General features: G+C 72.5%; 57 protein-coding genes and 1 riboswitch (1 of these 58 only partly in view). Of the genes, 23 read left to right on the plus strand and 34 right to left on the minus strand.

Going from position 1 to position 54,557, the window contains the following annotated elements:
* Positions 1 to 46: 46 nt before the first annotated feature.
* A complete protein-coding gene (locus tag FHS38_RS24510; protein ID WP_184736858.1) occupies positions 47 to 478 on the minus strand; it encodes a gamma-glutamylcyclotransferase family protein in 432 nt (143 codons plus the stop codon).
* Between the two features lie 81 nt (positions 479 to 559).
* On the opposite strand from FHS38_RS24510, the gene FHS38_RS24515 reads away from it, so the two are divergent.
* Genes FHS38_RS24515 through FHS38_RS24525 form a run of 3 tightly spaced genes read left to right on the plus strand, consistent with a single transcriptional unit; the run spans position 560 to position 4,590 of the window.
* On the plus strand, positions 560 to 2,899 hold the full coding sequence (locus FHS38_RS24515; protein ID WP_184736860.1) for an ABC transporter ATP-binding protein/permease: 2,340 nt from the start codon (positions 560 to 562) through the stop codon (positions 2,897 to 2,899).
* A 15-nt stretch (positions 2,900 to 2,914) separates the two neighbouring features.
* Positions 2,915 to 3,559 (plus strand): SH3 domain-containing protein, encoded by a 645-nt coding sequence (locus FHS38_RS24520; RefSeq protein WP_184736862.1) that lies wholly within the window; start codon positions 2,915 to 2,917, stop codon positions 3,557 to 3,559.
* Entirely contained in the window at positions 3,559 to 4,590 is a 1,032-nt protein-coding gene (locus tag FHS38_RS24525; protein ID WP_184736864.1) for a serine/threonine-protein kinase, read from the plus strand. The genes FHS38_RS24520 and FHS38_RS24525 overlap by 1 nt, the downstream gene beginning before the upstream one ends.
* A gap of 42 nt (positions 4,591 to 4,632) precedes the next feature.
* Here FHS38_RS24525 and FHS38_RS24530 read toward each other — a convergent pair whose 3' ends face one another.
* Positions 4,633 to 5,955, minus strand: a complete 1,323-nt coding sequence (locus FHS38_RS24530; RefSeq protein WP_184736866.1) for a streptophobe family protein — start codon at positions 5,953 to 5,955, stop codon at positions 4,633 to 4,635.
* 278 nt (positions 5,956 to 6,233) lie between these two features.
* Between FHS38_RS24530 and FHS38_RS24535 the strand changes: the two genes are divergently transcribed.
* Positions 6,234 to 7,391 (plus strand): DUF6777 domain-containing protein, encoded by a 1,158-nt coding sequence (locus FHS38_RS24535; RefSeq protein WP_184736868.1) that lies wholly within the window; start codon positions 6,234 to 6,236, stop codon positions 7,389 to 7,391.
* Between the two features lie 70 nt (positions 7,392 to 7,461).
* Here the strand turns inward: FHS38_RS24535 and FHS38_RS24540 are convergent, their stop codons facing one another.
* Positions 7,462 to 8,325 carry an EamA family transporter gene (locus FHS38_RS24540; protein WP_184736870.1) on the minus strand — a complete coding sequence of 288 codons (864 nt, stop codon included), beginning with the start codon at positions 8,323 to 8,325 and terminating at the stop codon, positions 7,462 to 7,464.
* 110 nt (positions 8,326 to 8,435) lie between these two features.
* Between FHS38_RS24540 and FHS38_RS24545 the strand changes: the two genes are divergently transcribed.
* A complete protein-coding gene (locus FHS38_RS24545) occupies positions 8,436 to 9,008 on the plus strand; it encodes a helix-turn-helix domain-containing protein (protein ID WP_184736872.1) in 573 nt (190 codons plus the stop codon).
* Between the two features lie 85 nt (positions 9,009 to 9,093).
* Positions 9,094 to 9,636 (plus strand): YbaK/EbsC family protein, encoded by a 543-nt coding sequence (locus FHS38_RS24550; protein WP_184737169.1) that lies wholly within the window; start codon positions 9,094 to 9,096, stop codon positions 9,634 to 9,636.
* 27 nt (positions 9,637 to 9,663) lie between these two features.
* Here FHS38_RS24550 and FHS38_RS24555 read toward each other — a convergent pair whose 3' ends face one another.
* Entirely contained in the window at positions 9,664 to 10,161 is a 498-nt protein-coding gene (locus FHS38_RS24555; RefSeq protein WP_184736875.1) for a GNAT family N-acetyltransferase, read from the minus strand.
* A gap of 201 nt (positions 10,162 to 10,362) precedes the next feature.
* Entirely contained in the window at positions 10,363 to 10,770 is a 408-nt protein-coding gene (locus tag FHS38_RS24560) for a CoA-binding protein (protein WP_184736876.1), read from the minus strand.
* Positions 10,771 to 10,846: 76 nt separating this feature from the next.
* Between FHS38_RS24560 and FHS38_RS24565 the strand changes: the two genes are divergently transcribed.
* From FHS38_RS24565 to FHS38_RS24580, 4 genes are all read left to right on the plus strand, one after another.
* A complete protein-coding gene (locus FHS38_RS24565) occupies positions 10,847 to 11,473 on the plus strand; it encodes a YigZ family protein (RefSeq protein WP_184736878.1) in 627 nt (208 codons plus the stop codon).
* 120 nt (positions 11,474 to 11,593) lie between these two features.
* A complete protein-coding gene (locus tag FHS38_RS24570; protein WP_184736880.1) occupies positions 11,594 to 11,749 on the plus strand; it encodes a hypothetical protein in 156 nt (51 codons plus the stop codon).
* A 138-nt stretch (positions 11,750 to 11,887) separates the two neighbouring features.
* Positions 11,888 to 13,060: an exonuclease SbcCD subunit D gene (locus FHS38_RS24575; protein ID WP_184736882.1), complete on the plus strand. Its 1,173-nt coding sequence runs from the start codon at positions 11,888 to 11,890 to the stop codon at positions 13,058 to 13,060.
* On the plus strand, positions 13,057 to 16,143 hold the full coding sequence (locus FHS38_RS24580; protein ID WP_184736884.1) for an AAA family ATPase: 3,087 nt from the start codon (positions 13,057 to 13,059) through the stop codon (positions 16,141 to 16,143). The genes FHS38_RS24575 and FHS38_RS24580 overlap by 4 nt, the downstream gene beginning before the upstream one ends.
* Here FHS38_RS24580 and FHS38_RS24585 read toward each other — a convergent pair.
* From FHS38_RS24585 to FHS38_RS24595, 3 genes are all read right to left on the minus strand, one after another.
* Positions 16,133 to 16,579 (minus strand): Lrp/AsnC family transcriptional regulator, encoded by a 447-nt coding sequence (locus FHS38_RS24585; RefSeq protein ID WP_184736885.1) that lies wholly within the window; start codon positions 16,577 to 16,579, stop codon positions 16,133 to 16,135. The genes FHS38_RS24580 and FHS38_RS24585 overlap by 11 nt on opposite strands.
* 299 nt (positions 16,580 to 16,878) lie before the next feature.
* Positions 16,879 to 18,789 (minus strand): NHL repeat-containing protein, encoded by a 1,911-nt coding sequence (locus FHS38_RS24590; RefSeq protein ID WP_184736887.1) that lies wholly within the window; start codon positions 18,787 to 18,789, stop codon positions 16,879 to 16,881.
* Positions 18,790 to 18,887: 98 nt separating this feature from the next.
* Positions 18,888 to 19,358, minus strand: coding sequence for a hypothetical protein (locus tag FHS38_RS24595; protein WP_184736889.1), 471 nt, complete (start codon positions 19,356 to 19,358; stop codon positions 18,888 to 18,890).
* A gap of 625 nt (positions 19,359 to 19,983) precedes the next feature.
* Between FHS38_RS24595 and FHS38_RS24600 the strand changes: the two genes are divergently transcribed.
* From FHS38_RS24600 to FHS38_RS24610, 3 genes are read left to right on the plus strand one after another with little or no spacing between them, the layout of a single operon-like run.
* The gene (locus tag FHS38_RS24600) at positions 19,984 to 20,505 is read left to right on the plus strand and encodes a rhodanese-like domain-containing protein (RefSeq protein ID WP_373301778.1); all 522 of its coding nucleotides are present in this window, start codon (positions 19,984 to 19,986) and stop codon (positions 20,503 to 20,505) included.
* Between the two features lie 53 nt (positions 20,506 to 20,558).
* Positions 20,559 to 20,792, plus strand: coding sequence for a hypothetical protein (locus FHS38_RS24605; RefSeq protein WP_130876588.1), 234 nt, complete (start codon positions 20,559 to 20,561; stop codon positions 20,790 to 20,792).
* Positions 20,792 to 21,163: a toxin Doc gene (locus FHS38_RS24610; protein WP_130876587.1), complete on the plus strand. Its 372-nt coding sequence runs from the start codon at positions 20,792 to 20,794 to the stop codon at positions 21,161 to 21,163. The genes FHS38_RS24605 and FHS38_RS24610 overlap by 1 nt, the downstream gene beginning before the upstream one ends.
* 26 nt (positions 21,164 to 21,189) lie before the next feature.
* Here FHS38_RS24610 and FHS38_RS24615 read toward each other — a convergent pair whose 3' ends face one another.
* The 3 genes from FHS38_RS24615 to FHS38_RS24625 form a co-directional block, all read right to left on the minus strand.
* A complete protein-coding gene (locus FHS38_RS24615) occupies positions 21,190 to 22,566 on the minus strand; it encodes a GNAT family N-acetyltransferase (RefSeq protein ID WP_184736892.1) in 1,377 nt (458 codons plus the stop codon).
* 129 nt (positions 22,567 to 22,695) lie between these two features.
* A complete protein-coding gene (locus FHS38_RS24620) occupies positions 22,696 to 24,087 on the minus strand; it encodes a dihydrolipoyl dehydrogenase family protein (protein ID WP_184736894.1) in 1,392 nt (463 codons plus the stop codon).
* A gap of 77 nt (positions 24,088 to 24,164) precedes the next feature.
* Positions 24,165 to 25,736, minus strand: coding sequence for an alkaline phosphatase D family protein (locus FHS38_RS24625; protein WP_184736896.1), 1,572 nt, complete (start codon positions 25,734 to 25,736; stop codon positions 24,165 to 24,167).
* 188 nt (positions 25,737 to 25,924) lie between these two features.
* Here FHS38_RS24625 and FHS38_RS24630 point away from each other — a divergent pair, with 188 nt between their 5' ends.
* Positions 25,925 to 26,359, plus strand: coding sequence for a VOC family protein (locus FHS38_RS24630; RefSeq protein ID WP_184736898.1), 435 nt, complete (start codon positions 25,925 to 25,927; stop codon positions 26,357 to 26,359).
* A 19-nt stretch (positions 26,360 to 26,378) separates the two neighbouring features.
* Here the strand turns inward: FHS38_RS24630 and FHS38_RS24635 are convergent, their stop codons facing one another.
* Positions 26,379 to 27,209, minus strand: a complete 831-nt coding sequence (locus FHS38_RS24635) for an alpha/beta fold hydrolase (protein ID WP_184736900.1) — start codon at positions 27,207 to 27,209, stop codon at positions 26,379 to 26,381.
* A gap of 163 nt (positions 27,210 to 27,372) precedes the next feature.
* Between FHS38_RS24635 and sigJ the strand changes: the two genes are divergently transcribed.
* Positions 27,373 to 28,263: an RNA polymerase sigma factor SigJ gene (gene sigJ / locus FHS38_RS24640; protein ID WP_229822053.1), complete on the plus strand. Its 891-nt coding sequence runs from the start codon at positions 27,373 to 27,375 to the stop codon at positions 28,261 to 28,263.
* A gap of 31 nt (positions 28,264 to 28,294) precedes the next feature.
* On the opposite strand, the gene FHS38_RS24645 is transcribed toward sigJ, so the two are convergent.
* The gene (locus FHS38_RS24645; RefSeq protein ID WP_184736902.1) at positions 28,295 to 29,041 is read right to left on the minus strand and encodes an SDR family oxidoreductase; all 747 of its coding nucleotides are present in this window, start codon (positions 29,039 to 29,041) and stop codon (positions 28,295 to 28,297) included.
* A gap of 150 nt (positions 29,042 to 29,191) precedes the next feature.
* Here FHS38_RS24645 and FHS38_RS24650 point away from each other — a divergent pair, with 150 nt between their 5' ends.
* Positions 29,192 to 29,932, plus strand: coding sequence for a GntR family transcriptional regulator (locus FHS38_RS24650; RefSeq protein ID WP_184736904.1), 741 nt, complete (start codon positions 29,192 to 29,194; stop codon positions 29,930 to 29,932).
* A 24-nt stretch (positions 29,933 to 29,956) separates the two neighbouring features.
* Here FHS38_RS24650 and FHS38_RS24655 read toward each other — a convergent pair whose 3' ends face one another.
* The 16 genes from FHS38_RS24655 to bioB form a co-directional block, all read right to left on the minus strand.
* Positions 29,957 to 31,123 (minus strand): ROK family protein, encoded by a 1,167-nt coding sequence (locus FHS38_RS24655; RefSeq protein WP_184736906.1) that lies wholly within the window; start codon positions 31,121 to 31,123, stop codon positions 29,957 to 29,959.
* Positions 31,124 to 31,231: 108 nt separating this feature from the next.
* On the minus strand, positions 31,232 to 31,882 hold the full coding sequence (locus FHS38_RS24660) for a response regulator (RefSeq protein ID WP_184736908.1): 651 nt from the start codon (positions 31,880 to 31,882) through the stop codon (positions 31,232 to 31,234).
* Positions 31,883 to 31,943: 61 nt separating this feature from the next.
* Complete coding sequence (locus FHS38_RS24665) at positions 31,944 to 32,744, minus strand: VOC family protein (RefSeq protein ID WP_184736909.1); 801 nt, start codon at positions 32,742 to 32,744, stop codon at positions 31,944 to 31,946.
* A gap of 80 nt (positions 32,745 to 32,824) precedes the next feature.
* Complete coding sequence (locus FHS38_RS24670) at positions 32,825 to 34,021, minus strand: sensor histidine kinase (protein WP_184736911.1); 1,197 nt, start codon at positions 34,019 to 34,021, stop codon at positions 32,825 to 32,827.
* A 32-nt stretch (positions 34,022 to 34,053) separates the two neighbouring features.
* The gene (mug, locus tag FHS38_RS24675; protein WP_184736913.1) at positions 34,054 to 34,599 is read right to left on the minus strand and encodes a G/U mismatch-specific DNA glycosylase; all 546 of its coding nucleotides are present in this window, start codon (positions 34,597 to 34,599) and stop codon (positions 34,054 to 34,056) included.
* A 30-nt stretch (positions 34,600 to 34,629) separates the two neighbouring features.
* Positions 34,630 to 35,073 carry an MscL family protein gene (locus FHS38_RS24680; protein ID WP_184736915.1) on the minus strand — a complete coding sequence of 148 codons (444 nt, stop codon included), beginning with the start codon at positions 35,071 to 35,073 and terminating at the stop codon, positions 34,630 to 34,632.
* A gap of 130 nt (positions 35,074 to 35,203) precedes the next feature.
* The gene (gene purB, locus FHS38_RS24685; RefSeq protein WP_184736917.1) at positions 35,204 to 36,646 is read right to left on the minus strand and encodes an adenylosuccinate lyase; all 1,443 of its coding nucleotides are present in this window, start codon (positions 36,644 to 36,646) and stop codon (positions 35,204 to 35,206) included.
* 59 nt (positions 36,647 to 36,705) lie between these two features.
* On the minus strand, positions 36,706 to 37,509 hold the full coding sequence (locus tag FHS38_RS24690; protein ID WP_184736919.1) for an SGNH/GDSL hydrolase family protein: 804 nt from the start codon (positions 37,507 to 37,509) through the stop codon (positions 36,706 to 36,708).
* A 73-nt stretch (positions 37,510 to 37,582) separates the two neighbouring features.
* Complete coding sequence (locus FHS38_RS24695; protein ID WP_184736921.1) at positions 37,583 to 38,596, minus strand: hemolysin family protein; 1,014 nt, start codon at positions 38,594 to 38,596, stop codon at positions 37,583 to 37,585.
* Positions 38,593 to 39,990, minus strand: coding sequence for a hemolysin family protein (locus FHS38_RS24700; RefSeq protein WP_184736944.1), 1,398 nt, complete (start codon positions 39,988 to 39,990; stop codon positions 38,593 to 38,595). Before FHS38_RS24700 ends, FHS38_RS24695 begins: the two co-directional genes overlap by 4 nt.
* 239 nt (positions 39,991 to 40,229) lie before the next feature.
* Positions 40,230 to 40,649 (minus strand): GNAT family N-acetyltransferase, encoded by a 420-nt coding sequence (locus FHS38_RS24705; RefSeq protein WP_184736946.1) that lies wholly within the window; start codon positions 40,647 to 40,649, stop codon positions 40,230 to 40,232.
* A 55-nt stretch (positions 40,650 to 40,704) separates the two neighbouring features.
* Entirely contained in the window at positions 40,705 to 40,839 is a 135-nt protein-coding gene (locus FHS38_RS35580; protein WP_260420895.1) for a hypothetical protein, read from the minus strand.
* Positions 40,836 to 41,516 (minus strand): class I SAM-dependent methyltransferase, encoded by a 681-nt coding sequence (locus FHS38_RS24710; protein WP_184736947.1) that lies wholly within the window; start codon positions 41,514 to 41,516, stop codon positions 40,836 to 40,838. Before FHS38_RS24710 ends, FHS38_RS35580 begins: the two co-directional genes overlap by 4 nt.
* A 162-nt stretch (positions 41,517 to 41,678) precedes the next feature.
* Positions 41,679 to 42,392 carry a dethiobiotin synthase gene (bioD, locus tag FHS38_RS24715; protein ID WP_184736949.1) on the minus strand — a complete coding sequence of 238 codons (714 nt, stop codon included), beginning with the start codon at positions 42,390 to 42,392 and terminating at the stop codon, positions 41,679 to 41,681.
* Between the two features lie 401 nt (positions 42,393 to 42,793).
* A complete protein-coding gene (locus FHS38_RS24720) occupies positions 42,794 to 44,098 on the minus strand; it encodes an adenosylmethionine--8-amino-7-oxononanoate transaminase (RefSeq protein ID WP_184736951.1) in 1,305 nt (434 codons plus the stop codon).
* The gene (gene bioB, locus FHS38_RS24725; RefSeq protein ID WP_184736953.1) at positions 44,091 to 45,311 is read right to left on the minus strand and encodes a biotin synthase BioB; all 1,221 of its coding nucleotides are present in this window, start codon (positions 45,309 to 45,311) and stop codon (positions 44,091 to 44,093) included. Before bioB ends, FHS38_RS24720 begins: the two co-directional genes overlap by 8 nt.
* 148 nt (positions 45,312 to 45,459) lie before the next feature.
* On the opposite strand from bioB, the gene FHS38_RS24730 reads away from it, so the two are divergent.
* Complete coding sequence (locus FHS38_RS24730) at positions 45,460 to 46,629, plus strand: 8-amino-7-oxononanoate synthase (RefSeq protein WP_184736956.1); 1,170 nt, start codon at positions 45,460 to 45,462, stop codon at positions 46,627 to 46,629.
* Positions 46,630 to 46,632: 3 nt separating this feature from the next.
* Here the strand turns inward: FHS38_RS24730 and FHS38_RS24735 are convergent, their stop codons facing one another.
* Entirely contained in the window at positions 46,633 to 46,905 is a 273-nt protein-coding gene (locus FHS38_RS24735) for a DUF397 domain-containing protein (protein WP_184736958.1), read from the minus strand.
* Between the two features lie 9 nt (positions 46,906 to 46,914).
* Positions 46,915 to 47,793 carry a helix-turn-helix domain-containing protein gene (locus FHS38_RS24740; RefSeq protein ID WP_184736959.1) on the minus strand — a complete coding sequence of 293 codons (879 nt, stop codon included), beginning with the start codon at positions 47,791 to 47,793 and terminating at the stop codon, positions 46,915 to 46,917.
* 265 nt (positions 47,794 to 48,058) lie between these two features.
* Here FHS38_RS24740 and FHS38_RS24745 point away from each other — a divergent pair, with 265 nt between their 5' ends.
* The gene (locus FHS38_RS24745) at positions 48,059 to 48,487 is read left to right on the plus strand and encodes an ATP-binding protein (protein ID WP_184736961.1); all 429 of its coding nucleotides are present in this window, start codon (positions 48,059 to 48,061) and stop codon (positions 48,485 to 48,487) included.
* A 360-nt stretch (positions 48,488 to 48,847) separates the two neighbouring features.
* Here FHS38_RS24745 and FHS38_RS24750 read toward each other — a convergent pair whose 3' ends face one another.
* The 3 genes from FHS38_RS24750 to FHS38_RS24760 all read right to left on the minus strand — a co-directional run bounded on the left by FHS38_RS24750 (position 48,848) and on the right by FHS38_RS24760 (position 50,778).
* Positions 48,848 to 49,318 carry a C40 family peptidase gene (locus FHS38_RS24750; RefSeq protein ID WP_184736963.1) on the minus strand — a complete coding sequence of 157 codons (471 nt, stop codon included), beginning with the start codon at positions 49,316 to 49,318 and terminating at the stop codon, positions 48,848 to 48,850.
* Positions 49,319 to 49,322: 4 nt separating this feature from the next.
* Positions 49,323 to 49,508: riboswitch (cyclic di-AMP (ydaO/yuaA leader) on the minus strand.
* 319 nt (positions 49,509 to 49,827) lie between these two features.
* Positions 49,828 to 50,136: a hypothetical protein gene (locus tag FHS38_RS24755; protein ID WP_184736965.1), complete on the minus strand. Its 309-nt coding sequence runs from the start codon at positions 50,134 to 50,136 to the stop codon at positions 49,828 to 49,830.
* Between the two features lie 6 nt (positions 50,137 to 50,142).
* Positions 50,143 to 50,778: an ATP-dependent Clp protease proteolytic subunit gene (locus FHS38_RS24760; RefSeq protein WP_184736967.1), complete on the minus strand. Its 636-nt coding sequence runs from the start codon at positions 50,776 to 50,778 to the stop codon at positions 50,143 to 50,145.
* Positions 50,779 to 51,043: 265 nt separating this feature from the next.
* On the opposite strand from FHS38_RS24760, the gene FHS38_RS24765 reads away from it, so the two are divergent.
* The 5 genes from FHS38_RS24765 to FHS38_RS24785 all read left to right on the plus strand — a co-directional run.
* A complete protein-coding gene (locus tag FHS38_RS24765; protein ID WP_184736969.1) occupies positions 51,044 to 51,343 on the plus strand; it encodes a type II toxin-antitoxin system Phd/YefM family antitoxin in 300 nt (99 codons plus the stop codon).
* A 195-nt stretch (positions 51,344 to 51,538) separates the two neighbouring features.
* A complete protein-coding gene (locus FHS38_RS24770; protein ID WP_184736971.1) occupies positions 51,539 to 51,841 on the plus strand; it encodes an urease subunit gamma in 303 nt (100 codons plus the stop codon).
* A 17-nt stretch (positions 51,842 to 51,858) separates the two neighbouring features.
* A complete protein-coding gene (locus FHS38_RS24775; RefSeq protein ID WP_184736981.1) occupies positions 51,859 to 52,170 on the plus strand; it encodes an urease subunit beta in 312 nt (103 codons plus the stop codon).
* Positions 52,163 to 53,884: an urease subunit alpha gene (locus tag FHS38_RS24780; RefSeq protein ID WP_184736983.1), complete on the plus strand. Its 1,722-nt coding sequence runs from the start codon at positions 52,163 to 52,165 to the stop codon at positions 53,882 to 53,884. The genes FHS38_RS24775 and FHS38_RS24780 overlap by 8 nt, the downstream gene beginning before the upstream one ends.
* Positions 53,885 to 53,886: 2 nt before the next feature.
* A protein-coding gene (locus tag FHS38_RS24785; RefSeq protein ID WP_184736985.1) for an urease accessory protein UreF crosses the window boundary here: on the plus strand, positions 53,887 to 54,557 show its 5' portion. It continues 64 nt past the right edge of the window; 671 of the gene's 735 nt are visible here — the first part of the coding sequence; it begins with the start codon at positions 53,887 to 53,889; its stop codon lies beyond the right edge, outside the window.

The raw sequence follows: 54,557 nt of genomic DNA on the forward strand, positions 1-54,557 counted from the left end.
TCCCGTGGGCACCGTAAGCGACGGAACGGCAGCGCCACCAGGCACCTCAGCGCAGCCAGTCGCCGCCCGGCAGCGGCGTGCCGTCGTCGCGCAGCCGCCGGGCCAGACGGTCCGCGGCGAGATAGACCCAGGCACGGACCGTGCCCCCGCCGTCCGGGAGGACCTCGCGGGCGACCCGCTCGTAAAGATTGCGGGGATCGCCGGGCGCGTAGCCCTCCAGCTCGTCCAGAGCCGCCAACAGCTCCGCGTACCGCACCGGGGCCAGGGTGACCAGGTCGCCGCGGATCACGCTCTCCGCCGGGGCGGTCACCGCGTACGGGTAGCCGGGGCCCGCGTACAGCTGTGCGCCGCGCAGCCGGGCGGGCTCCTCGGCCGTGGTGCGGCCGCGCAGGAGACGAGCGTGGTTGCCCTGTCCGGGGCGCAGCGTCCCGTAGACGAAGACGGGCAGCCGCTCGGCGGCCCCGGGCTGCGACGACACCGGTGGACTCCCTTCGCGGGGCGGGCCGGGTGCCGCCCCCGTGGACAGGCGGGACCGGTTGGTCCGCCGTAGAATCCAAACATGGGAGAGCGGTCGGTCGCGCCCCCCGCCCCCGAACTCGTCGTCGAGGCCGACGGCGGCTCGCAGGTGATGAGTCCGACCCGGACCTACCACGTGGGGCGCGATCCCTTGAGCGACATCGTGCTGCACGACCTGCGGGTCTCGTGGCACCACGCGGTGCTGCGCCCCGTCGGGGACCACTGGACGCTCGAGGACAGCGACAGCACCAACGGGACCTACACCGAAGGCCACCGGGTGCGTGCGGAGGACGTGGGGCCGGGCAGCGTCATCCGGTTCGGCAACCCCGACGACGGCCCGGCCGCGCTGCTCAAAGGCGTGGCCCACTCGGCGGAGCGCCCGTCGTCCGTCTCGCTGCCGTCCGCCACGGGCACCTTCCGCAGCCCCACCTCCGTACGCCCGTTGCCCACCCGGACCGTCCGGATCGGCCGCGGCGCCGACAACGACTTCGTCGTCGACGACCTCGTCGTCTCCCGCCGCCACGCCGAACTGCGCGCCACCGCCGACGGCGGCCACGAGATCGTGGACCTCGGCAGCCACAACGGCACATATCTCAACGGCCGGTCCGTGCAGCGGGCCCCGGTGGCCCACGGCGACATCGTCGGCATCGGCCACTCGGCGTTCTGCCTGGTCGGTGACGAACTCCAGGAGTTCGTCGACACCGGTGAGATCTCGCTCGACGTCCAGGACCTGCTCGTCCAGGTGGACAAGGGCCGCAAGACCCTGCTGGAGGACGTGTCGTTCCCCGTGGGCGAGAAGAGCCTGCTCGCGGTCGTGGGACCGAGCGGCGCGGGCAAATCGACGCTGCTCAACGCGCTCACCGGACAGCGCCCCGCCGACCGGGGCACCGTGCTCTACGACGGCCGTGACCTCTACCGGGACTACGCCGAGCTGCGGGCGCGCATCGGGCTGGTGCCGCAGGACGACATCCTGCACGCCCAGCTGACCGTGCGCCGTGCCCTCGGCTACGCCGCCGAGCTGCGCTTCCCCGGTGACACCGCGCAGGCCGAACGGCAGGCCCGGGTGGACGAGGTGATCGGCGAACTGGGCCTTCAGCAGCGCGCCGACCAGCCCATCCACAGCCTCTCGGGCGGCCAGCGCAAACGCGTCAGCGTCGCCCTGGAACTGCTGACCAAGCCGTCGCTGCTCTTCCTCGACGAGCCGACCTCCGGCCTCGACCCGGGCATGGACCGCTCCGTGATGCACATGCTCCGCACCCTCGCCGACGACGGCCGCACCGTCATCGTCGTCACCCACAGCGTGCTCAGCCTGGACGTGTGCGACCGGCTGCTGGTCCTCGCCCCCGGCGGGCGGATCGCCTTCTACGGGCCGCCCGACGAGACCCTCGACTTCTTCGGCTACGCCCAATGGCCCGAGGCCTTCGAGGCGTTCGAGGCCGAGGCCGGGCGCGACTGGGCGGGGCAGTACCGAGCCTCCTCGCACTACCGCCAGTACATCGCGGCCGCCACCGAACAGCCCCGGCTGGACGGGGCCCACGCACCGGAAGAGGCCCCCAGGCCGCCGAAGGCACAGAGCTGGGGTGCCCAACTGCGCACCCTGGTGCGCCGGTACGCGGCCGCGCTCACCGCCGACCGGACCTTCCTCGCCATCATGATCGCGCTGCCGTTCGTGATGGGCGCGATGGCCCGGGCGCTCGCGGGCAGCAAGCTGACCCAGGAGTCGGCGATGAACGCGCTGCTCATCCTGTGCGTGGGCGGTGTGCTGACCGGGGCCGCCAACGCGGTGCGGGAACTGGTCAAGGAACGGGTGATCTACCAGCGGGAGAGAGCCGTCGGCCTGTCCAGATCCGCGTATCTGATGTCCAAAGTGGTGGTGCTGGGGCTGATCACGGTGGTGCAGGCCGTCGTGCTGACCCTGGTCGGGCTGTTCGGCGTGGACATCAACGCGCCCGGCGGCAAGGGCGTGTTCTTCCCACCGCTCGTCGAGATCGCGCTGGCCGTGGCGCTGCTGTCGTTCACCGCCATGATGCTGGGCCTGCTGGTGTCGGCACTGGTGCGCAAGGAGGAGGTCACCATGCCGCTGCTGGTCCTCCTCGCCATCGTCCAGGTCGTCTTCTGCGGGGCGTTGCTGAAACTGGCCGGGGTGCCCGGGCTGGAACAGCTGGCATGGCTGGTGCCCTCGCGCTGGGCGCTCGGTGCGATGGCCGGCACGGTCGGGCTGGAACGGATCGTGCCCGGCAAACTGACCGCCGACCCGCTCTTCGACCACTCGGCGGGCACCTGGCTGATCAACATGGGCATGCTGGTGGTGCTCTCGGTCGTGTTCGGCGTCATCGTCGCGCGACTGCTGCGCCGCCACGAGCCCGCCATCATGCGCAAGTAGCAGGCGGGAGCCTTGATGAACGCAGCGTACCCACCCCAGTCCGTCGTCGCGGCCGCCGTGGGCCCGGGCGCCGACTTCCGTCCGACCCACGTGGCGCCCGGGGACGGCATGCCGACCTGGGCGGCCCCGGACGGGCTGGTGGCGACCGAGCCGCTCGATGCGCTGCTGCCGGTCCGGCTGCTGGAGCGGCGGGGCGACTGGGGGCAGGTGCTCTGCCTCAACGGCTGGTCGGCGTGGGTCGACGCCCGGCTGCTGGTCCCGGTGCCGCAGGGCCCGCCGTCCACCGGGCAGCAGCTCGCCCGGACGGCGGACGCGCGGGCGCTGCTGACCCGCGTCGAGGAGACGGTCGGCCGCTACCGCCGGGCGGTGGAGGAACTGGCGGCGGGCCGGATGGACGGGGAGACGTTCCGCCGCACCACCCTGGGGCTGCGGATCGGGGCCGTCGTCGACGGCGAGGCGATGTGGGTGTACGACGCGGAGCACGACCGCTGGTGCTACTGCGACGGGACGGCGATGACGACGTTCGCGGTGGCGGAGCCCGCCTCGGAGCCCGCCTCGGAGCCCGCCTCGGAGGCCGGGAGCAGGCCCGGGACAGGGGCAGGGGCCGGGGAGGCCGACGGGCCCGGCGGGCCGCCCACCACCGTGCTCGGTGACCGCTGATGGCGGGCCCCGACGACCGTACCCGCGGGGACGTGCCGATCGGCCGGCAGTCCGACCTCATCGGCCGTCAGATCGCCGCCTATCGCGTGGAGGGCGAGATCGGGCGCGGCGGCATGGCCGTCGTCTACCGCGCCCGGGACCTGCGCCTCGGGCGGACGGTCGCCCTCAAGCTGCTGGCGCCGGAGCTGGCGCGCAACGACACCTTCCGGCAGCGTTTCGCGCACGAGTCGCGGGTCGCGGCGGCCATCGACCACCCCAACATCGTGCCGGTGTTCGAGGCCGGGGAGACCGAGGGCGTCCTCTTCATCGCCATGCGCTACGTGGCGGGCCAGGACCTGCGGGCCATGCTCGACCGGACCGGGCGGCTCCCCGTCGCCGACGCCTGCCGCATCGGCCTCCAGATCGCCTCCGCCCTGGACGCCGCCCACGCGCACGACCTGGTGCACCGGGACGTCAAGCCGGGCAACATCCTGGTCGCGGAGGGCACCGACGCCGACCACCCCGAGCATGTGTACCTCACCGACTTCGGGCTGACGAAGAAGTCGCTGTCGCTGACCGGCTTCACGACGGTGGGCCAGTTCGTCGGCACCCTCGACTACGTCGCGCCCGAGCAGATCTCGGGCAAGCCGGTCGACGGCCGCTGCGACGTCTACAGCCTGGCCTGCGTGGTGTACGAGATGCTGACCGGCGGCCCGCCCTTCCAGCGCGACGACGACATGGCGCTGCTGTGGGCACACCAGAACGACCCACCGCCCCCGGTCTCCGAGCACCGCCCCGACCTCACCGCGGCCGTCGACGAGGTGCTGATGAAGGCCCTCGCCAAGACACCCGAGGACCGTTACGACACCTGTCTGCGGTTCGTCAGCGCCCTGCGCCGGGCGGGTACGGGCGCGGTGGCCGAGGAGCCCCCACAGGTGCGGGAACACGAACCCACCCGGGTGGATCCGCGGCCCGCGGGAGCGTTCCCGGAGCGGACACCCCCGCCGGCCCCGCCGCACTGGGCGGCACCGGTCTTCCCTGACGGGCGCTGACGCCACCCGCAGACTGCCCGGCCGGGCCTTCGGCGGGTGGCGTCAGCGCCCGTCAGGGGCGGGCGTGCCCGCCACATCCGGGTCCGGGGTCACATCGCCGCGCCGCCGGATGCGGGTGGTGAACAGGCCGCCCAGGAAGCCCGCGATCAGTCCCCACAACAGGCCGACGCCCACCAGCAGCCACAGATGGGGCCGCAGCAGCACCTCGCCGCCGAAGGCGTCGAGGTCGCCGATGCCGAACAGGGACAGACCGAAGCGGGCCGAGACGCGGGTCAGCAGCCCCACGACGAGCAGGGTGATCGCCACGGCCGGCCCGAGCCGCACGGCGTGCTCCCACGGCCGGGTGTCGGCCGGTGACCGTACGGCCATGAGCAGCCCGGCGGCCAGCAGCGCGAGTGCCGCGACGACCACCAACAGCCAGGCCCGTCCGTCCTGTTCCGTGAGCGAACCCAGATCCACCGTGGCGGTGGCCTCGCCTTCGCGCTGGCGCAGCACCGCCGCGAGGGCCCTGGGCATGGGCAGCCCGATGGGATTGGGCACCCTGCCCTCCCACGCGCCGCCGAGCCCCACGCCGAAGGCCATCCAGACCAGGTTGGGCAGCCCGAGCAGCATGACGGCCGCGGTCTGGTCCGGGTGCTCGCGGGTGAAGAGCATGACCACACCGATGACCAGACCGAGGACGACGTAGGCCAGCAGGACGACCAGCATCGCGAAGGCGGCGGGCCGCACCGAGTCCTGGAACGGCAGCAGCCGCGGCGGGAGCGGTGTCTTGCGGGACACCGCCGACGCCACGGCGAGCAGTACCAGCAGCCAGAGCAGCCCGAACCCGAGCGTGGAGCCCACGGACGCGCGGAAACCGACGGACGGGGTGGCGCCGAGGAGGTCGCCGATGTCGTCGAGGGCCGCGTCGCCCAGGCTGATCCGGAAGGTGTGCTTCGCGGTGAGCGCGACGATCAGCAGGGCCAGCAGCCACAGCACGGCCGTACGGGCGACCCTCGCGAGCAGTTGGGCCCCGCTCACCACCGCGTGGTGACGCAGCGGCAGCAGGAAGACCACGGCGATCGCCAGGGCGCCGGCCAGGGTCACCGAGAGGGGGACGACGTTCAGCCCCCCGTCCGATTGGGCGATCGGGCCCGCGCCGCCCGACAGCCGCACCGTGCCCCCGACGGCGGTGACCACGGTGGCCGCGACCACGCTGGGGAACGCGCCGCCCGGCAGGGTCGCCGCGCCCGCCGCCCACAGCCCGAGCGCGGCGACGACGAACAGGGCGACGATTCCGGCGACCACGGTGGCGAGGGCGTCCCGCCAGGCGCGTACCTCGCCGAGCGCCCTGCCCGGCGCGGACCTTGGCGGCTGGCTGCTCAACGCTGACTCCGGTGGGTCTCGGTGGGGCTGTGCGGCTCGCGGTGTCTTCCAACGTACGCACGGGGGCGCCGAGCCGCCCGCCCGCGAGGGCGGCCGGGGGACCCGCACCCCTGGTGCGCGCTCCCGCTTGCGGGCGGCGCGGGTTCCGGACACACAATGAGCGCAGCGAAAACAAATGAAATCAACCGAATTGTGGAAGAGGGCAGGACGGAGAAGGTCCTCGCTCCCTCCGCATCACCGCTCCATCCGCATCACCGTCAATGCCTGGGAGAAGGGCCGTGACTTCCGAACCGCCGTCAGGAAACCGCCCCACCGGCCCGCCGTCCGGACCGCTGTCCGGTCAGGGCTCCGAGCCCGGGTCCTCCGGGCCGTCGCACCGGCCGACGGAGCCGGGCCGGCCCGCGGCGCCGCCGCCCGGCGGTTCGGGAGGCGGGTACGGCCCGTCCGGGCCCTCCGGCCCCTCGGGCCCCGGGCAGCCGCCGGGTCCGCCCCCCGGTGAGCGCGGGGGGACCGGCGGCGGCCGTCCTCCCTGGTGGCGCTCCGCTCCACGGGTCGCCCTCGTCGCCGGCGCCCTGGTCACGGTCATCGCGCTCGGGATCTTCTTCTTCGCCCGGCAGGGTGGCGGGGGCGGCGAGGTCTTCCTCCAGGCGGCGTCCGCGGAGGGACCCGACCCCTACTCCAAGTCGACGGCGAAGCAGTCCGACACGGGCGGGTCCAAACCCCCGGATCCCCCCGCCGGCGGAAGGACGCAACCGACGTTGTCGGGGTCGACCCAAGGCCTTTACGGCGGCACCCAGAACGTCGCCGCCTGCGACGTCGAGAAGCAGATCCGGTACCTGACGGAAAACCAGGACAAGGGGCGTGCCTGGGCGCAGGCCGCGGGCATCGAGCAGAGCCGCATCCCGGAGTACCTGCGCGGGCTGACGCCCGTACAACTGCGCTACGACACCCGGGTCACCAACTACGGCTACCGCGACGGCGCGCCCACCAGCCGTCAGGACGTCCTTCAGGCGGGTACGGCCGTGATGGTCGACGACCGCGGTGTGCCGCGGGTGCGCTGCGCGTGCGGGAACCCGCTGAAGGAGCCGGTGGCCATCAAGGGGGACGTCAAGACCAAGGGCCAGACGTGGCCCTCCTACCAGGAGAAGAAGTCGGTGGTGGTCCAGCGGTCCACCACGATCATCAACATCTTCTTGATCTACGACCCCCGCACCGGTGAGTGGATCAAGCGATACCGCGGGGACTCGACGGCAACCGACGACCAGCCGGCCCCGCAGCCCGGCGGCGGTGGGTCCCCGGGGACGTCCAGTGACTACGGGAGCGATACGCCGTCGTCCGGGGAGTCGGAGCCCGCGCCGGGCTCCTCGCCCCCGACGGACGGCACGACCAGCGGTCCGGCGACGGGTGGTCCGCCCTCGGAAGGCCCGGCGTACTGAGGCGGGACATGCCTGTGGCCGACGCGTTCACGCGTCGGCCACAGGCATGTCTTGAGGTCCCGGCCCGGTGTCAGCCGCTCGCGAGCAGGACCGTGCCCACCAGCGCCAGGCCCGCGCCCGCCGCCTGCACCGTGCGCAGCCGTTCGCCCAGGCCGCGCGCGGCCAGCGCGGTCACCACGGGGTAGAGCGAGGCGAGGACGGCCGCGACGGTGACCGGTCCGCTCTGGGCCGCCAGGCTGTACGTGCCGTTGGCGGCCACGTCCGCGAGACCGACGAAGGCGAGCGCCGGCAGCGCCGCACGGATGACGCCCCGGCCCTCGACGGGCAGCGCCGGATTGCCGCGCCGCGCGGACGCGAACAGCGCCGCGCCACCGACCACCACGTTGCAGACGCGCTGGACGAACAGGGCGAGGAACAGCCCGGTCAGGGTGTGCGACGCCTCGGCGATCAGCGCCATCACCGAACCGAAGCCGAACGCCGCGACGAGGGTGAGCACCAGCGTCTGCCGCTGCACGGGCGCGCCGCCGAACCCCGGGCCGCTCGCGAGGACGACACCGGCCACGGCGACCGCGATGCCCGCGATCTGGAGCAGCCCGGGCCGTTCGCCGATCACGAGGCCGACCCCGACCGGTACGGCGACGCCGCCCAGCGCGCCGAGCGGGGAGACGACCCCCATCGGGCCGAGGGCCAGCGCGCGGTAGAAGCAGAGCATCGCCGCCGGTCCCACCACACCGGCCGCCACCGCGTACCACAGCCGCGGTCCGGCCTCGGACCAGCCGCCCGTGGCGACGACGACCGCGCCCAGCACCACCACGGCCAGCAGCTGCGAGACGACGACCACCGTGAGGGCCGGGATGCGACGGGTCAGCACGCCACCGCCGAAGTCGGCCAGCCCCCAGAGAAGGGCGGTGGCCAGGGCGAAGACCGCTGTCATGGGAGAAACCTCGCAGTACAGTGTGATGAACGGTGGAGTCCAGCACACCGTAGTTCAATCTATTGAACTATGTCACTCAAAATATTGTCACTCGCGATAGGGGGCGGTCCGTGACGGACCTCGACCAGCTCACGCAGTCGCTCGCCCGCAACCTCAAGCGCTGGCGCGCCGAGCGGCACTTCACGCTCGACGCCCTGGCGGCCCGTTCCGGGGTGAGCCGAGGCATGATCATCCAGATCGAGCAGGCCCGTACGAACCCGAGCGTCGGCACCACCGTGAAGCTGGCCGACGCCCTCGGCGTCAGCATCACCACGCTCCTCGACCAGGACCAGGGGGCGCTGGTGCGGATCGTCCCCGAGGCGCAGGCGGTGCGCATGTGGTCCAGCGAGGCCGGCAGCCACACCACGCTCCTCGTCGGCGCCGAGGCGAGCGGACCGCTGGAGCTGTGGGACTGGCGGATCGTCCCCGGGGACGGCAGCGACTCCGACCCCCACCCGCCCGGCACCGTCGAACTCCTGCGGGTGACCGCCGGCGTGCTGACGCTCGTCGTCGACGGGCAGGCGCACACCGTGGCCGCCGGTACGTCGGCGACCTTCGACGCGGGCGTCCCGCACGCCTACCGCAACGACGGGGCCGAGGACGTCGAGATGACGATGGCGGTGTCCATCCCGCCGGCGCGGTGACCGGCCCCGCGCGTCGATCCGCGGGGTGGGACGGCCGCACGGCGGTCCGGGGAGCACTGCTAGCTTGGCGCGCGTGAGTACCCCGATGGACGCCTTCGACGATGCCCGCCCCGCCGCGGAGGCCTTGGACCTGCTGGTCGGCCCGGTGGCCGACGCCGTCCGAGGCTGGCACGGCTCCGTACCGGCCGAGCAACTGCTCTACGTGGACACCGATCCGCGATGGGCCGACACCGCCGTCCTGGTGGAGCACTACGGCGCCGGGCTGCTGGAGCAGTCCGCGAACTGCGTCGTCGTCGCGGCCAAGCGCGGCGGGGCGATCACGCTCGCCGCCTGCCTCGTGCTCGGCCACACGCGCGTGGACGTCAACGGCGTCGTCCGCCGGCATCTCGGTGCCCGCAAGGCCTCGTTCGCACCCATGGACACCGCGCTCGGCGCGACCGGCATGGAGTTCGGCGGGGTCACCCCGATCGGGCTGCCCGCCGACTGGCCGGTGCTGGTGGACGCCGCCGTCGCCGACAGCCCGTACGTGCTCATCGGCAGCGGCAGCCGGCGGGGCAAGCTGATCGTCCCCGGCAAGGCGCTCGCCGAACTCCCCGGCGCCACCGTTCTCGCGGCGCTCGGCGTCTGACCGGACCGCTCAGGCCGCTCGGACCGTTCAGGCCGGGTCGGCCCGGCGGTGCGAGAGGTCGAGCGACAGGGCGAGCGAGTGCTCGGCGAAGCCCAGGCTCCGGTACAGCCGCTCGGCGTCCGGTGTCGCGTGCAGATCGACGCGCGTGACACCCTGCGCGGCGAACCAGTCGAGCAGCGCCTCGGTGGTCGCCCGGGCGAAACCGCGCCCCCGGTAGCGCACGTCGGTGCACACGGTGAAGACGAACCCGAACCGCCCCGTGGGATGACCGGGCGCGGGCAGCCGCTCCTCCAGCCGCCCCACGGCACACGCGGCCAGATGCGGGGCGCCCAGTGCCGGATCGCCGTCCACGACGAACGCGCCGAGCACCGGGACGCGCGCCGACAGCTGCCGACGGGCGATCTCCTCGGCGTCGCGCTCCCAGTCTCCCGGGGCGTCCCGCCCGCTCATGTCCGCGAACATCAGCCGACGGAGACGGACGAGTTCGGCCGCGTCCTCGGGACGGGCGCCGCGTATCGTGATCATGGGCCGACGCTAACGCACGCTTGCTCCGGCGAGGGCCTGTCCGGCTGGTCTTGGTCGGCGGCCGACCCGCCGTCTCGTCCTCAATCGCCGGACGGGCCGCAAGAGCAGCCCGTCCGGTGATTGAGGACACCGCCGCGCAGCGGAGGTGCACACGCCACGGCCCGCAGGGGCAAGCGCACACCCGCCCCGGGCCGCGGCGGCTCAGCCCAGGCGCGGGATCTCGATCGCCGGACACCGGTCCATCACCATGTCCAGCCCCGCCGAGCGCGTCCGCTCGTACGCCTCCTCGTCGACGACCCCCAGCTGGAACCAGACCGCCTTCGCACCGATCTCGACGGCCTCGTCCGCGATGGCGCCCGCGAGCTCGGAGTGGACGAAGACATCCACCACATCGACGGGGAAGGGCACCTCGGACAGGGAGCGGTACCCCTGCTCGCCGTGGACCGTCTCGGCCTTGGGGTGCACGGGCACGATGCGCTTGCCGTACCGCTGGAGCACCTCGGCGACGCCGAACGCCGCGCGTTGCTCGTTCGTCGACAGACCGACCACCGCCCAGGTGTCGCCGGTCCGCTCGATGATCTTCCGGATGATCCCCGTCTCTGCGTACATGCCCGCTCAACGAGCGACCCCCATTGATCATTCCCGCGGTTCCCGTCCCGGTCGTGGCGCCGCATAGGGTGGCGGAATGCAAGAGCAGTACCGGACGGTCGCGCGCGAAGGCGTGCACGAGATCGAGATCAACAAGTCGCGTTTCCTCTGCGCGCTCGCGCCCGCCGCGACCGAGGAGGAGGCGCAGGCCTTCATCGCGCGTATCCGCAAGGAGCACCCCACCGCCCGCCACCACTGCTTCGCCTACGTCCTGGGCGCCGACGGCTCCGTCCAGAAGGCCAGCGACGACGGCGAGCCCGGCGGCACCGCCGGGGTGCCCATGCTGCAGATGCTGCTCCGCCGCGAGATCCGGTACGTCGTGGCCGTCGTCACCCGCTACTTCGGGGGCGTCAAGCTCGGCGCGGGCGGGCTCATCCGCGCGTACGGCGGGGCCGTCGGCGAGGCCCTCGACACCCTCGGCACCGTCACCCGGCAGCGGTTCCGCCTCGCGACGGTCACCGTCGACCACCAGCGGGCCGGGAAGCTGGAGAACGAGCTGCGGGCGACCGGCCGCGCGGTGCGCGAGGTGACCTACGGGGCCGGGGTGCGCATGGAGATCGGGCTGCCGGAGGCGGACGTGGAGTCGTTCCGGGCCTGGCTGGCGGACACCACGGCGGGGACGGCCGGCTTCGAGCTGGGCGGCGAGGCGTACGAGGACGCCTGAGCCGGCGGCGTACCGGGGCCTGCCCGGTGGATCTTCGGCGGTCGGCGAGCGGCGTCCGGTGGGTGCGCCCGCGCGGCGGAGCGTTGCCCTCGTACCGGGCGCGCGGGCGAGCCCGACAACGTGGCGAGTTCCCCCGGCTACCGCCGGGAGGTGCCCCGGTACCGGGCGTCGGGCTTCGACGTGACCAGCGTCGTCCTGGCCGCACTGGCCCTCGGCGCGGCACTGCTGTGCGCGCTGCTCGGGTCGGGACACAGGGCCGGCTCCGCAGCCGGGTGAGGGCGTGCCCCGCGGCACGGGGGACGCGGGGCGTTCCCTCCGGAGCCCCTGTGGCGGGTGCCGACATCGAGTACCGTGCTGGGTCGGTGCCGAATCGGAGCGCGGAGGAACGGAAAGCATGCAGGTCGGAGCCCCGCGTTGAGAATGCTGCACACATCGGACTGGCACCTCGGCCGGTCCTTCCACCGCGTGGGCCTCCTGGCGGCCCAGCGCGCGTTCATCGACCACCTCGTCGAGACCGTGCGCGAGCAGAGGGTCGACGCGGTCCTCGTCGCCGGTGACGTGTACGACCGGGCGGTGCCGCCGCTCACCGCCGTCGAGCTGTTCGACGAGGCCCTGCACCGGCTCGCCGACCTCGGCGTTCCCACCGTGATGATCTCCGGGAACCACGACTCGCCCCGCCGCCTCGGCGTCGGCGCGGGCCTCATCGAGCGGGCCGGCATACATCTGCGCACCGCCCCGGCCGCCTGCGGCACCCCCGTCCTCCTCGCCGACGCGCACGGCGACGTCGCCTTCTACGGCCTGCCCTACCTCGAACCGGCCCTCGTGCGCGAGGAGCTGGGCGCCCGCCGCGGCAGCCACGCCGCCGTGCTGGAGGCCGCGATGGACCGGGTGCGGGCCGACCTCGCCACCCGGCCCGCCGGGACCCGGTCCGTCGTCCTCGCCCACGCCTTCGTCGCCGGCGGCGCCGAGAGCGACAGCGAGCGCGACATCACCGTGGGCGGCGTCGCCGCCGTGCCCGCCGCCGTCTTCGACGGCGTCGACTACACCGCGCTCGGCCATCTGCACGGCGCCCAGACGATCACCGACCGCGTCCGCTACTCCGGCTCCCCCCTCGCGTACTCCTTCTCCGAGACCGACCACCGCAAGACCATGTGGCTGATCGACCTCGATGCCGAAGGGGCGGTCACCGCCGAGCGGCTCGACTGCCCCGTGCCGCGCCCGCTCGCCCGGATCCGCGGCCGCCTCGACGACCTCCTCGACGACCCGCGGCTGGAGCGGCACGAGCAGGCGTGGGTCGAGGCCACGCTCACCGACGCGCACCGCCCGCAGGAGCCCATGGCCCGGCTCGCCCGGCGCTTCCCGCACGTGGTGAGCCTCGCGTTCGAACCCGACCGGGCCCCCGAGGACCCGCTCGCCTCCTACGCCCAGCGGCTGCGGGGCCGGACCGACCGGCAGATCACCGAGGACTTCGTGGCCCACGTGCGCGGCGGCCGGGGCGCCGACGAGGCCGAGGCCGCCGTGCTCACCACCGCCCTCGACGCCGTACGACTGGCCGGGACCGAGACCGTCCGCGAGGAGACCCGATGAGGCTGCACCGGCTGGCCGTCACCGCCTTCGGCCCCTTCGGCGCCACCCAGCACATCGATTTCGACGAGCTGTCCGCCGCCGGACTGTTCCTGCTGCACGGACCCACCGGCGCGGGCAAGACGTCCATCCTCGACGCGGTCTGCTACGCCCTCTACGGCGGGGTCCCCGGCGCCCGTCAGGGCAGCGGACCGACCCTGCGCAGCGACCACGCGGAGCCGGGCACCCCCACCGAGGTGACGCTCGACCTCACCGTCGGCGGACGGCGGCTGGAGATCACCCGGCGCCCCGAGCAGCCGCGCCCCAAGAAGCGGGGCACCGGTGTCACCCGCGAGAAGGCCTACAGCGCGCTGCGCGAACACAAGGACGGCCACTGGCAGGGCCTCAGCCGCTCCCACCAGGAGATCGGCGAGGAGATCAAGCAGCTGCTCGGCATGAGCCAGGAACAGTTCTGCCAGGTCGTCCTCCTGCCGCAGGGCGACTTCGCCCGCTTCCTGCGCGCCGAGGACGCGGCCCGTGGCAAGCTGCTGGGCAAGCTCTTCGACACCGGCCGCTTCGCCGCCGTCGAAGCGCACCTCGCCGAGCTGCGCAGGGCCGCCGAGAAGCAGGTCACCGCCGGTGACGAGCGGCTGCTCGCCCTCGGCCACCGGATGCGGCAGGCCGCGGCCGACCCGTCGCTGCCCGAGGTCGGCACGCCCGCGCCCGCGACGGTGGCCCCGTCCGGCACGCGGCCGTCCCGCGCCGCCTCCGTTCCGGCGCAGCGCGCCGCCGAGCCGCCCTTGGCCCCCGGCGCCCCCGGGCTGGCCGAGGCCGTCCTGGAATGGGCGGCCCTCGCCCGTGCCAACGCCCGCGAGCGCCGCGACATCGCCGCGGCCGCCGCCAAGGCCGCCGACGCGGCCCACCACGCCGCACGGGAGGAAGCCGACGCGGTACGCGAACGGGACCACCTCCAGCGCCGCCACGCCGACGCCCGGCAGCGGGCCCTCGCCCTCGAAGAGCGGCGCGAGGAAACGCGGCGGATACGCGAGCGGCTGGACCGGGCCCGCGCCGCCGAGTCCGTCGCCCCCGTCCTGGACCTTCGCGAACGGGCCGGGCGCGCGCACCGCGACGCCGTCGCCGCCGAAGCGCGGGCGCGGCGGGAGCTGCCGGCCGAGCACACCGACGGCGGTGCCGAGGCGCTGGCGGCGCTGGAGCGGCGGCTCCGCGAGGAACTCGGCTCGCTCGCGGGCGCCCGCCGCGCCGAACAGCGGGCCGCCGACATCGCCGCCGAACGCGCGGGCCTGGAACGCGACGCCCGCCTGGACGAGGACATCCTCACCGACACGGCCGACTGGTTCGCCGGCTGGGAGGCCAGGCGTGCCGCCCACGAGCAGCGCGTCGAGACCGCCCGGGAGGCGGCCACCCGGGCCGCCCGCCTGGAGGGCGAGCTGGCCGCCGCCCGGCAGCGGCTGGGCGCCGCCGTCGAGCGCGACCGCCTGACCGGACAGGTCGAGGACGCCGAGGAACGGCTGCGCGGTGCCCGCGAGCGGGCCAACGAGGCCCGCGAACACTGGCTGGACCTCAAGGAACGCCGCCTGCTCGGCTTCGCCGCCGAACTGGCCGCCGAGCTGGGCCCGGGCGCGGCCTGCAAGGTGTGCGGCTCCACCGAGCACCCCGACCCGGCGCGGACCGCGGCCGACCACGTGGACCGCACCGACGAGGAACGCGCGCTGGAGACCTCCCGGCGGGCCGACGCCGCCCGGGAGGAGACCGACCGGCGGCTGCACACCCTGCGCGAGGCCCTTGCCGCGGCCACGGCCGGGGCGGGCACGGCCACCGTCGCCGAACTGACCGCGGCCTTCGAGGACGTCCTGCGCTCCTTCACCGAGGCGCGGGACGCGGGCGCCGACGCCCATGCCGCCCGCGAGGCGCGGGACCGCGCCGCGCGCGAATACGAGCTGCGCCGGGAGGAACGACAGGCCGCGCAACTGCGCAGCTCCGCCCGCACGGCCCACAGGGAACGCCTGGACGCCCAACTGGTCGCTCTGGAAGAGGAGTTGACACAGGCGCGCGGCGGTGCGGCGACCGTCGCACAGCGCGCGGCGCTGCTGGAGCGGCAGCTCGCCCGCCTCGCCGAAGCGGCCGAGGCCGTACGGGCGGCACAGGACGCGGCGACGCGCCTTCAGGAGGCCGACGTCCGGCTCGCCGACGCCGCCCACCGCGCGGGCTTCGACACCCCCCGGAGCGCGGCCGCCGCGATCCTGACCGGCGCCGAGCAGCGGGAGCTGCAACACCGCCTCGACCGGTGGCAGCGGGAGGAGACCGAGGTCGCCGCCCAGCTGGCCGATCCGGCGGCCGCGGCCGCCGCCGCGCTTCCCCCCGCCGACCCGCGGGCCGCGCAGGAAGCCGCCGACACCGCCTCCCGCGCCCTGCAGCGCGCCTTCGCCGAGGACGCCGCCGCCCGCACCCGCTGCGAGGACCTGGACCGGCTCTCCGCACAGGCCACCGCCGACGCGCACCGGCTCGCCCCCCTGCGCGAGGAGCACCACCGGGTGGCGTCCCTCGCGTCGCTGGCCGCCGGCACCTCCGCGGACAACGAGCGGAAGATGCGCCTGGAGTCCTACGTCCTCGCCGCCCGGCTCGAACAGGTCGCGGCCGCCGCCACCGCCCGCCTCCAGCGCATGTCGGCCGGCCGCTACACCCTCGTCCACTCCGACCAGCGCACCGGCGGAACTCGCCGCTCCGGCCTCGGCCTGCACGTCATCGACTCATGGACCGGCAGCGAGCGCGACACCGCGACCCTCTCGGGCGGCGAGACGTTCTTCGCCTCGCTCTCCCTCGCCCTCGGCCTCGCCGACGTCGTGACGGACGAGGCGGGCGGCATGCGCCTGGACACGCTCTTCATCGACGAGGGCTTCGGCAGCCTCGACGAGCAGACCCTGGACGAGGTCCTCGACGTCCTCGACTCGCTGCGCGAGCGGGACCGCACGGTCGGCATCGTCAGCCACGTCGCCGACCTGCGCCAGCGCGTCCCCGCGCAGCTCCAGGTCGTCAAGGACCGTTCGGGTTCGGCCGTGCGGCACCGCACGGCGGGGGTCAGCGGCTGAGCGCCCGGCGCGGGAGCGGCGAGGAGTAGACGATGCTGGTGGTCACCGAGCCGAGCGCCCCGATCCGCCCCGCGACCTCCTCCAGATGACGCATCGACCGGGCGGCGACCTTGATCACGAAGCAGTCGTCGCCGGTCACGTGGTGCGCCTCCAGGATCTCCGGCGTCGCGGCCAGCAGATCGTGGAAGGGCTTGTAATTGCCGTTCGGATAGCGCAGTCGCACGAAGGCGAGGACGGGCAGCCCCAGCTTCTCGGGGTCCACGACGGCGGTGTAGCCGCCGATGATCCCCGCCTCCTCCAGGCGGCGGACCCGCTCGGTCACGGCGCTGGAGGACATGTTCACGGTGCGCGCCAACTCGGCGAAGCCCGCGCGCCCGTTGCTCTGCAGGGCGTCGAGGATGCGCCAGTCCGTGGCGTCTGGGGAATAGCCGGTCATGGGCGATGTCTAGCAGTGAAATCCCCGGATGAACAGGGTTTTTGTCGTGGATCACACATGGCGCGACGCGATGGGCCGGGGGCTCCGGGCTCGGTGCGCGGCTGCCTGACGATCAAGCGGAAGGTGGGAGAGAGGAGCAGGGCTGTTCACCCGGCGCACCCTGCCGGCTGACCGCCCTCGGTGCGCACTGCCGGCCGCCCCGCCCACGGTCGGCCCGGTCACAGGCGCCTTGATCACGTGAGACAACCCACATGATCAAGGCACCCATGCCCGCCCACCCGCGAAAAGACCGACCTGCGCTACGACTTCGCCGAGGCACCGGGCAGCACGCCGGAGATCCGCAACAGCTTGCCCTCCCGGTTGGTGACGTAGATCCAGCCCTTGTCGCGGTCCAGCCCGACGCCGCAGACCGTGCCGAGCCCCTCGACCACCGCGCGCTGCAGGCCCTTGTCCTTGCCCTCGGCCACCCCGACCTCATGCAGCTTGCTGCCGCCCCAGTCGGAGACATATGCGATGCCCGCGCCATCCAGCGCTACGCGGACGGCCCTCCCGAGACCGGTGGCGACAGGCTGCGGGGCGCCGCCATTCGGCTTCAGGTCGACCTCGTACAGCCCACCGAGTTCGTACTGGCCGACGTACGCCTTGCCCCCGTCCAGCGCTACTCCGGCGGCCCTCGGCACGTCCCAAGTGCGCTGTTTCTGCGCCGGTTCGCTGCTCACGTCGAACTCGATCAGCTTCCCGCTTTCGACCTCGGTGACATAGGCCTTCTTGTTCGGCAGGTCCAGCGCGACGCCGTACGCGTACATGCCCTTGGCGGCCGTGACCGGGGAGATGGAGCGGTCGGACAGGTTCACCGTGAACAGGCCCTTGCCGCCGTATTCGGCGACGTAGGCCTTGTTGCCCGGCAGGTCCAGCGCCACATCGTTGACTTCGCCGAGCTTCTCCAGGAACCAGTCCGTTTTGCCGCCGGTGAGATCCACCTGGTACAGCTTGCCGCCGGACCGGTCGGCCACGTACGCCTTTTGCCGGTTTTCCCGCAGGTCCAGCGCGAGGCCCTCGGCCCTCCCCAACCCGCTGGCGCGCTCGAAGGTCGTATCCTTCGGGATCGCTTTCTCCTGGCCGTCACTCTTGTGCAGAGGGTGCTGTTTCAAATCAAAATTAAGTTTTTCCAGTTCGAAGACCTCGTGGACCCCGGCGAGGGTGGAAACGACCTCCGCTTCCCCTTTTTGCGTGAAGGGCTTGCCTTCATCGTTCAAGTCGAAGGTCTCATTGTCCGTACCGGTCTCACCGAGTTTCCATGCGATCACTTTGGAATACTTCGGCTCCTTGGCCTGTGGGCCCTCCGGGCGGGTCTCCTTGACCTCCACCGGCTCGGGGTAATACAAAGCGACCCACCCGCCGAAGGAGACCGGGAATTCGTAGTCGAACCTCCTCACCTGGCGCCGCTGCGTTGCCAGGACATCTACCCGGCTGCCAACCTCCCCGTTCAGCGTGGATGATGTCTTGAATCCGGTGGTCAACGAACCACTGACAGAAGCAGTGATCCCCAGCATCAGCTGTGCCGACAATTCCCCGGTGCCCGTGGCGGTACCCGTGGCTGTCGTCGTACTGGTCATTTGCGACTGGGACTCCGTGTCAACGCCCTGATTGTCCTTGCTGTTCTTCAGGGTGATCTTCTCGGATTGGTTCATCGCCATGCTCTTCTGCAGCTGCTGCTGAAGTGACGCGGTGGCTTTCGCCCCGAACGTGAGCTGCACCTGCCCCTGGAGCGACCAGCTGATGGTGTTCGAAATCGAGAATTCGACCGTGTGTGACCATGTGGTGGGCTTGGGGTCGGTTCGATTGATGTACGTCTGCTTGGAGATCACGTCAGGAGGGGGCTGCACAATGTCGCCCCGCTCTTCGACAAGTGGAACGCCCACCGTCATATAGGCGCGCCACCCGCGCTCGTGCGCCGCAGCCTCATCCCTGGGAAATTTCTCGAATCGTCCCTTGTTCAAAGAAAACCCGATAGGGGAGACGTACCGGTCCTTCCCGTCCGCTGTTTTCTTCTCGGCCTTCCTCTTCAGTTTCTCTTTGTCCCGCTCCAGGATGGCCGGGGCCTTTTTGTCAATCTTGAGCTCCTTCAGGTTTTTCCCGGTCAGCGGGTGGCGGATGAACCGTTCGCCAAGATGAGCCGTGCTCACGTTGTTTTTGATGGCTTCGCCCATGCCTTTCAACCTCCTTGTGTCGTGGAACTGAACGATGCGTCGGTGATGATGCGTGAGCGGCGGCCGTTGCTACCGCTCAAGGGTCGGATCAAAGATCCTCACTCCTTGGTCGGCCACTCCTTGACCGAACCGTCGGCATTCCTCTTGACGTTTTTGACCTGTTGGTGGTTGTCTTTCCTCAGGGCTTGTCGCTCTGCATCGCTGATCTCCGGCTTGTCTCCGTCCTCGATCTTCACCTTCATTTCTTCGGACGCCTTTTTCATGGCCGAAGACGCCATACTGGATGTCGATTCCGGATTTTCGCTGGTTTCCCGCTGCTCGGTGGCTGCCGTCTGGGTGTTCTTGAACAGCGGGGTGAGGAAGTTGTTCACGATATTGAGCGCCTCGGGCGAAGTCTCGCGCACAATCTTCGGGTCGCGCGGAACTTCGTCAATTCCGTCGTAGAGCTCCGGATCGACCCCTTCCCGTTCGGGTCGAACGCCAGGAATTTGGGAATAGACTTGTCGGGCCGACTCTTCGGCGGACTTGGCTTCGCTTCCGCCGCCGCCGAAGATGTTCTTGAAAGACATGAGCTTCCCTCCGGATTCTTTCGGTGGGCGCAAAATCACCCCTTGCGTCATCCACCGTGTGCACCAGGAACTTCGTGTGCGTGCCTACCCCGCCGGTGATCTATCCATTCGGCTCGGCCCTGTGGTTGCTGCCCGTCGCCGGGCTGCCGGCCGGTGGTGACGTTGTTTTTGGCCCGCTGTGGCGGCTGGAATTGATCCCTGGTTGCTTTCTGCTTGAACGATGCTCTGGAATGGCCTTGCCTGTCGCCTGTAAAAACCGACGCGAAGGGGCCGATTCGGGGCGTTGTCGAACTACAGATTGAGTTGAGTCCTGGCCAATGCGGTGGTACCGATATTGAGTCGAAACTGATGGGTCTCCTGTCTATTGGCCAGGTGTGAGTGCCGGAAGTGGGGGCGTGGCGTCGGCCGGCGCCCGCGGCGCGGGAGGATCTGCGGCTGCGGCTGCGGCTCGTTGCAGCCAGGCCAGGCCAGGGCACCGGGCACGGGACCCGCTCGGTCACAGCGCCAGCTCATGGCGTCCGGGGAATGCCCGGTCGCGGGCGGCGTCCCGCAGTGAAATCCCCGGGTGGACAGGGCATTTGCCGGGGAAGCACTGTTCACCGCAGCGATCATGAACCGTAGATTTTTGGTCATGACCACCACGACAGCCTCGCTTCCGCAGCCCGCCGGGACACCCGCCGCCCCCGCCCTCAGCCCCGTCCTCGCCATGCCTCCCGCGGCCCCCGCCGACGCCGCGGCCTACTTCGCCGCCCGCCTCGCCTTTCACACCGACGTCGCCGACGTGCACGCCTCGCTGGCGGCCGGGGCGACGGACTTCGTGGTCGTCGACTCGCGCAGCACCCCCTCCTGGGACCAGGGCCACATCCCGGGCGCCGTGCACCTCCCGACGGCCCAGATCCCGCAGCTCGCGGCCGAGTTCCTCGACCCGGCCGTCCCCGTCGTCGTCCACTGCTGGGGTCCGGGCTGCGACGGTGCCACCCGTGCGGCCCTCGCCCTCGCCCGCCTCGGCTACCGCGTCAAGGAGATGATCGGTGGCATCGAGTACTGGATCCGCGAGGGCTACGCCGTCGACACCTGGGAGGGCCCCCGGCAGCTCCCGGCCGACCCGCTGACCGCACCCGTCGACTCGGACGACTGCGGCTGCTGAACCGGGTCCCGAGACCCCTGCCGCACCCGGTACCGGACCGGTACCGTGGAGCAATGCCGGCACTCAACGTTGAATTCACCGAACAGGAACTCGCGGACATCCGCGAGGCCGCCGCCGCCGACGGCAAGAGCATCAAGGCGTACGTGCACGACCTGTCCGTCCGCGAGCAGCAGCGCCGGCGCTTCGTGGAACGGGCCGCGAAGTTCTGGAACGAGAACATGGCCGAGTTCGACGCGGCGTTCCCCGAGGAGGCCCCGCCGTCCGCGGGGCGGGGCGCGGCGGCCTGATGGCTCTGCTCATCGATCTGCCCTGGCTCCTGGGCGTACAGGAGCAGAAGCTGCACGAGGAGCCCGCCGTGCACGACTACACGGCGCTCCACGCGGCCGTGTCCCGGCACGCCTTCGACGTGGCGCGGTTCGACTACCGCCCCGACGCCGCCTGGCGCGCCGCCGCCCTGATGCACACGCTCGTCCGGCTCCAGCCGTTGCCGGTGCGCAGCAGCCTGTACGCGTGCATGGTCGTCGTGGCCTACATGGCCGCCGCCGGCGAGGGCATCGACCCGCCGTACGGGGCCGTCGTGGATCTGGCCCGGGACATCAAGGAGTTCCGCGTCGAGGTGTACGAATGCGCCGAGCGGATCCGCGCCTGGCGCATCTGACCGGCCCCGGCGGCCGGCCGGTGTCTTCAGGGCGCGGACGTCGCCGTCGCCGGCGCGAGGCGTGCGGTGATCACGAGCGTGCCCTCCTCGACCTGGTAGTCCAGCGGCAGACCCAGTGCGCGCATCGCCGCGACCATCCCGGTGTTCGAGGCCTGGGTCACGGCGTAGACGCTCTCGCACCGCGCCTCCCCGGCCAGTGCCACCAGCCGGCCGAGCAGCTCGGCGCCCACGCCCCGCCGCTGCCAGTCGTCCTCGACGAGCAGCGCGACCTCGGTCTCGTCGCCGTCCCACAGCAGATGGCCGAGGGCGACGAGACGGCCGGAGGCGGTGTACGCGGCCAGGGTGCGCCCGAAGCGCGGGCTGAGGAGGTGGCGCAGATAGCGGTCGGCGTCACCGATCGGCCCGTGGTAGCGCAGGGCGAGCGTCGCGGGGGAGCAGCGGTCGTGCATCTCGCGCGCGGCGACGAGGTCGCCGGGGTCGGCCCGGCGGACGGTGATCGCGTTGCCCTCGGGCAGCGTCAGCACATCACTGCGCGGCGGTACGCGCGGACCGAGCCGCGCGTCCAGCTCGACCAGTGCGCGGGCCCGGGCGAACTCCGTGGGGGTGAACGGCAGATACGGGCGCTCGATGGTGATCGATCCGCCGGACGGGTCGCGCAGCCGCATCACCGTCTCCTCCCACACCCCTTCCGTGGGCACCGGCTCGGCGGGGGTGCCGCTGCGCGGTGAACGCGCCGGGATCGAGTGGATCGTGCACCGGCCGAGCAACTGCCGCAACGCGAGGGGCAGTTCGGAGGCATCGAGGGCGGTGCGGGTGGCGAGGTTCAGCACCCGGGTGGGGGCGTCCACGAGGTCGTGGGCGTCCGCCCGCTCCAGCCAGGTGCCGCTGCCGCCCCCGGCGGCGACGGCGTCGGTCAGCACGCCGGGCGGCAGTGCCGCCGGGGCGCGCAGCAGCAGCTCGTCGACGGTGCCGTCGGCCAGCGGATGGGTCTGGAGGGAGAGGATGTCGACGCGGTGGTGCGCCAGCGCCTGGCACAGCGCGGCGAGGCTGCCGGGCTCGTCGCGCACGGTGGTGCGCATCCGCCACAGCGTCGTCGCCCCCGTGTCCGCCTTCGGGCGGGTTCCGGAGGCGGGGGCCGGGGCGCTTGCAGCGCCCCGGGCCTCGTCCCCCGCCGGCGGGGGAGCGGGGTGGTGCCGCCGGGCCCACCAGGTGTGGAAGCCGGTCGTCGCGACCAGGGCGGCGGCGGAGGCGATCAGCAGGGTGGGGCCGTCGGGGCCGTGCACGACGGTGTTGGCCACGGAATCGGCGGCGGCCACCGCGGTGAACAGGGCGGCCAGTTCGACCAGGTCCCGCCGCCAGTGATGGGGCCGGTGAGCGCGCTTCGCGGGGGTCTCGTCGGTCATGCCACCACCCTGGCCGAGCGGTGTTGCGTGATCACGAACGTCCTGTGACCGATGGGTTAAGGGCGCTTGCGGACTCTTCCGTGCGAAGCGCCCGTTTTCCCCCGTCGCCCCGCTCTTCCGGCCGCGGCCTCAGCCTCCGCTTCCGCCCGACCCCAGGTCCTTGAGCGCGTCCTCCACGGCCCGGTGGAAGGTCGGATACGCGTAGATCATGTGCCGCAGCGACGCGACCGGCACCTCGGCCCGGACCGCCACCGCCAGACCGTACAGCACCTCGCCGCCCGCGGGCCCCGCCGAGGTCGCGCCGACCAGCACCCCGCGGTCCGCGTCCTCGACGAGCTTCACCAGGCCCTCGTTGCCCGCCTTGTGGATCCAGCCGCGCGCCGAGGACGGCACCCGCGAGATGCCCGTCCGCACCCGCAGCCCCTTCTCCCGGGCCTGCTTCTCCGTCAGGCCCACGGCGCCGATCTCCGGGTCGGTGAAGGTGACGCGCGGCAGGGCGCGGTAGTCGGCGTCGGGGCCCGGCTCGCCGAGCAGCGCCCGGACCGCGATGTCCGCCTCGTACATCGCGACGTGGGTGAACGCCCCGTGCCCGGTCACATCGCCCACGCCCCACAGCCCCGGCGCCGCCAGCAACTGCCCGTCGACGGCCAGCGCCCGGGCCTTCGGGTCGAGGCCCACGGTCTCCAGGCCCAGCCCGGCGAGGTCCACCCGACGGCCCGTGGCGACCAGCAGCCGCTCGGCGGTCAGCTCGTCGCCGCCCTCCAGCGTGATCGTGAAGGTGTCGCCGCTGTGCCGCACACCGCTCGCCCGCGCCCCGGTCCGAAGGGTCAGACCCTGCTCGCGCAGCACCCCGGCCAGCAGCTCGCCGGCCTCCGGCTCCTCGACGGGGATCAGGGAGTCCAGGGCCTCCACGACGGTGACGCGGGTGCCGAAGCGGGCGTAGACCTGCGCGATCTCCACCCCGATCGCGCCGCCGCCGAGCACCAGCAGGGAGCGCGGCGGCTCCTTCGCGGCGATCGCGTCCCGGTTGGTCCAGTACGGCACGTCGGCGAGGCCGGGCACCGGCGGGATCTGCGGACGGGTGCCCGTCGCGAGGACCACACCGCGCCGGGCGTGGAAGGCCTCGGTCCCGCCGTCCTTCCCCATCACCTCCACCAGACCCGGCCCGGTGAGCCTGCCGCGCCCGCGCGCCAGCCGACCGCCCTTGCCGGTGAAGCGGTCGGCGGCGACCTTGTCGTCCCAGTCGTCGGTGGCCTCCTCGCGGATTCGGGCGGCCACCGGCCCCCAGTCGGCCGTGACCTCGGCGGAACCCGCCATGCCGGGCACGCGCCGGGCCTCCGCCAGCAGATTCCCGGCGCGGATCATCATCTTGCTGGGCACGCAGCCCCAGTACGGGCACTCGCCGCCGACCAGCTCCGCCTCGACGCCCACCACGCTCAGCCCGGCCTCGGCCAGACTGCCCGCGACCTGCTCACCGCCCGGCCCCATACCGATGACGACGACATCCACCTGCTCGGCCATGGCGCAGCGCCCCTTCCCGTCAGGTCCCGCTCGGCTCGCCCCAGGGTTTCCCACCCTCCCATCCGCCGCGGGCGGCGTCACTGTCCGACGCGCCCCGGCTGGAGCACCTTGGTGAACAGCACGGCCCCGCTCTCGGCGCGCAGCCGGACGGTCAGCTCGCCGCCGTCCGCGTCGATGGCCACCTCCCCGAAGAACTGGCTGTCCTGCCCGGGCGGCACGTTCGCCGTGGTGGGCGCCTTGACGAAGGTCTGCTCGGGTCCGAAGGTGCCGTCCAGTCGCACCGCCGGGAAGCCGCCCGCGTTCAGCGGCCCCGAGACGAACTCCCAGAACGGCGCGAAGTCCTTGAACGCCGCCCGCGAGGGGTCGTAGTGCTGTGCGGAGGTGTAGTGCACATCGGCGGTCAGCCACAGGGTGCCGGTGATCCGGCGGTGCAAGATGTGCCGCAGCAGCTCGGCGATCTGCAGTTCGCGGCCGAGCGGCGCCCCCGGATCGCCCTGCGCGACTGCCTCGAAGTTCACCGCGCCGTCCGGGACGACCAGGCCCAGCGGCATGTCGGAGGCGATCACCTTCCACACCGCGCGCGAGCGGGACAGCTCCCGCTTGAGCCAGGCCAACTGTCGCGCGCCGAGGATGCCGCCGTTGTCGTCGGGCCACCGGCCGGGGGAGTTGGCGTCGCGGTAGGTGCGCATGTCGAGGACGAAGACGTCGAGCAGGGGACCGTGGCGCAGCACGCGGTAGACCCGGCCGTCCTCGTCGGGCCGCTTGGTGGAGAGGGGGAAGTACTCGCCGAAGGCCCGACCCGAGCGCGCGGCCAGCACGTCGACGCTCTTCTCGGTGTAGCGCGCGTCGTCCAGGATCTGGCCGGGGTACCAGTTGTTGCGCACCTCGTGGTCGTCCCACTGGACGATCGAGGGCACCTGCGCGTTGAAGTCCCGCAGGTGCGCATCGAGGAGGTTGTAGCGGAAGGCACCGCGGAACTCCGCGAGTGTCTCCGCCACCTTCGACTTCTCCGGGGTGGTGACGTTCCGCCAGGTACCGCCGCCGGGCAGCGCGACCCGCTCCTGGATCGGCCCGTCGGCATAGATGGTGTCGCCGCTGCACAGGAAGAAGTCCGGGTCCAGCCGCCGCATCCGCTCGAAGATGCGGTATCCGCCCCGGTCCGGGTTGATGCCCCAGCCCTGTCCGGCGAGGTCTCCCGACCACAGGAAGCGGATGTCCCTCCGGTGCGCCGGGGCGGTGCGGAAGGTGCCGTACACCGGGCGGCCGGTGCGCCGCGGGTCGTCGGGGTCGGCGAGGACGACCCGGTAGTGGATCTGCTCCCCGGGCGGCAGGCCGACGAGCGGCGTCCGGCCGGTGAAGTCCGTGTCCGGTCCGACGACCGGGCCGACCCAGCGGCGCGCCCTGCGGAACGAGTCGGTGGCCGAGGTCTCCACGACCATCCGGGCCCTGCGGTCCGAGCGTGCCCACACCAGCCCCGAAGAGGCCGTCACATCGCCGACCTGCACGCCCCATTCGGCGCTCGGCCGTCCCGAGAGCGCCTGCGCGGGTGCCGCCCCGGCCAGTGGCGGCACCGTCAGCGCGGCGGCCCCGGCCAGCGAGCCCCGCAGCACCGCGCGCCGGTCGACTGCCGTCCCCGAATCCCGGGTCATGGAAACCTCCTGTGTCTCACTGGTCCCTTTGCTATCGGTGCCACATGCCCCGCACCCGAACGGACGGTGAACAACGGGTCGTCGAGTGGCGGGGAAGCGCCGGCCGCAAGGGCCGGGTGGCCCTGCGACGAAGGTCCGACGACCAGCGACCGATCGCATCATGATCAACCGCCGCATAGGCTCGTGGCATGCCTGCCAACGCACACGCACACATACGCATCGCCCGCCCCTCCCGTGACCTCGATGCCGCGGAGCGCTTCTGGGTCCAGGGACTGGGACTGTCCGTGGTCTGGCGGCGCGAGGTCGCCGCCGAGGACCCGCCGGGAGAGGAGTACGGGCTGCTCATGGTGGGCTGGCCTGACGCCGGCTGGCATCTGGAGCTGTCCCACGAGGCCGGGGCGCCCACCGCACCGGCGCCGACGGACGAGGATCTGCTCGTCGTCTACCTCGACGGCCCGGTCCCGGACGAACTGCTCGCCCGCCTCGAGGAGCACGGCGGCAAGCGCGTTCCGGCGCACAACCCGTACTGGGACGAGTGGGGGGTCACCGTCGAGGACCCGGACGGCTACCGCCTGGTGCTCTCGACGCGTGCGTGGACCAACGTCCCCTTCCCCGGGGCCTGACCCCACGCCTCGGCGCGCGTCAGCGGGTGGCGTCGAGGATGACGCGGGCCACGAGCGCGGGGTCGTCGTTCATGGGGACGTGCCCGCAGCCGGGCAGCCGGACGAGCCGCGCGCCGGGCATGACCTTCTTGGCCCGGACGCCCTGGCGGCGCAGGAGGATCCGGTCGGCGGTGCCCCAGGCGACGGTGACCGGCACCTCGGCGACGTCGTGGGTGAACAGCACCGAACGCCCGGCGGCGATGGTGGCCTCGAAAGCGGTCGCCTCGCGCAGGGCGCGGGTCTCGGCGATCACCGCCTCCGGCGAACGGCGGGCGGGGCGGGCGTAGATGGTGGAGGTCAGCGCCGCCCGGCCCGCCGCCGTACGGGCCAGCCGCGCCACCGTGGGGGAAGGGAGTCTCAGGGCGCTCTGCCGCATGGCGCGCAGCACCCCGAAGGCGTAGCGGCGCTCGCCCTCGGTCCAGAACCCGGCCGGGGAGAGGGCGGTGACGGTCCGTACGAGCTTCTCGTGCCCGAGTTGCAGGGCGAGCAGGCCGCCGAGGGAGTTGCCCACGACGTGCGGCCGGTCCAGCCCCAGTGCCTCGAAGAGCGCGCCGAGGACGGCCGTCACGTCCCGCAGGTCGTGGCCGACGCCGTCGGGCAGCGCGGGGGAGACGCCGAAGCCGGGCAGGTCGACGGCGATGACGTCGCGCTCGGCGGCGAGGGCGCCGACGACCGGGTCCCAGGCCTGGAGGTGGTGGCCGATGCCGTGCAGCAGGACCACCGGCTCCCCGCCGCCCACCCGTTCGTAGGCGACCTCCGCGGTCTGCCGTCCGGTGGGGGTGTCGATGGGGAACGAGATCGTGTCGACCATGGGAGCAGCTCCTGTCGTCATCCGCGCTCGGCGTGTGTGAGACAGGATGTCAGCAGCGGTTACCGCTGGGTAGACCTTGGACGCGAGACCCCCGCCCCCGCCGCCCGGGGTGAGAGCGGGCTCATGTGGACAACCCGGCGACGGGTCGGGTGAGATGTGAGGCGTGGGAGACCTGACTACGAGTGACGCCGCGCTCGACGCCTTCGAGGAGCACCGCTCCACGCTGACCGGCGTGGCCTATCGCATGCTGGGCCGGGTGGCGGACGCGGAGGACGTCGTCCAGGAGGCCTGGCTGCGCTGGTCCGGCGCGGACCGGGGCGAGGTCCGCGACGCACGCGGGTATCTGGTGCGCGTCACCACCCGGCTGGCCATCGACCGGCTGCGCCAGGCGCAGTCCCGGCGCGAGGCCTACGTCGGGCCGTGGCTCCCCGAGCCGATCGCCACGGACTTCGGCCACACCGTCCCCGACACCGCCGAGCGGGCCGTGCTCGCCGACTCCGTCTCGCTGGCCGTCCTCGTCGTCCTGGAGTCGCTCTCCCCGCTGGAGCGCGCGGTCTTCGTACTGCGCGAGGCGTTCGGCTTCCCGTACCAGGAGATCGCCGTCACGCTCGACCGTTCGGAGTCGGCCGTGCGCCAGCTCGCCGGGCGCGCCCGGCGCCACGTCGAGGAGGGCAAGCCGCGCTTCGCGGTGGACCCGGCGCGCCAACGCGACCTCACCGAGCGGTTCCTCGCCGCGGCCACCGGCGGCAGCATCGAGGAGCTGCTCGCCCTGCTCGCGCCCGACGTGCGGCTCGTCAGCGACAGCGGCGGCAGGTCCAAGGCACCGCTGCGGGTCATCGACACCGCCGACAAGGTCGGACGGTTCCTCATCGCCGTGGGCCAAGGGACGCTGCCGGAGCCGGAGTTCCGTTTCATGGAGATCAACGGCCGCCCGGGGCTGTGCGTGCTGTCCCAAGGGCGCCCGGACACCGTCTTCAGCCTCGACGTCGAGGACGGACACATCACCGCGATCTATCTGATGCGCAACCCCGACAAGATCGCGGGCCTGGGCTAGGGCCTGTCTTGCCGACGGGTCACCCCCGTAGTCAGAGTCCGCCGGCCACGCGCAGCACCGCGCCCGTGGTGTACGACGCCTCCGGCGACATCAGCCACGCCACCGCGCCCGCGACCTCGTCCGGCTCGCCGGGGCGGCCCATGGGCACGCGGTCGGCGTTGCGCCACGGCCGCTCGGGGTCGCCCATCGAGGCGTGGATATCGGTGACGATCATGCCGGGCTGCACCGAATTGACCCGGACGCCTTCCTGGGCGAGCTCCTTGGCCAGCCCCACGGTGAGCGCGTCCACGGCGGCCTTGCTCGCCGCGTAGTGCACGTACTCGCCCGGGCTGCCCAGCGTCGCCGCGCCCGAGGAGATGTTCACGATCGCGCCGCCCTGTCCGCCGTGCCGGGTCGACATCTCCAGGGCCGCCCGCCGGGCGCAGATCAGCGCCCCCGTCACATTGACGTCGACGACCCGGCGCATCCGCTCCACCGGCGTCTCGGTGAACCGGCCGAGCAGCCCGGTGATCCCGGCGTTGTTGACCAGACCGGTGATCGGTCCCAACCGCTCCCGCACCGTGTCGAAGAGCTCGTCGACCTGGCTCTCGACGCTGGTGTCGACCTGTACGGCCACACACTTCCCGCCCGCGGCCCGGACCGCGGCCGCCGTCTCCTCCGCGGCCTCCCGGGCCCGCTCGTAGCCGATGCCGACGTGGTGTCCGGCGCTGGCCAGCCGCACCGCGACCGCCGCCCCGATGCCCCGGCTGCCACCCGTGATCACGGTGACCTGATCCATGTTCGCCGCCCCGAGTATGAAGAGCTGATGATCATCGACCGTACCTCTGTCATTGGTCTTGACCAAGTGTGCGTACCGTCCTATGGTCGCAGGGATACTGCAACAACCTTTAATAAAGAAGCGCGCAAAAAGCCTTTGCGGAGGATCAGGGTGGGGACCACGCAGCTGGAAACGGTGCCGGAGCCGAAGTACTGGCACCTGAAGACCGTGCTCACCGACGCACTCGACTCCGAGTTCGCCGTGGGCGAGATCCTGCCCAACGAACGTGAGCTGGCGGCCCGTTTCGGCGTCGCCCGGGCCACGCTCCGACAGGCCCTCGAGCAGCTCGAGCTGGAAGGCCGCCTCCAGCGCCGGCGCGGCGTCGGCACGACCGTCGCCCCGCCCCGGGTGGGCGTCGCCGTCGGCGACGCCGAGCACAGCTGGCCCGGCGCGGGCGCCGACAGCTGGCAGCCCGTCGACAGCGTGGTGGCCGCCCCGCCCGTCGCCGTCGCCCGCCTCCTCGGCACCGGTGCCGACGCCGTCGTGCACACCGTCCGGCGCACCCGCGGCAACCACGGCCAGCCGGTCGCCGCCGAGCTGCTGTACGTACGGGCGGACAGCGTCCCCGGACTCACCGCCATCGGCGCGCTCACCGGGGCGGGCCGCGCCCGGGCCGTGCTGCGCGAACTGCAGCGCCTGGACCTGGAGGGCCAGGACCGGTCCGTCGAGCTGGGCTCCGCCCGGGCCGACGACGCCAAGCAGCTCGACCGGCTGCCCGGCTCGCCCGTCCTCCTCGTCACCACCCGCTACTACGCGAACGGCCGCACCGTCGCCGTCGCCGTGGCCACCTACCGTGCCGACACCTGCAAGCTCACCTTCGGCGACTCGGGCGTGCAACTGCTGGCCGGCTGACGCCGTTCGACAGCCGGGGCCCGGTCAGCGACGTGCCGTGACCGTGCTCTCGACCGCGAAGAGCTGTTCCTCCACGTGGTCGAGGGCCAGTCGCAGCGCGCCCGTCGCCACCGCGGCCTCGCCCAGCAGCGACTGCGCCACCCGGGGCGGCCGCAGACAATAGCGGGCCAACTCGGCCCGCAGCGGCTCCAGCACACCGTCCAGTCCGGCCGCCCAGCCGCCCACCACGACCAGCTCCGGGTCGAGCGCCAGCACCAGCGCCGCCACGTCGTGCACCAGCCGCCGCATGAACCGCTCCACCGCGGCCTGCGCCCGCACGTCGCCCTCCCGGGCCAGCGTGAACACCCGCGCCACCTGCGCCTCGTCCAGCGGATGCAGCGGCTGCCCGGTGGTGGACAGCACCTCCTCCGGGGTGGCCTCCCGGCCCAGCAGATGCAGGGCGCCGATCTCCCCGGCCGCACCTCCGAAACCCCGGTGCAGCCGCCCGCCGATCAGCGAACCGGCCCCCGGGCTCAGCCCCGCGAGCACGAACACCACGTCGTCGGAGTCGGTGGCCGCGCCCTTCCAGTGCTCGGCCACCGCGGCCGCGTTCGCGTCGTTCTCCACCAGCACCGGACAGCGGAACGAGCGGCGCAGCCGCTCCCCGAGCCGCAGCCCGGTCCACTCCGGCAGCGCCGTGCCCAGCCGGACGGTCCCGTCCGCTTCCACGATGCCCGGGCTCGCCACCCCCACCGCGCGCAACGAACCGCACGCCACGCCGGAGCGCCGCAGCAGATCGGCGACGGCCTCCCGCACCCGCTCCAGCCGCTCGTCGGCCGACGCGGTCTCGGACACCTCCAGGGACGCCGAGCCCACGACGCGTCCGCGCAGGTCCGCCAGGAGGGCGGCGACCCGGTGCGGCCCGATCTCGATGCCCAGCAGATGCCCCGCCTCGACCCGGAACCTGAAGCGCCGCGCCGGGCGGCCCTGGCGGCGTGCCGCGCCCTCCTCGGCGGACGCCTCCATCACGAGGCCGGATTCCATCAGCCCCTCGATGACGCCCTCGACGGTCGGCCGGGACAGCCCCGTCAGCTTGACGAGGTCGGTGAGCGTGGGAGCCGCGGACGGGGCGGCGGTGCGCAGCGCGTGCAGGACCACGGCCGAATTGATCCGCCGCAGCAGAGACGGATCCCCACCGGTGAGCCGCCCCAACGTGCCGCCTCCTCGCTTTGCGCACCCTTTGCCCTGACGTGCGGATCGTATCCGGTGCCGTGCCGGTCGGCGAGCGTCGGGACGCCGCCCGGACGAGGTGTCCGGGACTCACCCCGGCGCGACGAACCCCGACTCGTACGCCGCGATCACCGCCTGGGTGCGGTCACGCGCGCCCAGCTTCGCGAGCACCGAGCTGACGTGCGTCTTCACCGTTTCCGTCCCCAGCGTCAGACTGTGGGCGATCTCCGGGTTGGACATCCCGCGCGCCATCAGCCGCAGCACGTCCGCCTCCCGGGCGGTCAGCGCCGCCCGCTCCATCGTGGCCCGGGCGCGCTCGTTGCCGTACGAGGCCGCGAGCCTGCGCAGGGCGGTGGGGAACAGCAGCGAATCGCCCGCGGCCACCGTCCGCACCGCCTGCACGATCTCCGCCGGCGCGGCGCGCTTGAGGAGAAAACCGTCGGCTCCGGCCCGCAGCGCGTCGTAGACGTACTGGTCGTTCTCGAACGTCGTCACCACGAGGATCTTCGGCGGTGCCGCCACGGTGCGCAGCACCGCCCGGGTCGCCTCGATGCCGTCCAGCAGCGGCATCCGCACGTCCATCGCCACCACGTCCGGCCGCAGGCTCCGCACCAGCGGCAGTACGGCGGCGCCGTCCGCCGCCTCGCCCACCACCTCGATGTCCGGCTGCGCGGAGAGGATGGCGCGCAGCCCGGCGCGTACGAGGGGTTCGTCGTCCACGAGCAGCACGGTGATCGGCACCCGGTCAGCCTAACGGCACGTCAGGGCGGCTGTGGGCGGGCCCCGGCGGGTGCCGTGGTGATCAGGCCGCGGACATCGTCGGCAGGTCGCCTTCCCGCGTGCCGAGGTCCATCACGGAGAACGCCGCGCCCTGCGGATCGGTCAGCGCGGCGAACCGGCCGAACGGGGTCCCCATCGGACCGAACTTCACCTCCCCGCCGCCCTTGGTCGCCCGCTCCACCGCCGCTTCGCAGTCGTCCACGGCGAAGAAGACATTGATGTACGGCGGCACTTCGGGCGGGAACTCCTCCGTCATCCCCATCCGCCCCAGCACGGCGTCGTCGCCGAGATTGAACACCTTGAAATCGACGTTGTCGTCCTCCAGGCGCTGCACGCCGTACGGGAAGACGGCGGGGAAGAAGGCGTCCGCCCTCTCCGGTTGGCGGGTGAACACCTCGGCCCAGCAGAACGCGCCCGTCTCGCCGCGCTTCTCGAAGCCCTCGTGGGTCCCCGCCTGCCAGACACCGAAGAGGACGCCGCCCGGGTCCTTCGCGAGCACCATCGAGCCGAAGTCGCCCACCTTCATCGGCTCCAGCAGCACCTCGCCGCCGTTGCCGCTGATCTTCGCGGCGGTGGCGGTGACGTCCGGGGACGCGAGGTACAGACACCAGGCCGACTCCGTGTCCTGTTCCTGGCCGGGCATCGGCGGGGCCACGGCGGCCACCGCCTTGCCGTCCGCGTACGCCTGTGTGTAATCGCCGAACTCCGCTGCGCTCTCGCTGAACGTCCAGCCCAGTAGATCGCCGTAGAAGCGTTTCGCGCCTTCCACGTCCGTGAACGTCGCGTCCGCCCAGCACGGCATGCCTTCCGCCAGTGCGGCCATGGCCCTGCTCCCTTCGGCTCGGCCGAAACGGTCCCGGTTTTCACGCTAGTCAGTGCCGGGCCCACCCGCACGGCAGGCGGTCAGCCCAGGGGGAGCACCGCCCGCACGCGCCATCCGTCCTCGTGGGCCCCCGCCTCGGCCTCCCCGCCGAGCAGGGCGGCACGCTCACGGATGCCCCGCAGACCGCTGCCACCGCTGCTGTCCCAGGCCGCGCCACCCGCCTTCGGCAGCGCGTTGCGGATGTCCAGCTCCACGACCCGCTCGCGGACGGCGATCCGTACGGACACCGGCACCGGGCCCGCGTGCCGCACCACATTGGTGAGGGCCTCCTGGACGATGCGGTAGCCCTCCCGCGAGACCGGCCCCGGGACGGTCGCCACCGCACCGCTCATCTCCGACGTGACCTGGGCCCCGGAGCCCCGCGCCGCCGCCAGCAGCCGTTCGGCGTCGGCGAGGGTGGGGCGGCCCGCCGCCGACGGGGCTTCCTCGCGCAGGATGCCCAGCACCCGTTCCAGGTCCTCCAGGGCGTGCCGGCCCGTCTCCTCGATCGCGGCGAGGGCCTGCTCGGTGAACTCCGCGGAACCCGCCGCCCGGGCCGCGCCCGCCTGGACCACGGCCACCGTCAGGGCGTGCCCGACGGAGTCGTGCAACTCCCGTGCCAGGCGGTTGTGTTCCAGCAGCCGTTCCGTACGCTCCTCCAACGCGGCGAGCCGCTCGGCCGCCGACGGCCCGAGCAGCGCCTTCGCCGCCGCGGCCAGCGCCGCGCCCGCCGCGACGACGAACGCGAGCAGCAAGGCCGGCGGCAACGGCGCGAGCAGCGCGTACCACCGGCTCTCGCCCGTCGGCCACCACGGAGCCGGCCCGGGACCCCGCCCGCCGTCGGCGGAGCGCAGCAGACCCCATGTCAGCGGGGGGACCCACACGCTCAGGAACGCCGTCAGTACGCCCAGTTCGTAGCGCAGCACCAGCCAGAGTGCCGTCCGCCAGCGGTCGCCCCACGAGGCACTGCGGGAAGCGGGCGTCCCGCCGTCGCGGGCGCCGGGGAACAGCAGCAGCTGGGCCTGCACCCCCTCCGACAGCCGGACCGCCGGGACCATCGCCGACGCCACCAACAGGGGCACGGGCGTGACCAATAGCCAGGCCGCCTGCCGTGTGCCGAGGCCGGACAGCCCCGGGTGGACGAGCGCGCAGACCGCCGCGAGCACGGTGGCCATGACCAGGTGCAGCCAGCGCGTGAAGGTGACGGCCCGGAAGACGAGGCGCGGTGGGGCGAGCATCCCGCCATCCTCGCAGCAGCCTCGCGGCGGTCTCAGCCGGCGGTGGATCCGGCGGCGGCCCGCAGCCGCTCGTACTCCTCGGTCATCCGCGGAAGCGTCCAGGAGGCGTTCAGACCGCTGGGGTTGGGCAGCACCCAGATCCGGGTCGAGCCGATCGTCCGTTCCTGCGGTCCGATCACCGCACGCTTGTCGTCGAAGGCGATCCGGTACGCGGTGACGCCGACGACCGCCAGCCACCGGGGCCGCAGCCGTGCCACCTTCTCGGTGAGCAGCAGCCCGCCCTCGCGGAACTCCTCCTTGCTCACCTCGTCGGCCCGCGCCGACGGCCGGTCCACGACGTTGGTGATGCCCAGCCCGTACGAGAGCAGTTCCTCCTGCTCGGCGGGGGCGAGCTGCCGGGGCGTGAAGCCGGACCGGTGCAGCACCGGCCAGAAGCGGTTGCCCGGGCGGGCGAAGTGATGGCCCGTGGCGGCGGACATCAGACCGGGGTTGATGCCGCAGAACAGGACCCGCAGGTCCTCCGCGACCACGTCACCTACCACTGTGCGGCCCACCTTGATCAACGGGGGAGAGGACATCCCGATGATAGGCGGTGGCCCGCAGCGCCCTTACGCGGTCCGCGCGGCAGCCGCGGGAGGCTGCTCCGTGCCGCAGTGCCTGCACTTGTAAGCGGCCTCGGGAAGGTCCTCGGACAGGCAGGCCGGGCATGTCTTGAGCGGCCCCTGCTCCTTGAAGACGACCACACCGCGCCGGGCCTGGATGTGCTTGTAGGGCACGACGATGAAGAAGTAGACGACGGCCATGAAGATGAGGAAGTACAGCACGGCGGAGAGGAAGGCGCCGGCGTCGAGGTAGGTGGATCTGTTGCCGGCCCGGCCGAGCTGCCAGCCCAGCCCCACCGAACGGCCGCCCTGGGCGCGTGTGATGACGGGGTTGACCACGAAGTCGGTGAACGCCTTGATGAGGGTGCTGAGCGCCAGGGCGATGATCAGAGCGACGGCCACGGTGACGATGTCGCCGCGCATGACGAAATTCTTGAGTCCCTTGAGCATGGCCGCTCCTGGCGTCAGGCATCCGATGGGCCACGCAGAACGGTACATTTCCCGATAGAAAACGCAGACCACCCGCCGCCGTGTCGAGGAAGACACGGTGGCGGGTGGCCTGTGGGGCGCGGGGAAAGCGTCAGAGGATGGCGCCGGGGGCGTACGCGGCCGCCTCCGGGTGCTGCTTGGCGATCTCCTCGATCCGGGCGACGACCGTGGCGACCTGGTCACCGGCGGCGCCGGTGAAGGACAGCTTGTCGGCCATCAGGGCGTCGAGGCCCGCGCGGTCCAGCGGGATGCGCTCGTCGGCGGCGAGCTTGTCGAGCAGCTCGTTGCGCTCGGCGCCCTGCTCGCGCATCGCCAGCGCGGAGGCCACCGCGTGCTCCTTGATGACCTCGTGGGCGACCTCGCGGCCGACCCCGGCGCGCACCGCGCCCATCAGCACCTTGGTGGTGGCGAGGAACGGGAGGTAGCGGTCCAGCTCACGGGCGACGACGGCCGGGAACGCGCCGAACTCGTCGAGGACCGTCAGGAAGGTCTCCAGCAGGCCGTCGAGCGCGAAGAACGCGTCCGGCAGCGCGACGCGGCGCACCACCGAGCAGGAGACGTCGCCCTCGTTCCACTGGTCGCCCGCCAGCTCGCCGGTCATCGAGGCGTAGCCGCGCAGGATGACCATGAGGCCGTTGACGCGCTCGCAGGAGCGGGTGTTCATCTTGTGCGGCATCGCGGACGAGCCGACCTGACCCGGCTTGAAGCCCTCGGTCACCAGCTCGTGGCCGGCCATCAGCCGGACGGTCTTGGCCAGCGAGGACGGCGCGGCGGCCAGCTGCACCAGCGAGGTGACCACGTCGTAGTCCAGCGAGCGCGGGTAGACCTGGCCGACGGAGGTGAAGGCGTGCGCGAAGCCGAGGTGGCCCGCGATCCGCTGCTCCAGCTCGGCCAGCTTCGAGGCGTCGCCGCCGAGCAGGTCGAGCATGTCCTGGGCGGTGCCGACCGGGCCCTTGATGCCGCGCAGCGGGTAGCGGCCGAGCAGCTCCTCGAGCCGCCCGAAGGCGACGAGCAGCTCGTCGGCGGTGGTCGCGAAGCGCTTGCCGAGGGTGGTGGCCTGCGCGGCGACGTTGTGCGAGCGGCCTGCCATGACCAGCTCGGCGTACTCGCCGGAGAGCTTGCCGAGGCGGGCGAGGACGGCGACCGTGCGGTCGCGCATCAGCTCCAGCGAGAGCCGGACCTGGAGCTGCTCCACGTTCTCCGTGAGGTCACGGGAGGTCATGCCCTTGTGGACGTGCTCGTGGCCGGCGAGGGCGTTGAACTCCTCGATCCGGGCCTTCACGTCGTGCCGCGTGATCTTCTCGCGCTCGGCGATGGAGGCCAGGTCGACCTGGTCCAGAACGCGCTCGTAATCGGCGAGGGCGGCGTCGGGGACCTTGATCCCGAGGTCCTTCTGGGCGCGCAGCACGGCGAGCCACAGCCGCCGCTCCAGCGTCACCTTGTACTCGGGGGACCACAGGACGGCCAGCTCTGCGGAGGCGTAGCGGCCGGCCAGGACATTGGGGATGCGGGGCTTCAAAGACGCAGCAGTCACGTGACCGGATTCTACTGGCGTTTCGCGCAGGCCAGCGCCCCGCCCCGGTTTGTACGTTGCTACGAGAGCGGACCGGCGGGCTCGGCGTCGCCCCCGTAGGGCGCCAGCTCGGCCCGCTTGGGCGGCCGGCCGTCCCCGCTGGAGCGTCCGGTCAGCCGGCGGCCGATCCACGGCACCAGGTGCTCGCGGGCGAACCGGGCGTCCGAGGTCCGGCGGGCCGCCCAGCCGGGGCGGACGAGCGGGGGCAGGGGCTCGCGCCAGTCGAACGACGCCTCGTGCCCGAGCGCCTGCCACACGGCCTCGGCCACCCGCCGGTGCCCCTCGGCGTTCAGGTGCAGCCGGTCCTCGGCCCACAGCCGGGAGTCGCCCAGCACCTCGGCGCCGAAGAGATCGACGACCAGCGCGCCGTGCCGGCCGGCCAGGTCGTCGATGAAACCGAAGAGCTGCTCCATGCGTGGCCGGAACCGCTCCATCACCGGACCCTGCCGCCCGGGGCTGCGCATCAGCACCAGCTGACGGCAGCTCGGCGCGAGCCGCGCCACCGCCTCCTCCAGGCGCGCGCAGACCAGGTCCACGTCGCACTTGGGGCGCAGGACGTCGTTGAGTCCGCCGACCAGCGTCACCAGGTCGGCGTCCATCGCGGCGGCGGCCGCCGACTGCTCGTCGGTGATCTGGCCGATGAGCTTGCCGCGCACGGCGAGGTTCGCGTAGCGGAAGCCGGGGGCGCGCGCCGCGAGCCGGGCCGCGAGGAGATCGGCCCAGCCGCGGTACGAGCCGTCCGGCAGCTCGTCGGACATGCCCTCGGTGAAGGAGTCACCGACGGCGACGAAGCTGGTGTATGTGTAGGTCGCATTGATCTGCATGGCGCGGGCGATCCTACTCCCCGGCGCGGCGGCCCCGGCGACGGGTGCCGGTCCCGCCGCGCCGGGGGCCGCCTCACGGCCGCTGGCCCACCAGCTCGCGCAGGACGTCCTCCAGCGTGACCAGTCCGGCCAGCCGGTCGTCCTCGCCGATGACGGCCGCGAGGTGGGTGCCGGTGCCGCGCATCGCGGTGATCACGTCGTCCAACGGGGTGGCCGCCCGCACCTGGGCGATCGGACGCATCCGACGGCGCGGGAAGGGCACGTCGCGCGGCTCGGCGTCCAGCGCGTCCTTCACGTGCAGATAGCCCGTGATCCGCCCCGCGTTGTCCACCACGGGGAAGCGGGAGAACCCCGACTCCGCGGAGAGCCGCTCCAGCCCCTCGGGGGTGATGCCGAAGGGGGCGGAGACGACCCGCTCGACCGGCATCACGACGTCCTGGACCGGGCGGGTGCCCAGCTCCAGCACGTCCCGCAGCCGCTCGGTGGCCCGGTCGTCCAGGAGGCCCGCCGCGCTGGAGTCGGCCACGATCCGGGCGAGCTGGTCGTCCGAGAAGGTCGCCGCGACCTCGTCCTTGGGCTCCACCCGCAACAGCTTGAGCAGAGAGTTCGCCAGCTGGTTGATGGCGAAGACCACCGGGCGCAGCGCCCGCGCGAGGGTGACCAGCGGCGGTCCGAGCAGCAGCGCGGTGCGCACCGGTTCGGCGAGGGCGATGTTCTTCGGCACCATCTCGCCGAAGAGCATGTGCAGATACGTCGCCACGGCCAGCGCGATCACGAACGACACCGGGTGGGTCAGCCCGGCCGGCATGCCGACCGCGTGGAAGACCGGCTCCAGGAGATGGGCGATCGCCGGTTCGGCGACCACACCGAGCACCAGGGTGCACAGCGTGATGCCGAGCTGGGCCGCGGCCATCAGCGCCGAGATGTGCCGCAGGCCCCACAGGACACTGCGGCCACGCCGGTCACCGCGCTCGGCGTACGGCTCGATCTGACTGCGGCGCACCGAGATCAGGGCGAACTCCGCGCCGACGAAGAAGGCGTTGACGACCAGCGTCGCCAGGCCGATGAGCAGTTGGACGGCGGTCATCGGCCGGCCTCCTTACGGGTCCGGAAGCGGGATCCGCCGCCTGCTTCGGGGGCACGGTCGAGGCCGCTCCCGGGGTCGGGGTCGGCGTCCGGCGGCGGAGCCGTCAGCCGGACCCGCGCCGCGCGGCGGCCGGAGGCGTCGACCACGTCGATCCGCCAGCCCGCCACCTCGACCTTGTCGCCCTCGACCGGGATCCGGCCGAGCTCGGTCGCGACCATCCCGGCCAGTGTCTCGTACGGGCCGTCCGGCGCCCGCAGGCCGATGGCCTCCAGCTGGTCGGTACGGGCCGCGCCGTCCGCGTCGTAGAGCTCGCGCCCGGCGGCGTCCTGCCCGGCCGGGGCGAGGTCGGGGATCTCGACGGGGTCGTGCTCGTCACGGACCTCGCCGACGACCTCCTCGATGATGTCCTCCAGGGTGACCACGCCGGCCGTACCGCCGTACTCGTCGATGACGACGGCCATGCTGCGCTTGGCCGACAGCCGGTCCAGCAGCCGGTCCACCGTCAGCGACTCCGGTACGAGCAGCGGCTCGCGCAGCAGCGCCGCGACGGGGTGGTGCGGACGCCGCTCGGCGGGTATCGCGAGAACGTCCTTGATGTGGGCGATGCCGACGACCGTGTCGAGATTGCCCCGGTAGACGGGGAAGCGGGACAGGCCGGTCGCCCGGGTGGCGTTCGCGACGTCCTCGGCCGTGGCCTCCGCGCCCAGCGCGGTGACCTGGACGCGGGGCGTCATCACGTTCTCCGCCGTCAGTTCGGCGAGGTTCAGCGTCCGCACGAACAGCTCGGCGGTGTCCGCCTCCAGCGCGCCCTCCTTGGCGGAGTGCCGGGCGAGCGCGACCAGCTCCTTGGGGGAGCGCGCCGTGGCCAGCTCCTCGGCCGGCTCCAGCCCCATCCGGTGCAGCGTGCGGTTGGCGGTGTTGTTGAGGTGGGTGATGAGGGGGCGGAACGCCGCGCTGAACGCGCGCTGCGGGCCCGCGACCCGCTTCGCCACCGGCAGCGGCCGGGAGATCGCCCAGTTCTTCGGTACGAGCTCGCCGACGACCATCAGCACCACCGTGGAGATCACGGTGCCCAGGACCAGAGCGGTCGAGGACGCCACGGAGGCGGACAGGCCGAGCGCCTTCATCGGGCCGGTGAGCAGCGCGGCGATGGACGGCTTGGAGATCATGCCGATGATCAGACCGGTGACCGTGATGCCCAGCTGGGCGCCGGAGAGCTGGAAGGTGAGGCCGCGCACGGCCTTGAGCGCGCCTTCGGCACCGCGGTCGCCCTTCTCGGCGGCCCGCTCCAGCTCGCCCCGCTCGACGGTGGTGAGGGAGAACTCGGCCGCGACGAAGACGGCACAGGCCAGTGTCAGCAGCAGGGCGACCAGTAGGAGGAGTACTTCGGTCATCGGTTCACCTCCGTCCCATGATCCGGCAGGGGCGGAAGGATCGCGCGATGTCGACTCCGGGGACTACTGGGAGGCTCGCCCATGGCTGGACGCTCACACCTTTCGTTGGCTCGTGGGTGTCATCCGCACCCCTCGGCGAGGGCCGACGGGTGCGGTGAAGAAGGATGAACAAGGATGAAGGAGGTCAGTCCGACCCTTCAATGGTAAAGGATCAGCAAAGCGATCCGGTCGCGGTGAGGTCAGAGCGGCTTGACCCAGCGGCTCCACTGCGGCTCGCGGGCGTAGCCCGCCGCCCGCCACGCGTGGTGCGCCGACTCGTTCCGGTCCAGCACCATGGCGTCCCCGCGCCGACCGCCGAGCGAGACGAACCGTTCCTCGGCGGCCGCGAGCAGCGCACGCGCCACGCCCCGGCGGCGGTGGCGGGGGTGGACGGCGAGTCGGTAGAGGTGGCACCGCCAGCCGTCGAAGCCGGCGATCACCGTGCCGGCCAGCTCGCCGTCGCACTCGGCCAGCAGCAGGGACTCGGGGTCACGGGCGAGCAGCCGGGCCATGCCCGTCCCGTCGTCGCTGATGCTGGTCCCCTCGGCGGCGTCCTTCCAGAAGGCGAGCACGGCGTCGAGCTCCGAGGGCTCCGCGGCCCGGATATGTAGATCGCTCATAACGGCGATCCCACCACCGGCCGGGCCGCGGTGTCGAACACGTTTCGCCATCCGGTCAGGTGCCGCGCGGCTCTCCGATCACCGGGGCGAAGTCGTCCGGGTGACGCTCCAGGACGGTGACGTACATGAAGCCGAACCGCTCGCGACGCTCCCGCACCCGCTCCGTGATCGGGGGTCCCGCGCCCGTCACCTCCCGTCGCTTTCGAGCGGGCGCCTGGCCACTCCCAGCACACATGGTGAAGCAGGCGACGGCACCCTGCCCGCCGGCACCCGCAGCCGACGGTACGGACCCAGTTCGAACCCCGCCGCCTCGATCTCCGCCAGCGGATCCCGCGCCGTGTGACAGCCGCCGAACAGCGCCGGCCAGACGGTCCGGTCCAGCGCCCGCTGCACGGTCGCCTGCCCCCGGCCCTGCGCCAGTCCGTGCTCGAAGAACCGCAGCTCACCGCCCGGCCGCAACACCCGGCGCAACTCCGCCAGAGCGCGCCGCACATCCCGCACGGAACACAGCACCAGCGACGCCACCGCCGCGTCGTACGCCTCGCTCTTCACCGGCAGCGCTTCCGCCACACCCGGCACCACGTCCACCGGCACCTCGGCGCGCACGGCGGCCTCCACCGCCAGCCGCCGGAGCAACCGCTCCGGCTCGATCGCCACCACCTCGGAGACCGTCCCCGGGTAATACGAGAAGTTCAGCCCGTTCCCCGCGCCGATCTCGATGACCCGACCCGACAGCCCGTCCAGCAACTCCCGCCGGTGCGCGGCCACTCCGGCCCGCCGGTCGGCCACCGGGCTCAGCTTCGCGTACGCCCGCGCGAACAACGGATGGTGTACGGCGTCGTGCGGCGTTCTGGTGTTCCGCGGCATGACACACCCCTTCCCGGGGATACGACGGCTACCGCGATTCTTCCCCGGTCGAACCCACCACCACCGTCGGCGCGCCGCCTCCTTGGAGTGGGGCGGGGGCGGGCGCCCGGGGCGGTCCGTGACCGGCGCCGCTCAGTGCGGCTCTGTGCTGCTTCGCGCTGCTCAGCGGTACTCGGCCGCGAAGCGCCCCGCGTCCCAGCTGCCGGACAGCTGCGGCGCCAGCCAGCCGGGGGCCGCGGCGCGGAAGGTGGCCGAGGGGAGGGCGCCCGCGCCCTCGGGGACGGCTCCCAGCAAGGGGGCTTCCGCCGACTCGGGGAAATCGTCGAGGTTGCAGCGGGTGGCGAGGTCGGGCACGGCCGGCCAGCTGCCGATGACCACGCCTTCGCAGCGCAGGCCGCGTGAGCGCAGGGCCTCGGCCGTGAGCGCGGCGATGTTGAGTGTGCCCAGGCCCGGCTGGGCGACGACGAGGACCGGCGCGTCCAGCAGCTGTGCCACGTCGGCGAGCGTCGAGCCCGCCTCGTCCAGCCGGACGAGCAGCCCGCCCGCGCCCTCGATCAGCACCAGATCATGGCTCTCGGCCAGGCGGGCCGCCGCCTGCTCGATCTCCTTCGGGCGCACGGGCGCGCGGCCGGCCCGGCGGGCGGCCGTCGCGGGCGCCAACGGCTCGGGGTACCGGGCGAGTTCGAGGCCCGTCACCGCCCCCGCCAGCCGCTGGACCTCCGCGATGTCCCCCGGCTCCTGTGCGGTGACGCCCGTCTGGGCGGGCTTGAGCACGGCCACGGAGCGGCCGGCGGCCATCGCCGCGGCCGCGACCGCCGCGGTCACGACGGTCTTGCCGACCTCGGTGTTGGTGCCGGTGACGACGAGTACGGACATGGGTTTCTGCCTCCGTTCGACGCGCGCGCGGCGCGGTGTGCCTGCCGGCGGCTCGGTGAGCCGGTCGGCCGTCTGCGCGGAGCCGGCGTCTCCCGGCGTCCGCCGCTGTTCTTCGTGCCGCCGTGTCCAGCGGCCGTGATGTGACGCCGCGCTGCCGGGACACCGTTCAGGGTGCCGTCCGGGGCGCGGTGCCCTATCCGGGGTATCGGGTCGAGCCGAGCCGAGCCGGGCGGCCGCGCGCGTGGTCGCTGCGCGAGGCGGCCCGGGCCGTGGCCCCGGGGACGTCCCCGCCCGTCGGGCGGGGACAGGCCGGGATGTCGACGTCGTCTCCGGCCATGCCCTGGCGATGTGTTCCGACGGGCCGGCCGGGGGCGGGAAACGTCCCGCCCCCGGCCCGCGGGTCACCCTGCCGCGGCGACGGCCCGTACGCCCGCGCAGATCCTGGCCACGTCCTCGTCGTCCGTGATGTACGGCGGCATCGTGTACACGAGATTGCGGAACGGCCGCAGCCATACCCCCGCCCCCACCGCGGCCCGGGTCGCCGCGGCCATGTCCACGTCGTGGTCCAGCTCGACCACGCCGATGGCGCCGAGCACGCGCACCTCCCGCACCGCCGGCAGCTCGGCGGCCCCGGCCAGGCCCTCGCGCAGCCCGGCCTCGATCCGCTTGACGTCCGTCCGCCAGTCCCGCGCGAGGAGCAGGTCGATCGAGGCGTTCGCGATCGCGGCGGCCAGGGGGTTGGCCATGAACGTCGGGCCGTGCGCGAGCACCGGCACCTCGCCCCGGGAGATCCCCTCCGCCACCCGCGAGGTGCACAGCGTCGCGGCCATCGTGAGGTACCCGCCGGTCAGCGCCTTCCCCAGGCACAGCACATCGGGGGAGACGCCGGCGTGCTCCGACGCGAACAGCGGGCCCGTACGGCCGAAACCCGTGGCGATCTCGTCGAAGATCAACAGCACGCCGTGCTCGTCGCACGCCTCCCGCAGCACCCGCAGATACGCGGGGGAGTGGAAGCGCATGCCGCCGGCGTTCTGCACCACGGGCTCGACGATCACCGCGGCCAGCTCGTCGGCGTGCCGCGCGACGATCTCCCGCAGGTGTGCGACGTACGCCGGATCGGGCTCGGCGTCGAACCCGGTGGGTGGCGCGTCCGCGAAGATCTGGCGCGGCAGCACACCGGACCACAACGCGTGCATGCCACCGTCCGGGTCGCACACCGACATCGGCTGCCAGGTGTCTCCGTGGTAGCCGCCGCGCCAGGTCAGCAGCCGCTGCTTGCCCGGCCTGCCGACCGAACGCCAGTACTGGAGGCACATCTTCACGGCCACCTCGACCGACACCGAACCGGAGTCGGCGAGGAAGACGTGTTGCAGGGGTTCCGGGGTGATCTCCACCAGGCGGGTGGCGAGCCGCACGGCGGGCTCGTGGGTGAGCCCGCCGAACATCACATGGCTCATCCGTCCCAGCTGCACCTGGGCTGCCTCGTTGAGCACCGGGTGGTTGTAGCCGTGGACCGCCGACCACCACGACGACATGCCGTCGATCAACTCGACCACGCCGTCGACCGGTTCGGCGAGCCGCAGCCGCACCCCCGACGCGGATTCGACGACCAGCGGATCGACCCGGCCGGGCATCGGACCGTACGGATGCCAGACGTGCTGCTTGTCGAGGGCGAGCAACTCGCCCGCGGTGAGCGGATCAGGCATTGGGAGCCAGGTCCGTGCCGGCGCCGCGACGGCGGACGGCGACCAGGTCCGGACGGGCCCCGCCGGCGTCCGCGCGGGTCTCGCCGGCCGGTGCCGGACTCTCCGCCTCCGGGGCGCCCGTGGTCTCGGCCGCCGCCCCGGTGTCTCCGTCCCCACAAGGACCGCAGCCGCCGCCCCCGTGCCCGCCGCAGCCGGACGCCACCGCGTCGGCCCGGTGCTCGGGCAGCGTCGTGGTGTCGGTGCCCTCCACCTCGAAGCCGGCGTCCGCGATCATGTCGAGGTCCGCCTTGCCCTCCTGGCCCTCACTGGTCAGATAGTCGCCGAGGAAGATCGAGTTGGCGAGGTGCAGCGCGAGCGGCTGCATCGACCGCAGGTGCACCTCGCGGCCGCCCGCCAGCCGTACCTCCACGTCCGGGCAGACGAACCGCACCATCGCCAGGATGCGCAGCGCGCGCTGCGGGGTGAGGTTCCACTCCTTGGCCAGCGGGGTCCCCTCGAAGGGGATGAGGAAGTTGACCGGCACCGAGTCCGGGTCCAGCTCGCGCAGCGCGAAGACCACGTCCACCAGGTCCGCGTCGCTCTCGCCCATGCCGGCGATCAGCCCGGAGCAGGCGGACATCCCCGCCGCCTGGGCCTGCTGCACGGTGTCGACGCGGTCGGCGAAGGTGTGCGTGGTGGTGATGTCGCCGTACGTCGCCTCGGAGGTGTTGAGGTTGTGGTTGTAGGCGTCGGCTCCGGCGGCGCGCAGCCGCTCGGCCTGTCCGTCGGTCAGCAGCCCGAGGCACGCGCACACCTCGACGTCCTCGTTCTGCTCCTTGATCGCCTCGATGGTCTTCGAGACCCGGTCGATGTCCCGGTCCGTCGGGCCGCGCCCGCTGGCGACCAGACAGACCCGCTTCGCACCGCCGGCGACGCCCGCGGCCGCCGCCTTCGAGGCGTCGTCCGGCTTGAGCCAGGTGTACTTGAGGATCTCGGCCTTGGAGCCCAGTCGCTGCGAGCAGTACGAGCAGTCCTCGGGGCAGAGCCCGGACTTGAGGTTGACGAGGTAGTTCAGCTTCACCCGCCGTCCGAACCACCGGCGGCGCACCTTGCCCGCCGCGGCCACCACATCGAGCAGGTCGTCATCGGTCGTCGCCAGTACGGCGAGCGCCTCTTCGCGGGTCGGCAGCTCCCGCCGCAACCCCTTGTCCACCAGCGTGTTCAGCAGGTCCATGGCGCCGATCCTCGCTTACGGCAGCACTCCCGGCCAAGGTAGAGATCGCACAACGGGTGCCGATTCATGTGTGTGTATTGCCACACCCTGCCCAGGCCCCTCGGCGGCTACGTTCTATGCAAACCCCACAGAACGCGAAGGACGGCCGATGCCCCAGGATCCGTTCGACTGGATCGACGCGGAGCACGAGCGGCGACTGGCCGCCGGGCTCGTACGGACCCTACGGCCGCGGTCGGCCGACTCGTCGCTCATCGATCTGGCCGGGAACGACTACCTGGGCCTCACCCGTCATCCCGAGGTCACCGCGGCCGCCGCCGACGCGGCCCGCCGCTGGGGCGCGGGGGCCACCGGCTCCCGGCTGGTCACCGGCACCACCGCCCTGCACGCGCGGCTGGAGGAGAGCCTCGCCGACTTCTGCGGCTTCGAGGCGGCGCTCGTCTTCTCCTCCGGGTACGCCGCGAACCTCGCCGCGGTCACCGCCCTGTGCGGTCCGTCGACGATGTCCGGTGTGTCCCCTTCAGTCCCCCTTGTCGTCTCCGACGCCGGTAATCACGCCTCGCTCATCGACGGCTGCCGGCTCGCACGTGCCGAGACGGCCGTCGTTCCGCACGCCGACCCGGAAGCGGTCCGCAAGACCCTGGAGGCGCACGAGGGCCGCGCCCTCGCCGTCACCGACTCCGTCTTCTCCGTGGACGGCGACGCCGCACCGCTGGCCGCGCTCGCCGAGGCGTGCCGGGAGCACGGCGCGGCGCTGCTGGTGGACGACGCGCACGGACTCGGCGTCCTCGGCGAAGGCGGCCGGGGCGCGGTGCACGCGGCGGGCCTGGCGGGGGACGCGGACGTCGTCGCCACGGTCACCCTGTCGAAGTCACTGGGCAGCCAGGGGGGCGCGGTGCTCGGCCCCGCCCGCGTCATCCGGCACCTCGTCAGTCACGCGCGCACGTTCATCTTCGACACCGGCCTGGCCCCGGCGGCGGTGGGCGGCGCGCTCGCGAGCCTCGAGGTGCTGCGCCGCGAGCCGGGGCGCGCTGCCCGGGTGCGGTACGTCGCCGGCGAGCTGCACCGGAGGGTGACGGCGGCGGGGCTGACGGCGGTACGGCCCGACGCGGCGGTGGTGTCCGTGCGGGCCCCCTCGCCGGAGGCCGCCGTGCGATGGGCGGCCGACTGCCGCACCGCCGGGCTCGCGGTCGGCTGTTTCCGCCCCCCGTCCGTGCCCGACGGAATCTCGCGGCTGCGGCTGACGGCGCGCGCGGACCTCACGGACCGGCAGATCGAGGAGGCGGCCGACACGGTCCTGCGGACCGCGCCGGCCGCCTGACGCTCAACTCCTGGTGGTGGTCCCGTCGGACCGGTCGGCCCCGCGGCGGCGGCCGAGGCCGCCGCCGCAGAGGTCTCCCACGAACGAGGACCACGCGGCGGGCGAGAACGACAGGACGGGGCCGGCCGTGCGCTTCGAGTCCCGCACGGCCAGCAGGTCCGGACCGAGCGGGGCCGTCTCGACGCAGTTGTTCATTCCGGTGCTGTAGCTGCTGCGCCGCCACTTCGCGGCCCGCAGAGCCGAAGGGGAAGGGGCATAGCGCGGCATTGCGGACATAGTGCCTCCTCACGTGCCGTCATGGAGCCCGGCGATGTAATCCAACGAGTTCTCGTGCGAGAGGGCGCGGGTCCGCAGAGTGGCGAAAGCGGAACCGTACGCCCGGAGGTCTTCTTTCCGCTCCAGATAGAGGCTACTCGTCAAGTGGTCGAGAACAACCACATCCAGATCGGCAATGCGCGGAAATGAGAAGATAACGAAAGGGCCGGTGATGCCGATATGGCTGCCGGCGGAGAACGGGAGCACATGCAGTCGCACATGCCGCATCTGTCCCGTGGTCACCAGATGCCGTAACTGCCCCGCCATCACCTCACGGCCGCCCACTTCGTGGCGCAGCACCGCCTCGTCCAGCACCGCGCACAACTCCAGCGGACGCTCGCCCCGCAGCACCGACTGGCGGGCCATCCGCACCCGCACCAACTCCTCGACCTGCTCCGGAGGCGGGTCGTTCAGCGCCGCGCGGGTCACCGCGCGCGCGTACTCCGGCGTCTGCAGCAGCCCCGGCACCACCGTGGTCTCCAGGGTGCGCAAGTGGGAGGCCTCGGACTCCAGGCTGATGAAGTCCAGATAGGCGGGTGGCAGCCGGTCGCGGTAGGCGTACCACCAGCCCCGCCGTGCCCCCGCGCCCTCGCCCGGATCCGCCGACCCCGCGCCGCACAGCGCCCCCAGCAGCGCGCGCAGTTCCGGGTCGGTCACCTTGTAGGCATCCAGCAACAGGGCGACGTCCGAGGGCTTCACGCCACTGCAGCCCGTCTCGATCCGGCTCACCTTCGACTGGTGCCAGCCCACCGCGCAGGCCGCCTCCCGGCTGGTCAGCGCGGCCAGTTCACGCTGGCGGCGCAGCTCCGCGCCGAGCTTGCGTCGACGCACCGCGGGTCCGTAGCGCATGGGTATTCCCTTTCGGCCAAGGTGAACACGTCCACATCCATACGTCAGTGTCAATAGACCAGTGCGCTGCCCAAATGTGGTTTCTCCCGGCAGAGTTCACCGCTTCGAGCGACAGATATATGCATTTTCCGGTGGATCGCTCACTCTCGGACGCCGACGGTGGCACTCTGTCACGAAGAGCCGTCCGAGACCGCTCCCGACTTCACCGCGTCAGTGCCCTGCGTCACGCGTCGGAGTCCGGCCTCGGTGGGAAAGGGACAGCGCCATGGCGGATCACCAGGAAGCAACCGTAACCCTGCCGAGCGCCCCCGCCTCGGTGTCCGACGCGCGCCGCTATGTCGCGCGTGTACTGGCGGAATGGGGGCTGGCGGACGGCACCGAGGACGCCGACACGGTTCGGCTGATCGTCTCCGAACTCGCCACCAACGCCGTGCAGCACACTCTCGGCCAGTCGCCCACGTTCACCGTGGACGTCCGGCTCGACCGGGAGGAGCAGCTGCGCATCGGCGTCACGGACAGTCACCCCCGCCATCCGAGAAGGCTGCCCGCCGCCGTCCAGCAGGACAACGGCCGCGGCATGGTCATCATTCGGTGTCTGACCGCCGAGCGGGGCGGCAGACTGTCGGTCACCCCGACGGCCGACGGCGGTAAGACGGTCTGGATCTGTCTGCCCTGGACCGTGCCCGTGCGATGACCGCCCGGCGCGCGGCTGTGGGCCGGGCGGTGGGCCCCGTGGCCGTCGAGGAGGCCGAGGGGTCCACCACCCGGCCCAGGGGCTCGCACCGTGATCGCACGGTGCTCGCGGACAAGGCGGGTTGAGCTGCTCGGGCAGGTCACCGGCGGGCAGGCGCGCCCTTGCCCGTTCCGGATCGATGCCGGTGAGGACGACCGTGTGCCCGGTTGGGGCCGGCGGCCCCGCGTCGCGAACGAGGGGCCGCGGCACCACAGTCGTGTCCGCCGTCGGCGGGTGGGAACACACCCGTTGCCGCGTCGGCGCACAGGGAGGCGAGGAAGGTGGCGGGGGCGGCCGTCGCGGCACGCCACCGCCGCACGCTCAGTTCACGCGGCCGTAACTGACGCTTCTGGTCCAGATCCGCTCGTGGCGGACGACCGCGCCGGTCTTGGGGGCGTGCAGGATCTTGCCGCTCCCGACGTAGATGCCCACGTGATAGACGCCGCCGGTGGAGTGGAAGAACACCAGGTCCCCGCGTTGGCGGGCGGAGCCGGGTACATGGCGGACGCGGTTGTACTGGGCGGCGGCGGTGCGGGGCAGCTTTTTGCCGACCCGCTTGTACGAGTACTGGGTCAGCCCCGAGCAGTCGAAGCTGTACGGTCCTGTCGCGCCCCACTGGTAGGGAGCGCCCTGCTTCGATTCCGCTATCTGCAGGGCGAGGGTGGAGAGGTTCGCGGCCTCGGCGTCGGGTGAACCGCCGGGTACCAGCACCGAGGCGCCGACGGCTGCGAGGGTGAGGGCCGAGGCGGCCTTGGCCCTGGAGAACTTCGTTGGTCGTTTGTGCGCGGCCATACGCAACCCTTCGTCTGCCGCCTATGAAGGATGACCTGTCGGGTTCGGGCAGGCGAAGATGCCCGGCCGCCGAGGCGGCTTCACCCCAAGGGACGACCAGTGGTGCCGGTCGTCCCGCCGTAATCGGGTCCTCCACTCCTGCCGATGCACTCGTGTCGACCAGTCATCCGGGCGGCGGCAGGATTCGGCGTCCGCCCGGACCGCCCCGCCGCGGTGGCGGGGTCTTGTCGTCGCCTGGATCTTGGCGCAGCCGCGGCACGGATTCCGAGAGGATCCGGTGATATGTGAGCCTGGTCACCTCTGGCGGGTTCGGGTGGACACCGGACGGTTTGACGACCACCGCTCAACCCTGTTGAGCCCTTCACCTGCGGCGAGTTGATCTCCGCGATCGCATCGTGCGCGCACGGCTCGGATCGATCACTGCGCGATGTCTACGCAGGGTCCGCTGTCTGCGGGAGATCGCGTTGAGGTGTCGCCCGGCCGGTCGTTCCGGCGCGCGTCCGGGCTCATCAACCCGGCGTGTTCGGCGGCATGGTGACCCGTGCGGCCCGCCGCTCCCCGTCCAGGACCAGCATCGCCCGCGCGAGTGTTCCGGTGTGCATCTCGCGTTCGCCACGCTCGTGCATGAGCGTCAGCGCGTCGCGCAGTCCCGCCGCCGCGACCGCGAGAGCCTGCGCCGCCCGTAGCCCGGCGTACGTGTCATGCGCGCGGGCCGGGTTGATCCGGCCCAGGAGATCCAGTACTTCCAGATACCGGTCCACCAACTCGCCCTCGGCGCGGGTCAGGGCGGGCAGGGGTGGCAGTTGGGGCGGCCACATCGCGGCTCACCTCGCGCCGAGCGGCGCGCCCGGGCCCTTGCGGCTCGAGGTGAGCCGGTCGACCAGTCCGTAGGCCACCGCTGCCTCGGCGTCGAAGACCGTGTCCCGATCGATGTCCCGGTCGACCTGCTCCGCGCTCTGCCCCGTGTGCCGCACCAGCATCTGCGCCAGCGTGTCGCGCCTGCGCGACATCTCCCGCGCCTGGATCTCCAGATCGGAGGGCTGCCCCTGGACCGGCTCGTCGAGGGACGGCTGCTGGACGAGGACACGCGCGTTCGGCAGCGCCAGCCGTTTGCCCGGGGTGCCGGCGGTGAGCAGTACGGCGGCGGACGAGGCGGCCTGGCCCAGGCAGATCGTCTCCACGTCGCAGCCGATGTAGCGCATCGTGTCGTAGACGGCGCACATGGCGGAGAAGGAGCCGCCTGGGGAGTTGATGTAGAGCGAGATGTCCTGCTCGGGCGCCGCGTGTTCGAGGTACATGAACTGCGCGATCACATCGCTGGCACAGGTGTCGTCGATCTGCGTGCCCAGAAAGACGATGCGCTCGGACAGCAGCTTGGAGTACGGGTCCATCGTGCGGGCGCCGGTGCTCGTGCGCTCGGTGAACTCGGGCAGGACGTAGCGGGCTGTGGGTCGGTGCATGACGGCACTCCTCGTCCGTAAAAAATGTACAGGACGTACAGATCGTTAGGATGGTGAGCATGGCCCAACGGGGCCCGGCGCGGCAACGGATCCGACGCGGTTTCGCTCTGGGCGTGAGCGCCCAGGCGCCGGGCGGCGGGCCCGTGATCGGTCCACGCGGCGTGCGGACTCTGCGGGCGAGTGTGAGGAGGAGGCCCCTGACCTGGCGTTTCTCTGCTTTTCAGGGATCCCGCGGACATCGCGGCAGACAATTAAGCTGGTGGGCATGGCCTACGAAATTCCTGTGACGCAAGCCCGCGCCGAGCTGGCGGAGCTGATCAACCGCGTTGTCTACGGCGGCGAGCGGGTGGTCGTCACGCGCCATGGGAAGCCGCTGGTCGCCCTGGTGTCCGCCGCTGACCTGCAACGACTCGAAGAGAGCGAGGCCGGGGCGGAGGCCGGGGCCGAGGAGCAGGTGATCAGCACGGTCTCCGCCGTGCACACCATGCCGTCCGTGCCCGAGGACCGGGGCCGGTTCGGCCTCGCCGCCGAGTACCGGAGGCCGGACGTGCCGCCGCGGCACTGAGGGCCGGCGGCCCACCACCGGTGACCTCTGGCCATGGCTTTGCAAAGAGTCAGTTAACGCGTTGGAAAAGCTTGCGCCCTAATCTGCAATCCCAGGCCGTCGGGGGAAGAACCCCAGGTCAACAGTGTGTAGAACTCAGGTGTGCCTCCGCCGCGTTCAGCAGCGAGGTCCTGGTTCGTCAGTGAGGTGGGACGCATGCAACTTTCCCCGCATGAACAGGAACGCCTGCTCATCCATGTGGCCGCCGACGTGGCCGAGCGGCGGAGGGCGCGCGGGCTGCTCCTCAACCACCCCGAAGCGGTCGCGCTGATCACCGCGCACGTCCTCGAAGGCGCCAGGGACGGCCGTACCGTGGCCGAGCTGATGTCCTCCGGACGCAAGGTGCTCACCCGCGACGAGGTCATGAGCGGCATCCCCGAGATGATCCACGACGTCCAGGTCGAAGCCACCTTCCCGGACGGCACGAAGCTCGTCACCGTCCACGAGCCCATCGGATGACCGGGGGAGACGCGCGGATGATTCCCGGAGAGATCCTGCACGCCGCCGAGCCCGTACGCCTCAATCAGGGCTCCCCCCTCACCCGCCTCACCGTTCTCAACGCCGCCGACCGGCCCGTGCAGGTGGGCTCGCACTACCACTTCGCCGAGGCCAACCCGGGCCTGGACTTCGACCGGGCGGCCGCCCACGGCAAGCGCCTCGACATCGCCGCCGGCACCGCCGTGCGCTTCGAGCCGGGCATCCCCGTCGAGGTCGGCCTCGTCCCCATCGGCGGCAAGCGCGTCGTCGAGGGGCTGCGCGGCGAGTGCGGAGGGCCCCTCGATGTCTGAACTCAGCCGCGTCGCCTACGCCGATCTCTTCGGCCCGACCACCGGTGACCGGATCCGCCTCGCCGACACCGACCTCCTCGTCGAGATCGAGGAGGACCGCTCCGGCGGGCCGGGCCACGCCGGCGACGAGGCGGTCTTCGGCGGTGGCAAGGTCATCCGCGAGTCCATGGGCCAGTCCCGCGTCACCCGCGCCGAGGGCGCCCCCGACACCGTCATCACCGGTGCGGTCGTCCTCGACCACTGGGGCGTCGTCAAGGCCGACGTCGGTCTGCGCGACGGTCGGATCACCGGTATCGGCAAGGCCGGCAACCCCGACACCATGGACGGCGTCCACCCCGACCTCGTCATCGGCCCCGAGACCGAGATCATCGCGGGCAACGGCAAGATCCTCACCGCCGGCGGCATCGACGCCCACGTCCACTTCATCTGCCCGCAGTCCGTGGACGCGGCCCTCGCCTCCGGCGTCACCACGCTCCTCGGCGGCGGGACGGGCCCGGCCGAGGGCAGCAAGGCCACCACCATCACCCCCGGCTCCTGGCACCTCGCCCGGATGTTCGAGGCGATGGAGGGGTACCCGGTCAACATCGGTCTGCTCGGCAAGGGCAACACCGTCAGCTACGACTCCATGCGCGCCCAACTGCGCGCGGGAGCTGTCGGCTTCAAGATCCACGAGGACTGGGGCGCGACCCCCGCCGTCATCGACGCCTGTCTGAGGGTCTGCGAGGAGAGCGGCGCCCAACTCGCCATCCACACCGACACGCTCAACGAGGCGGGCTTCGTCGGCGACACCCTCGCCGCCATCGCCGGGCGCTCCATCCACGCCTACCACACCGAGGGTGCGGGCGGCGGCCACGCACCCGACATCATCACCGTCGTCTCCGAGCCCAACGTCCTGCCCAGCTCCACCAACCCCACCCGCCCGCACACCGTCAACACTGTCGAGGAGCACCTCGACATGCTGATGGTCTGCCACCACCTCAACCCGGCCGTCCCCGAGGACCTCGCCTTCGCCGAGTCCCGCATCCGGCCCAGCACCATCGCCGCCGAGGACTTCCTGCACGACCTGGGCGCGATCTCGATCATTTCCTCCGACTCCCAGGCCATGGGACGCATCGGCGAGGTCGTGCTGCGCACCTGGCAGACCGCCCACGTCATGAAGAAGCGGCGCGGCGCCCTCCCCGGCGACGGCCCGGCCGACAACGCGCGGGCCCGCCGCTACGTCGCCAAATACACCATCAACCCGGCCGTGGCCCAGGGCCTCGACCACGAGATCGGCTCCGTCGAGACCGGGAAGCTCGCCGACCTGGTGCTGTGGGACCCGGCGTTCTTCGGCGTCAAACCACACCTGGTCATCAAGGGCGGTCAGATCGCCTACGCGCAGATGGGCGACGCCAACGCCTCCATCCCCACCCCGCAGCCGGTCCTGCCACGCCCCATGTTCGGCGCGACGGGCCGCGCCCCCGCCGCCAACTCCCTGAACTTCGTCACCCAGTGGGCCCTCGACGACGGTCTCCCCGAACGGCTGGACCTCGGCAAGAGGTTCGTTCCGATCCGGGACACCCGCGGCGTCGGCAAGGCCGACATGCGCAACAACGACGCCCGCCCGCACGTCGAAGTCGACCCCGACACCTTCACCGTCACCATCGACGGTGACCCCGTCGACCCGCGGCCCGCGGCGGAACTGCCGATGGCCCAGCGGTACTTCCTCTTCTGACCATGGACACCGATACCTGCGCCCCGGGTGCCGTGGAACCGCCGGACGGCCCGGGCCCGTCCGCCGCTCGCGCCGCCCTGCTCGTCCTCGCCGACGGGCGGTTCCCCGCCGGGGGGCACGCGCACTCCGGCGGCGCCGAGGCGGCCGTCAAGGCCGGGCGGATCCGGGACGCGGCCACGCTGGAGGCGTTCTGCCGGGGGCGGTTGCACACCACCGGGCTCACCGCGGCCGGGCTGGCCGCCGCCGCGACGGCCGGGCTCGATCCGCTCGACCTGGACGACGCGGCCGACGCCCGCACCCCCTCGCCCGCCCTGCGCGCCGCCGCGCGCAGGCTCGGCCGTCAGCTGACGCGGGCCGCCCGCGCCGCATGGCCGTCGCCCGAGCTGGACGCCCTCGCCGCCGCCCGGCCGCGCGGCGCCCACCAGCCCGTCGTGCTCGGCCTCGCCGCGCGGGCGGCGGGGCTCGCCCCGCTGGACGCCGCGTACGCCGCCGGGTACGAAGCGGTCAGCGGACCGGCCACGGCGGCCGTGCGGCTGCTGAGCCTGGACCCGTTCGACGCGACCGCCGTACTGGCCGGGCTCGCGCCCGCGCTCGACCGGGTCGCGCACGAGGCCGCGGAGGCGGCGCGGCGTGCCGCGTTCGAGGGTCTCGACGTTCTCCCGGCGGTGTCCGC

This window comes from Streptomyces netropsis (genome assembly GCF_014203545.1).
Taxonomy (GTDB): domain Bacteria; phylum Actinomycetota; class Actinomycetes; order Streptomycetales; family Streptomycetaceae; genus Streptomyces; species Streptomyces netropsis.

What these genes read in the sequence shown, in the direction of transcription:
- FHS38_RS24515 (WP_184736860.1), top strand. Translation starts at nt 560, where the DNA reads ATGGGAGAGCGGTCGGTCGCGCCCCCCGCCCCCGAACTCGTCGTCGAG.
- FHS38_RS24520 (WP_184736862.1), top strand. Translation starts at nt 2,915, where the DNA reads ATGAACGCAGCGTACCCACCCCAGTCCGTCGTCGCGGCCGCCGTGGGC.
- FHS38_RS24525 (WP_184736864.1), top strand. Translation starts at nt 3,559, where the DNA reads ATGGCGGGCCCCGACGACCGTACCCGCGGGGACGTGCCGATCGGCCGG.
- FHS38_RS24540 (WP_184736870.1), bottom strand. Translation starts at nt 8,325, where the DNA reads ATGACAGCGGTCTTCGCCCTGGCCACCGCCCTTCTCTGGGGGCTGGCC.
- FHS38_RS24550 (WP_184737169.1), top strand. Translation starts at nt 9,094, where the DNA reads ATGGACGCCTTCGACGATGCCCGCCCCGCCGCGGAGGCCTTGGACCTG.
- FHS38_RS24555 (WP_184736875.1), bottom strand. Translation starts at nt 10,161, where the DNA reads ATGATCACGATACGCGGCGCCCGTCCCGAGGACGCGGCCGAACTCGTC.
- FHS38_RS24560 (WP_184736876.1), bottom strand. Translation starts at nt 10,770, where the DNA reads ATGTACGCAGAGACGGGGATCATCCGGAAGATCATCGAGCGGACCGGC.
- FHS38_RS24565 (WP_184736878.1), top strand. Translation starts at nt 10,847, where the DNA reads ATGCAAGAGCAGTACCGGACGGTCGCGCGCGAAGGCGTGCACGAGATC.
- FHS38_RS24580 (WP_184736884.1), top strand. Translation starts at nt 13,057, where the DNA reads ATGAGGCTGCACCGGCTGGCCGTCACCGCCTTCGGCCCCTTCGGCGCC.
- FHS38_RS24585 (WP_184736885.1), bottom strand. Translation starts at nt 16,579, where the DNA reads ATGACCGGCTATTCCCCAGACGCCACGGACTGGCGCATCCTCGACGCC.
- FHS38_RS24590 (WP_184736887.1), bottom strand. Translation starts at nt 18,789, where the DNA reads ATGGGCGAAGCCATCAAAAACAACGTGAGCACGGCTCATCTTGGCGAA.
- FHS38_RS24595 (WP_184736889.1), bottom strand. Translation starts at nt 19,358, where the DNA reads ATGTCTTTCAAGAACATCTTCGGCGGCGGCGGAAGCGAAGCCAAGTCC.
- FHS38_RS24605 (WP_130876588.1), top strand. Translation starts at nt 20,559, where the DNA reads ATGCCGGCACTCAACGTTGAATTCACCGAACAGGAACTCGCGGACATC.
- FHS38_RS24610 (WP_130876587.1), top strand. Translation starts at nt 20,792, where the DNA reads ATGGCTCTGCTCATCGATCTGCCCTGGCTCCTGGGCGTACAGGAGCAG.
- FHS38_RS24615 (WP_184736892.1), bottom strand. Translation starts at nt 22,566, where the DNA reads ATGACCGACGAGACCCCCGCGAAGCGCGCTCACCGGCCCCATCACTGG.
- FHS38_RS24620 (WP_184736894.1), bottom strand. Translation starts at nt 24,087, where the DNA reads ATGGCCGAGCAGGTGGATGTCGTCGTCATCGGTATGGGGCCGGGCGGT.
- FHS38_RS24625 (WP_184736896.1), bottom strand. Translation starts at nt 25,736, where the DNA reads ATGACCCGGGATTCGGGGACGGCAGTCGACCGGCGCGCGGTGCTGCGG.
- FHS38_RS24630 (WP_184736898.1), top strand. Translation starts at nt 25,925, where the DNA reads ATGCCTGCCAACGCACACGCACACATACGCATCGCCCGCCCCTCCCGT.
- FHS38_RS24635 (WP_184736900.1), bottom strand. Translation starts at nt 27,209, where the DNA reads ATGGTCGACACGATCTCGTTCCCCATCGACACCCCCACCGGACGGCAG.
- FHS38_RS24645 (WP_184736902.1), bottom strand. Translation starts at nt 29,041, where the DNA reads ATGGATCAGGTCACCGTGATCACGGGTGGCAGCCGGGGCATCGGGGCG.
- FHS38_RS24665 (WP_184736909.1), bottom strand. Translation starts at nt 32,744, where the DNA reads ATGGCCGCACTGGCGGAAGGCATGCCGTGCTGGGCGGACGCGACGTTC.
- FHS38_RS24670 (WP_184736911.1), bottom strand. Translation starts at nt 34,021, where the DNA reads ATGCTCGCCCCACCGCGCCTCGTCTTCCGGGCCGTCACCTTCACGCGC.
- mug (WP_184736913.1), bottom strand. Translation starts at nt 34,599, where the DNA reads ATGTCCTCTCCCCCGTTGATCAAGGTGGGCCGCACAGTGGTAGGTGAC.
- FHS38_RS24680 (WP_184736915.1), bottom strand. Translation starts at nt 35,073, where the DNA reads ATGCTCAAGGGACTCAAGAATTTCGTCATGCGCGGCGACATCGTCACC.
- FHS38_RS24690 (WP_184736919.1), bottom strand. Translation starts at nt 37,509, where the DNA reads ATGCAGATCAATGCGACCTACACATACACCAGCTTCGTCGCCGTCGGT.
- FHS38_RS24695 (WP_184736921.1), bottom strand. Translation starts at nt 38,596, where the DNA reads ATGACCGCCGTCCAACTGCTCATCGGCCTGGCGACGCTGGTCGTCAAC.
- FHS38_RS24700 (WP_184736944.1), bottom strand. Translation starts at nt 39,990, where the DNA reads ATGACCGAAGTACTCCTCCTACTGGTCGCCCTGCTGCTGACACTGGCC.
- FHS38_RS24705 (WP_184736946.1), bottom strand. Translation starts at nt 40,649, where the DNA reads ATGAGCGATCTACATATCCGGGCCGCGGAGCCCTCGGAGCTCGACGCC.
- FHS38_RS24710 (WP_184736947.1), bottom strand. Translation starts at nt 41,516, where the DNA reads ATGCCGCGGAACACCAGAACGCCGCACGACGCCGTACACCATCCGTTG.
- bioD (WP_184736949.1), bottom strand. Translation starts at nt 42,392, where the DNA reads ATGTCCGTACTCGTCGTCACCGGCACCAACACCGAGGTCGGCAAGACC.
- FHS38_RS24720 (WP_184736951.1), bottom strand. Translation starts at nt 44,098, where the DNA reads ATGCCTGATCCGCTCACCGCGGGCGAGTTGCTCGCCCTCGACAAGCAG.
- bioB (WP_184736953.1), bottom strand. Translation starts at nt 45,311, where the DNA reads ATGGACCTGCTGAACACGCTGGTGGACAAGGGGTTGCGGCGGGAGCTG.
- FHS38_RS24730 (WP_184736956.1), top strand. Translation starts at nt 45,460, where the DNA reads ATGCCCCAGGATCCGTTCGACTGGATCGACGCGGAGCACGAGCGGCGA.
- FHS38_RS24735 (WP_184736958.1), bottom strand. Translation starts at nt 46,905, where the DNA reads ATGTCCGCAATGCCGCGCTATGCCCCTTCCCCTTCGGCTCTGCGGGCC.
- FHS38_RS24740 (WP_184736959.1), bottom strand. Translation starts at nt 47,793, where the DNA reads ATGCGCTACGGACCCGCGGTGCGTCGACGCAAGCTCGGCGCGGAGCTG.
- FHS38_RS24745 (WP_184736961.1), top strand. Translation starts at nt 48,059, where the DNA reads ATGGCGGATCACCAGGAAGCAACCGTAACCCTGCCGAGCGCCCCCGCC.
- FHS38_RS24750 (WP_184736963.1), bottom strand. Translation starts at nt 49,318, where the DNA reads ATGGCCGCGCACAAACGACCAACGAAGTTCTCCAGGGCCAAGGCCGCC.
- FHS38_RS24755 (WP_184736965.1), bottom strand. Translation starts at nt 50,136, where the DNA reads ATGTGGCCGCCCCAACTGCCACCCCTGCCCGCCCTGACCCGCGCCGAG.
- FHS38_RS24760 (WP_184736967.1), bottom strand. Translation starts at nt 50,778, where the DNA reads ATGCACCGACCCACAGCCCGCTACGTCCTGCCCGAGTTCACCGAGCGC.
- FHS38_RS24765 (WP_184736969.1), top strand. Translation starts at nt 51,044, where the DNA reads ATGGCCTACGAAATTCCTGTGACGCAAGCCCGCGCCGAGCTGGCGGAG.
- FHS38_RS24770 (WP_184736971.1), top strand. Translation starts at nt 51,539, where the DNA reads ATGCAACTTTCCCCGCATGAACAGGAACGCCTGCTCATCCATGTGGCC.
- FHS38_RS24775 (WP_184736981.1), top strand. Translation starts at nt 51,859, where the DNA reads ATGATTCCCGGAGAGATCCTGCACGCCGCCGAGCCCGTACGCCTCAAT.
- FHS38_RS24780 (WP_184736983.1), top strand. Translation starts at nt 52,163, where the DNA reads ATGTCTGAACTCAGCCGCGTCGCCTACGCCGATCTCTTCGGCCCGACC.